Raw genomic sequence first — 52,287 nt, forward strand, 5'->3', positions numbered from 1 at the left:
AGGCCACCGTCTCCGCAAGACCCTGAGAGGCCAACACCGTCGTGATCGCCGCCGTCAACGTCGTCTTACCGTGATCGACGTGACCGATCGTACCCACGTTCACGTGCGGCTTTGTGCGCTCAAACTTTTCCTTACCCATGGCGGCTCGAATGCCTCCTGAAGTGCTTGCTGCCCGGGAACACCGGGACGTGGATATTTCGGGTCTAGGCTAAGAAGCTCTACCGTCGAAATGAACAACGATTATGGAGCCCACGACCGGATTTGAACCGGTGACCCCTTCCTTACCAAGGAAGTGCTCTACCCCTGAGCCACGTGGGCCAAAGAAGGCCGAGCGCTCTCCTGGACCGAACCCAGGACAGCGACATCGGCCTAACCCTCCAACTCTAGCCGTCTCCCTCGCCGACTGTCAATGGCGAAGGGCGAAAGCTCCTCTTGAGCGCTGCCCGCGAGGGCAGCGGAGCGCGATTGTGCCAGATCTGAATTGGGAAGTCCAGAACCGACGAGATCACGTCCGAGAGGAGTTGGAGCGGGAGACGGGATTCGAACCCGCGACCAACAGCTTGGAAGGCTGTGACTCTACCCCTGAGTTACTCCCGCTGGTTGGTGGAGGCGGATGGATTCGAACCATCGTAGGGAATTCCCGGCAGATTTACAGTCTGCTGCCTTTGTCCACTCGGCCACACCTCCCCGAGACCTGCCACCGGACCGCCAACCTGGAGCCGGCACCCGGAATCGAACCGGGGACCAACTGTTTACAAGACAGTTGCTCTACCTCTGAGCTATGCCGGCCAGTGGACCCGGTTCCCGCACACAGCGATCCTGCCACCCGCGCGGGACCGGCAGTCTAGCGGTTCAAGGCGACGCTGGCAAGGCCTCTCCGGCGCCTGCGAGGGCGGCCTCGAGGGCGACCGAATCGACCCCGAAGGCGGCGTGGAAGTTGCGCTCGTCGCCGGCGACACGACGAAACAGCTGCGGCGCGGCGCGTAGCCATTGGTCCTCGACGGTCCAGCGCGGAGCCAGCGAGACGACCGCATCGATCCGCTCCGCCCGCAGTCGCCGGAGCCAGGCTTGGCGGTCGGCGCGCTCGGCGATGGCGGTTTCGTCGCGATAGTCGACGACCTCGCCAGCCGCGGTGATCGGCACGTAGAAGACCTGGTTCTGCAATCGGCTGCCGAGCAGCGGGTAGCGATACCAGTTGTGGCCTAGACGATCCCAACCGGCGGTCACCGCCAGGCGCAGGGGACGCGGCCCGTCGAGGGCCTGCCAAAGGGGCCAGGCCCCGGCGTAGGCGCCGTGCAGCCGATGGAGATGGAAGAGGGGCGGACGTTCGGCCGCAGCGCGGTAGATCTCATAGCGATGGCCCTGCCGAACCTGCTCCAGGGCCGCCGTCCCCAACCCGATCAGCAGCGCCGCCGACACGATGGCGACCCGCGTCCCGAGCCACCCCAAGGCCAGTCCTCGCCGAACGCCGGCAACGACGGCGATGGCGACGACGGCGAGCGCCAATACCACCGCCAGCGGAACGGCCTCGCTCGCCGACCAGGCCCGAGGTCGCGCCAGCCAGGCGCCGCCGATCACCGCCAGCCAAGCGAGGGCGCGAGCCCAAGGACCGCGGAAGCCGGCGGCGAGGATCGCCAGCGCCGCCAGCCCCGGCAGAAAGTAGCGTCCGGTGGTGGCCGCCATGGTGGTGGTGCGGATCAACACCATGGCCGGGCTCAAGAACAGGGCCAGCGAGACCACTGCGACGAGCGCGAAGACCCCTCGTTCGAGGCGCCGGCCGGAGCCGGCGAAGGCCACGATGGCCAGCAAGGGCAGGATCACCAGGGCCGGACCGGGACCATTGAAGGCTCCGCCCAAGGGCGCGAACAGCAGGAGAGCGGCCGTCGCGAAAGGTCCCGCCAAGGTGTCGACCACGCCGGCCAGGGCTTCCGGCGCCGCCAGCGGATGCCCCGACCAGCCGAAGATCTCCAGACCCACCGGAAAGATCGGCGACCCGGTTTCGAGCCAGCTCCGCAAGTAGGGCGGCACGGCGACGCCGACGGCCCCGAGGGCGAGTAGCTTGCCGCGCCCGGTGAGCGAGCGGGCCGTGAAGAGAAAAGAAACCGCCAGCACCGCGACCGCCGGCACCAACGTCAGCTTGGCTCCGGCTCCGAGCCCGAGAGCAGCAACGGTCAAAACTCCGTCCAGCGACCGGCGAGTGCGACGCCAGCGGCAGAAGAAGAGGGCGCCAAGGGCAAAGAAGGCCAGGCCGGCGAGGTCGACATAGGCACTGCCGAGATAAGTCAGGGCGGCGGGGCTGGCGGCCACCGCGGCAGATGCCAAAAGGCTGCCGCGACGCCCGGCACCGAGCTCCCGAGCGGTGCCGTAGAGCGCCACCTGGCCAAGCCCCCAGAAGGCGAATCCGACCAGCGGCACCAAGCCGTCACGGTGGGTCGGCAGTAAGCTCCAGGCATAGAGCGACTCGACCAGCGGCGACAGGTACTCGTAGGCTCCCCCGGTGTCCGGCGCCGGCTCGCGAGCCCAGCCGCCGGTCTGCACGAAGCGACCGGCCTTGTAGAGGTGATAGGTCAGCGCGTCCCAGGCCAGCGGCGGCGCCGCCAGGCTGCGCAGCAGCCGGAGCGAGGCGACGGCCAGAACGCCACACCACAGCCAGCCTTCGGGAAGAGCCCGGAGGCGCTCGAAGAGACTTCGCCATCGCAGCCGTTGGCCACCCCGCCCCCAGCGCCAGCCGACCAGGGCCAGGAGAAGTACCCAGAGGACGGCACCAGCACGATCGAATCGCTGCACCGCCGAAAGCGTCCAGAAGCCGGCGACGGCCCACCAGAGCAGGACGAGGGAAACCGCCGACAGGACCACCAGCGGCGGCGCTCCAGGCAAGCCGCGAGCCACCGGCGCCGAGCCGACCAGAGTCCGACCGAGACGAAGAGAAAGGCGGCCGCTGCGCCGGTCGCCACCGCCAGCAGCTCGGCCGGATTCAGGGTTTCGGCTCCTCGCCGAGGCGCTGCCGAACGGCCTCATAGAGCACCGCCGCGGCGGCGGTCGCGAGGTTGAGGCTCTCCACCCGACCGCGCATCGGCAGGCCGAGGATGTCGTCGCAGAGGTTCCGGGTACGGGCGCGCAGCCCCTTCTCTTCGCCACCGAAGCAGAGCACCGCTTTGCCGCGCAGATCGACCTCCCAGGGCGCCTTGCCGCCGGCGGCCAGGCCGTAAACCCAATAGCCGTCCTGCTGCAGTCGCTCGATGACCTGCGCCGAGTTGGTGATGCGCTCGACGGGCAGCCACTCGCTGGCGCCGGCGGAGGTCTTGATCGCCGCGGCGTTGAGCGGCGCCGAGCCGCGATCCCGTACCATCAGCCGGCCGACTCCGGCCCCTTCGGCGACGCGCAGCAGAGCGCCGAGGTTGCGCGGGTCCTGAACATCCTCGACCAGCACCTGGAGCTCCGGATCGGACCGCCGCTCGGCGGACTGACCGCCGGCGGATCGCCGCCCGGCCTTGGCGCGATCGCCGACCAGCTCGGCGGCGAATCCGTTGTGGACCCGCCCTTCGAGACGGTCGCCATGCAGTCCTTCGAGGGGGATGCCGAGGCGCTGGCAGAGGCGCTCGATCTCCCGCCGGCGAGAGCCGCCGCGGGCACTGGCCACCATCACCTTGCGAACCTCCGAAGCCTGGCGCCGCAACGCCTCGCGCACCGGATGGTAGCCGTAGATGAACATCTCGAGGGGAATCGCGACCGGAACGGAACGCGACCCGTGGCCGGAGCCTAGCCCGGGCTAGACCTCCATGATCGCCGCTTCCTTGGCAGCGAGGGCATCGTTGATCTGCTTGATGTAGTGATCGTGGAGCTTTTGCATCTCGTCGTGGCCGCGGTGCTCGTCGTCCTGGCTGATCTCCTTGTCCGACTCCATCTTCTTGAGGCGATCATTGCCCTCGCGCCGCGCCTGGCGGATGCCATTGCGGCTCGACTCGGACAGGTCGTGGGCCTTCTTGACGAACTCCTTGCGCCGCTCCTCCGTCAGGGGTGGGATCGGGATGCGGATCACCGACCCGTCATTCGACGGATTGAGTCCGAGGTCAGCCTGCATGATGGCCTTCTCGATGGCACCGATCTGGCTCTTGTCGTAGGCCTGGGCGACGATCATCGTGGGCTCCGGGACGCTCAATCCGGCGAGCTGATTGAGCGGCGTCGGAGTCCCGTAGTAGTCCACCGTCACGCCATCCAGCATCGAGAGGGATGCGCGACCGGTCCGCAAGGTCTTCAGTTCGTGGTGCAGGTGGTCTACCACCTGCTTCATCTTGATCTCGATCTCGCGAAACAGCTCTTGCATATGTCCTCCCTCGGTGGAAAGGCCGTTAACGACAGGAGACAAAGATCTTCTCGCTGCCGGAGCGCTCTGTCAATCGCTGCGCCGGCCGAGGCTCAGGAGGTCACCACCGATCCCACCGCCTCACCGCGCACCACACGGCCGGTACTGCCGCGGTCGTGGAGGTCGAAGACGGCGATCGGAATGCCGTTGTCGCGGCAGAGGCTGATGGCGGCGGCGTCCATCACCCGCAGATTGCGCTCGAGGAGCTGCTGGTAGGTGACCTCCGGCAAGAGCTCGGCCTGCGGATCGAGGCGCGGATCGGCGCTGTAAATGCCGGCGACATTGGTCGCCTTGAGGAGGATGTCGGCGTTGATCTCGTTGGCGCGCAGCGCCGCCGCACTGTCGGTGGTGAAGAACGGATTGCCGGTGCCGGCCGCAAAGATGACGATGCGCCCCTTCTCGAGGTGGCGCAGGGCCCGCCGTCGAATAAAGGGCTCGGCGACGTCACGCATGTCGAGGGCGGTCTGCACCCGCGTCGTGACGCCGCACTTCTCCAGCCGATCCTGCAGGGCGAGGGCGTTGATCACCGTGCCCAACATCCCCATGTAATCGCCGGTCACCCGGTCGATGCCGCGGTGGCTCGCCGCCAGTCCGCGAATGATGTTGCCGCCGCCGATGACGATGGCGATCTGGACTCCCAGCTCATGGACTTCGCAGATGTCTTCGCTGATCGAAGACACCATGCTCTCGTCGATACCAAAGGACTGGGAGCCCATCAGGGCTTCTCCCGAGAGCTTCAGCAGGATGCGCCCGTATTTCGCCGCTTGCGTCATGGTGCGATCTTCGGCTCGCCGGTCAGGCGCCCATCTGGGCCTGGACCTCGGCCGCGAAGTCCTCGGAGCGCTTCTCGAGACCCTCGCCGAGGAGGTAACGCTCGAAGCGGCGCACCTTGATGTTCTCGCCGATCTTGGCGACCTTCTCGGAGATCATGTCGCCGACGGACTTGTCCGGATCTTTGACGAAGGCCTGCTCGAGGAGGCAGTGCTCGGAGTAGTACTTGCCGATCTTGCCTTCGACGATGCGGTCGACGACCTGCTCCGGTTTGCCGGCATCGATCGCCTGCTGGCGGAAGATCTCGCGCTCCTTGTCGAGCAGACTGGACGTCACTTCGCCACGCTCGATGAACTTCGGCTGGGCGGCGGCGATGTGCATGGCGATGTCCTTGATCAGCGCCTGGAACTCATCGGTGCGAGCCACGAAGTCGGTCTCACAGTTGACCTCCACCAACACGCCGATCTTGCCGCCGGCGTGGATATAGCTGCCCACGGCGCCTTCGGCGGCGATCCGGCCGGCCTTCTCGGCCGCCGCCGCCAAGCCCTTCTTGCGCAGGTACTCGGCCGCCGCCTTGAGGTCGCCCCCGGTCTCCATCAGGGCCTTCTTGCAGTCCATCATGCCAGCGCTGGTGCGCTCGCGAAGCTCCTTGACCATCTGAGCGGTCACTTGCATCGTGCAGTCTCCTTCGTCTCCCGGCGACTTCGCCGGACAAAAGAAAAGGCCAGACCGAGCTTTGTTCGACTGACCTTTTCTCTTCAGCCCCTCACCCATTGAACACAGGCTCGGGCTCTCTGGTGTCTGGTCTTCCTAGGCGGAAGCTCCGCCCTCGGCCGCCGCCGGGGCGGCATCCTTGCTGCGAATCATCTCCGCCTGGTCGAGGCGCTGAGATCCCTCGAGGAAGGCGTCGGCGAGCTTCGAAGCGAACAGTCGGATCGACCGAATCGCGTCGTCGTTGCCCGGAATGATGAAGTCGACCAGCTCGGGGTCGCAATTGGTGTCGACGATGGCGATCACCGGAATGCCGAGCTTGTTGGCCTCCGCCACGGCAATGCCCTCGCGCTTCGGATCGACCACGAACAGGGCATCCGGAACCCGCTTCATCTCGCGAATACCATCGAGGTTGCGGGCCATCCGGTCGCGCTCGCGCTCGAGCCGCAGACGCTCCTTCTTGGTCATCGAGCTGGCCTCGTCGGCGAGGCGCGCTTCGATCTCGTGGAGCTGATCGATCGACTGGCGAATGGTGGTGAAGTTGGTCAACGTGCCACCCAGCCAGCGGTGGGTCACGGAGAAGCCACCACAGCGCTTGGCCTCTTCGGCGATCACCTCTTGGGCCTGGCGCTTGGTGCCCACGAAGAGCAGCGTCTTGCCGTTGGCCGCCAGGGCCCGGACGAACTCGACCGCATCGTCGACCATCGCGAGGGTCTTCTGCAGATCGATGATGTAGATGCCACTGCGCTTGCCAAAGATGTAGCGCTTCATCTTGGGGTTCCAGCGCCGGGTCTGGTGCCCGAAGTGGACCCCCGCTTCCAGCAGCTCTCTCATACTGACTTCGACCATCGCCATTACCTCTTGCTGAACTGGAAGCGAGCCCGGGCGCCCTTCTGACCGTACTTCTTGCGCTCCTTCTTGCGAGGATCGCGGGTCAGCAGGCCGGCCGACTTGAGCCGGTCCCGCAGCTCGGCGTTGTACTCGAGCAGCGCCCGGGAGATGCCGTGGCGCACAGCGCCCGCCTGCCCGGTACTACCACCGCCCTTCACCGTGACGAAGATGTCGAACTTCTCGACCGTCTCGGTGAGCTGCAGGGGCTGCTTGATGACCATCTTGTGAATGTCGTTCGGGAAGTAGGTGTCGAGGTCACGACCGTTGACGGTCACGTTGCCCGATCCCGGCCGAAGGAAGACCCTCGCCGCCGCCGTCTTGCGGCGTCCCGTTCCGTAGTACTGAGTGTTGGGGCTCAAAGCGCTCTCCTTCTAACCTTCCCTATCCTGCCGCCTGGGCGGTGAGCTCGAGGACTTCCGGCTGCTGGGCCGCGTGCGGATGCTCGCCGCCAGCGTAGACCTTGAGCTTCTTGCCCTGCCGACGACCGAGGGGGCCCTTCGGAAGCATGCCGCGGACCGCGAACTCGATCAGCTTTTCCGGCTTGCGCTGGCGCAGCTCGGCAGCGGTCTGCTGCTTGAGGCCACCCGGCCGGCCACTGTGGCGGTAATAGATCTTCTGTTCTTCCTTGCGCCCGGTGAGGACCGTCTTCTCGGCATTGAGGACGATGACGAAATCGCCCGTGTCGAGGTGCGGCGCCCAGGTCGGCTTGTGCTTGCCCATCAGAATGCGGGCAACCCTCGCCGCCAGTCGGCCCAGGGAAACCCCCGCCGCATCGACGACGTACCAGCGCCGGTCGATCTCGGACAGCTTGGGGCTGTAGGTTCTGCTCATCGTCCTCTCCATCCAACTCTTGATTCGCCGTCGTGGCAGACCAAAGCCAGCCTTCGCGGCGCAAAGGGTCCTCGATCGTAGGCGGTCGGAATCCGCCTGTCAAGAGTCCGTGCCCCAAGGGGCAAGGCGAATCCGACGAGCGGTCCTGCCGGAGGATGAGACGCCACCGACCCGGCGGCCGCGGCGCAAGAGCCGGAACAGTAACACGAAGGCCGAGCCGCGGGAACCCCCGAGAGAAGGCCGCCCCAAGACCGTGTCTCGACGGCAGATGCGAGTCGCTTCTAACCTCCCTCGACCGCCCCCAGTCGGCGCCAGGCCTGGCCGCGATGTCCGTGGCGGTTCTTCCAGTTCTCGCCGAGCTCGGCCACGGTCTCGGTCGCCCCGTGCGGCATGAAGACCGGATCCCAGCCAAAGCCACCGGCGCCTCGTCCCGGAAGCACCAGGGTGCCGTGGTCGGAGCCCACCGCCACCCGCGAACCTTCGGCATCGCGGTAGAGGACAGCGCAGCGCGCTTCGGCGCGGGCGTCGTCGAGGGCCAGCACGGTGCGCGCAATGCCCTCGGGGCCGATGGCCGCCAGCATCCACTTGACCAAGGGGCCGGGAAATCCTCCGAGGGCGGGCAGGAACAAGCCGGTCTCCTCGACCACCAACGGCCGCCGCAGGCGACGCCAGGCTTCATCGCCCTTCGCCTCCAGCACCGCGAGGAGGTCGAGGCTCTGGATCTCAGGCAGATCGACCGCTTCGGTGGCCACCGGAAAGCCCAGAATGTTCTCCGCTTCCCGCGCTTTGTTGGGATTGCCGGTCACCAAGACGAAGTCCCCCGCAGGGACCGTCACGATTTTCCCCGCAAGTCGGCCACCAGCGCCTCGACCTGCTGCTCGAGGGCGGCGAGATCGCCGTCGTTGTCGATCACCCGGTCGGCCGCCGCCCGGCGCGGCGCGCCATCGCCCTGGGCCACCAGGCGAGCCTGCGCCTCGGCCTCCGTCATGCCGCGCGCGATGGCCCGCCGCAGCCGCGTCTCGTGGGCCGCTTCGACGGTCACCACGAGGTCGAAGTCCTCGTCGTAACCGGCCTCCACGAGGAGCGTCGCCTCGAGCACGATGGGCCCCTCCGCCGCGGCCGCACGGCGGGCGAACTCCTGCCGCACCAGCGGGTGGATGCGGGCCTCGAGGGCGTGACGCAGATCCGGATCGGCGAAGACGCGGGCCGCCACCGCCGCATGGTCGACGGCCCCCTCGGCATCGAGGGCGGCCTCGCCGAAGAGCTCGGCGATCGCTTTCGCACCGACCTCGCCGGGACGGTAGAGATCGGCCACCAGGCGGTCCGCATCGACCACCTCGACACCGGCGCGGCGCAGCATCTCCGCCACCGTCGACTTACCGCTCGCCAGGCCTCCGGTGAGGCCGACGATCCGGGGCCGGGTCATCGCCCCTGGCGCCGGCGCGCCGCCTTCAGGGTGTTCGAGAGCAGCATTGCCACGGTCAGCGGACCGACCCCTCCGGGCACCGGCGTGATCGCCTCCGCTTTCGGCCGGACGTGGGTGAAGTCGACATCCCCGACCAGCACGCCGCCGCGCTTTTCGAGGGTCGCCAGGCGCTTCTCGTCGCCCGGGAAGAGGCGCTCGACCTCGGCCCGATCCTCCACCCGATTGGTGCCGACATCGACCACGATGGCGCCCTCGCGAACGTGGTCGGGGCCGATCATCGCCGGGCGGCCGACGGCGGCGATCAGGAGATCCGCCTGACGGCAAACGGCGGCCAGATCGCGGGTCCGCGAGTGGCACACGGTGACGGTGCAGTTCTCGCGCAGCAGGAGGGCCGCCATCGGCTTGCCGACGATGGCGCTGCGCCCCACCACCACGGCCCGCCGGCCGGCGAGGGGAATGTCGTAGCGCCGCAGCATCTCCATCACGCCGCTCGGCGTCGCCGGCGTCAGGGCGTCCTGGTCGAGCCACAGGCGACCGACGTTGACGGCGTGGAAGCCGTCGACGTCCTTCGCCGGATCGACCCGATCGAGGATGTCGCGCTCGTCGATCGCCTTGGGCAGCGGCAGCTGGACCAAAAAGCCGTCGACGTCATCGGCGGTATTGAGCTCCTCGACCTTGGCCCGCACCTCCTCCGCCGAGGCGGACGCCGGCAGGCGAATCGACACCCCCTTCATGCCGGCCTCTTCGCAGGCCCGCGTCTTCATGCCGACGTAGACCTTGGAGGCGGGATCCTCGCCCACCAGCACGACCCCCAGGCCCGGCGGCCGGCCACCGGCCGCCACCAACTCGCGCACTCCTTCGGCGACCTCGCGGCGAATCTCCGCCGCCACCGCCTTGCCATCGAGAATCTTGTCTTCGATCTTCACGTCGTACCCCTGTAGAGGCAGACCGTTCCGCCTGCCAGGTTCTTGTAGGTCAAGTTTTCGAATCCGGCCGCCGCCATGTGGTCGAGAAACTCCTGCCGCTGGGGAAAGCCGACCACCGAGTCGGGCAGGTATTTGTAGGCCGAGCCGCGCGGCGAGACCAGGCGACCGATGAACGGCAGGACGCGCTGAAAGTAGGCCAGGTAGAGGCCGCGCAGCAGGCGATTCTCGGGTAGCGCGAACTCCAGCACCACCAACCGACCGCCGGCCTGCAGGCTGGTGGCGAGCTGGCGCAGGGCGGCATCGAGGTCGGAAACGTTGCGCAACCCGAAGGACACGGTGGCACCGGCGAAGCGCCCCTCCGAGAAGGGCAAGGCGAGAGCGTCCGCCGCCAGCGGCCAAGGCCCCGGCGAGGTCACGGCGGCGAACTTGGCGCGCGACAGTGCCAGCATGGGAACGCAGAAATCCGCCGCCGCCACCCGCGCCCCCCGGCGCCCCGCCCCGAGGGCCTGGTCGCCGGTGCCGGAGCAGAGGTCGAGAATGCGCTCCCCAGGCCGTGGCTTCAGGGCCGCCGTCGCCCGCCGCCGCCACAGAAAATCGAGATTTCCGGTGAGCAGATGGTTGAGCAGGTCGTAACGCGGCGCCACGCCCGCGAACATGTCGCGCACCGCCTGCGGACTCTTGTCGACGGACGGCGGTGACTCGGTCATTTCCCGCGATGAAGTCATCGATTGAGGACTCTTGGCCGAAGGCGGCGCACCGCCACCTAGAGGGCGTAGTCGCTGCCGCCCATCAACGCGAGCATGATCGCCTTCTGCACGTGCAGTCGGTTCTCGGCCTGGTCGAAAATACGGCTCTGGGGGCCATCGGCGACCTCCGCCGAGACCTCCTCGCCGCGATGCGCCGGCAGACAGTGGAGGAACACCGCGTCGTCCGCCGCCCGCGCCATCAGGGCCGAGTCGACGGTGAAACCGGCGAAGTCGGCCAGGCGCTTCTGCTGCTCTTCCTCCTGCCCCATGGAAGCCCAGACGTCGGTGTAGATGCAGCTCGCCCCGGCCACCGCCGCCGCGACGTCGCTGGTCACCTCCACCCGGTTTCCGGCGGCGGCGGCATCGCCCTCCGCCAGTTGCCGATAGTCGGCCGCCGGCTCGTAACCCGCCGGGCAAGCGATGGTGATGTCCATCCCGACCTTGGGCGCCCCCAGCATCAGCGAGTGGGCCATGTTGTTGCCATCGCCGACATAGGTGATCTTGCGGCCGGCGAGATCGCCGAACACCTCGCGCAGGGTGAAGTAGTCGGTCAGCCCCTGACAGGGGTGGAGATCGTCGGTCAAGCCGTTGATCACCGGAATCGAGCCATGCTCCGCCAGACCGGTGACATCGCCGTGGTCGAAGGTGCGCGCCATGATGCCGTCGACGTAGCGCGACAGAACCTGGGCGGTGTCGGAGATCGGCTCTCCCCGACCGAGCTGAATGTCGCGACTGGAGAGAAAGAGCGCGTGGCCGCCGAGTTGGAAGGTTCCCGCCTCGAAGCTGACCCGGGTGCGGGTGGACGACTTCTGGAAGATCATCGCCAGCGTCTGACCGGCCAGAGCGCTGCGGTAGGCGCCGGGATCGGCCTTGACCGACTCGGCGAGATCGAACAAGCGGGCCACCTGGCCCGCGGCGAGGTCATGGATGGAAATGAGGTGGCGCAGGGACAAGTTTCGAATCCTCCTGGAGCCATTGCGCGCGGTCTCGCGGCGGCGGCACCATGCTGACATTCGGTCCGGCCGGCTCGGCGCGCCGGCCTTTCCGAGCGGTCGGCCCACGGGGTCCGACCCTGGAATAAGCGATAGATCCGGCGGGCGGCATCGAGCGACCGCGCCCTCCGACGAGTCGCCCCGTCAGGGGGCGAGCCGGGTTCCTCCCTTGCCGGCCATCGCCGCCGGCAGGGTCTCGATGTCGGTGATCAACACTTCCTTGCCGGTGGACTCGACGAAGTCGAGGGCCGACTCGATCTTGGGCCCCATGCTGCCGACCGGGAACTCGCCGCGGTCGAGCAGCTCCCGGGCCTCGGCGGCGGTCAGATGGGGCAGCGCCTGCTCGTCCAAGCCACCGAAGTTCTTGCGCACCTCGGGAATGCCGGTGAGATTGATCAAGAGATCGGCAGCCAGGTCGCGCGCCACCAGCGCCGCGGTGCGATCCTTGTCGATCACTGCCTCGACCCCCACCAGCTCGCCGGCATCGTCACGCACCACCGGAATCCCGCCGCCGCCGCCGGCGATCACGATGTCGCCACGGTCGAGCAGGGTGCGCAAGGTCGGCACCCCGAGAACCTCCAGCGGCCGCGGGCTCGGCACCACCTTGCGCCAGCCCCGGCCGGAGTCTTCGACCATCGTCCAGCCGTGATCACGCTGCAAGTTCTGGGCGCGGTAGCGCGAGAAGAAGGGGCCGACGGGCTTGGTGGGCGCCGCGAAGCCGGGGTCGGCGCGATCCACCACCACCATGCTGAGCAGCGTGCTGACCTCGGGCCCGGAGCCGTCGGCGATCAGGCGATTGCGCAGCGCCTTTTCGAGCAAGAAGCCCATGCTGCCCTCGGTCTGGGCGACGGCGACATCGAGGGGGCTGGGCGGAATCTTGTTCGCCGCCTCCTCCATCTGAATCAGCACCTGCCCGACCTGCGGTCCGTTGCCGTGCACCACCACCAACTGGTAACGCCGGTGCACCAAGTCGATGAGCCAGCCGGCGGCGGCATCGGCCCGCCGGCGCTGCTCCTCGATGACGCCGAGATCGTCCGAGCGCAGCAGGGCATTGCCGCCGAAGGCGACCAGAGCCAGGGGACGCGGCTGGTTCACCGAGAGCCTCGTTCGAGGGCCATGGTCATGCAGCGCGGCCCACCGCGGGCGCGGGACAGCTCATTGCCTCCCAGGGTGACTACCGTCGGCCCGTGGCCGACCACCGGCTCCCCTGCCGCCACATCCTCCTCTCCGACCACTCGCCAGCCGCGGCGATCGAGCTCGTCGAGGGTGTAGCGGTTGCGGCGGTAGAGCAGGATCACCCCGGGCTCGATGGCGAAGGCGTTGGCGCCGTCGGTCCACTGCTCGCGCTCCTGGTGCAGCAGCTCGGCGCCACCGCAGGGCAGGATCTCGACCTCCAGGCCGACCTCCGCCAACGCCCGCACCAGCGAGGTCTGGACGGTGAAGGCGAGCTGTGGGGCATCGAGATCGACGCGGTAGACGTGCGCCGACTGAGGCGTTCCGGGATCGATCACCGGCGGAAAACCGAGGCACAGATCGCGGTCGATGAAGGTGAAGACGGTGTCGAGGTGCATGTAGGAACGACGTCGCGGAAGCTCGACCACGATCAGGTGACGGAAGCTGGTGTCCTGGCAGCGCAGCGACTCGGCAAGAGCTTCGACCCCCCAGCGATTGGTGCGCTCGCTGACCCCGATCAGGATCACCTCGGGGCTCGGAACCAGCACGTCTCCGCCCTCGACGGTCGGATAGGGATAGGTCGGATCGAGGGTCGGAGCGGCGCTCGGCAGGCCGTCGATGGCGGCGAGGGACTCGAAGGCCGGCGCCAGCTCCGGATGAAAGCTGAACAAGGTGCGGGCCAGCAGCGGCTCACGGCCGCGGGCGGTGGTCGCCATCGCCGAGATCATCACCTGGCGGCCGAGCATGATCTGGGGATCCCGCTGGAAGAAGTAATTGGGCAACGGATCGAGCAGGAAGAAGCGTCCGGAGGATTCCCGGTCGGGATCCGGCAGCCCTTCGATCAGAGCCGAAGCCAGCTCCTCCGCCGGCAAGGCTCGCAGCACCCCGATCGTGGCGGCGTCGAGATCCGACAGCTCGCCGAGCACGAAGTCGCGGGCACCGTCCTCGGCGAGGGCATCGGCGAGCAGCTCGCCGGCGCGCAGCACTTCGACGCCGGCGCGCTCCAGCACAGTGCAAAACAGGCCGTGCTCGCGCCGCGCTTCGGCACCGTAGAGGATGTCGTCGAAGAGCAAGCGCTCCATCATCGACGGAACCATGCGATCGACCTCCAGACCGGGACGGTGAACCAGCACCGTCTTGAGGGGGTCGAGCTCCGATTCGATGCAGATCTTCATGGTGGGTTTCGCCGTCGAGGGACGGGCGACTGGCCGAAACTATATACCAGCCCCGACCCGGTCCGGGACGGCGTCGGAGGGCTGCGTCGGGCCCCTTCGGGAAGCCCTCCGAAGAGCCTCTCGGGAATCGCCCGGCGGCCGCTCCCGAAAGCCTTCGCGAGGACTGCTAAACTGCGCCGCCATGGCCGCCGAAAGCCCGCAGAATCCGCTCCACCAGCGCTACGCCTCCCGCCCGATGGCGGCGATTTTCTCCGCCCGCAACCGCTATCGCACCTGGCGCCGCATCTGGATTGCCCTGGCCGAGGCCCAGCGCCAGCTCGGCCTGCCGATCAGCGCCGAGCAGATCGCCACCCTCGAAGCCCGCCGCGACGACGTCGACCTCGAGCGCGTCGCCGAGCTCGAGCGCCAGACGCGCCACGACGTGGTCGCCCACCTGCGCCACTACGCCGAGCAGACCGGCGACGCCGGCGGCATCCTGCATCTCGGGGCCACCAGCGCCTTCGTCACCGACAACGCCGATCTCCTGCTCGCCCGCCAGGCCCTCGAGCTGCTGGTCGGTCGGGTGGCGGCGGTGCTGCGCAACCTGGCCGACTTCGCGCGCCGCCACCAGGACCTTCCGGCCCTCGCCTACACCCATTTCCAGCCGGCCCAGCTCACCACCGTCGGCAAGCGGGCGGGGCTCTGGCTGCAGGACTTCCACCTCGACCTCGAGGAGCTGCAACACCGCATCGCCAACCTGCGCTGCCGCGGCGCCAAGGGCACCACCGGCACCCAGGCCAGCTACCTGACACTGTTCGACGGCGACCACGACAAAGTACGCCAGCTCGATCACCTGATCGCCGAGCACCTTGGCTTCGCCCGCCGCGCCGCCGTCACCGGCCAGACCTATCCCCGCAAGCAGGACAGCCAGATCCTGGCGGCCCTCGCCGGCATCGGCGAGAGCTGCCACAAGATGGGCACCGACCTGCGCCTACTGCAGGGCGTCGGAGAGCTTTCGGAGCCCTTCGACCAGCACCAGGTCGGCTCCTCGGCAATGGCCTACAAGCGCAATCCGGTGCGCGCCGAGCGCATGTGCGCCCTCGCCCGGCGCCTGATGACGGACGCCCTCAACGGCCCCTTGAATACCGCCACCCAGTGGCTCGAGCGCAGCCTCGACGACTCCGCCAATCGGCGCTTGGTGATTCCCGACGCCTTCCTCACCGCCGACGCCGTCCTCGGCCTCGCCGCCCACATTGCGGAAGGTCTGACGGTACGCGAAGGAGCGGTCGCCAGCCGCGTAGCCCGCGAGCTGCCCTTCATGGCCAGCGAAACCCTCCTCATGCAGGCGGTGCTGCGCGGCGGCGATCGCCAGGAGCTCCACGAGCGCATTCGCCAGTACAGCCTCGAGGCCCAGAGCCGACTCGAAGGCGGCGGCAGCAACGACCTCATCGAGCGCATCGTCGGCGACGGCGACTTCCGCCTCGAGCGCGCCGAAGTCGAGAGCTGGCTCGACCCCCAGGCCTTCACCGGCCGATCCGGCCAGCAGGTCCGGGAGCTCCTCAGCGAAGTCATCGAGCCAGCCCTCGACCAGCTCACCGCCGCCGAGATCGAAGCGCCAAGGATCTAGTGTTTCAGGGGGGCTAAAGGCGCCCCCCTCGCCCGCACGCACATGTCGTGCGGGCTCACCCCCATCCTCGGCGGCTTTTGCCGCCGCCTCGCGCTTTCGCCCTCGGAAGCCGCCTGCTCGTTAGCAGACGGCTGCTTTCTGCCGATTAGTTACTTCGGGGCTAAAGGCGCCCCCCTCAGGCGCACGCACATGTCGTGCGCCTTCACCCCTCGCCGGCGCCCCCGTCCTCAGCGGCTTTGCCGCTGCCTCGCGCTGATCGCGCTCGAAGGCGTCTGCTCGAATAGCAGACGCCCGCTTTCTGCGGATAGGCTATTCCGGGTCCAGAGGCGCCACCCTCGCCTGCGCGGCCCGGGCGAACGCACATGTCGTTCGCCCTCACCCCTCGCCGGGCGCCCCTCGCCGGGCGCCCCTATCCTCGGTGCCTCCGGCGCCGCCTCGCGCTTTGCGCTCGGAAGCTGTGCACTGGGTTAGGACACGGCTGACTGCTGCGACAGCAGTTCGAAGGCGGAAGCGACCCCAAGCACAGTAGAATCTCCTCCCGATGGATCGTCCGCGCTTCATAGCCGGCGCCCTCGGCGCCCTCCTGCTCCTCGCCGCCTGCACCGGCCCGACGCCGACCCCGCGACGTCCGGGCAAAGTCTTCGAGCGCGGCATCGCCTCCTGGTACGGCCCTGGCTTCCAGGGCCGGCCGACGGCCAGCGGCGAACGCTTCGACACCCGCGACATGACGGCGGCCCACAAAACCCTGCCCTTCGGCACCGTCGTCGAAGTGCGCAACCTCGACAACGGGCTGCGCGTCCAGGTGCGCATCAACGACCGCGGCCCCTTCATCCGTGGCCGCATCATCGACCTCTCCAAAGCCGCCGCCGAGCGCATCGAAATGGTCGGACCGGGCACCGCCAAAGTCGAGCTGGCGCTGATCGAGCCGCCCGAAGCGCGCTACTACACCGTCCAGCTCGGCGCCTTCCAAGAATCCCACCGCGCCGAAAGCCTCGCCGCCGAAGTCGGCGCCAGCTTCCAAGGCGCCAGAGTCGAGCGCAAAAACGGCTGGTACCGCGTCCGAGTCGGAAAATTCGACGACCGCTGCGACGCCGAAGACCTCCGAAGACGCCTGAGATCCCGCGGCTTCGACGCCCTCGTCGTCACCCTCTAGTTTCCCTCCTCCCAGGCCCTCCCTACCTCACCTCCAACGGGCCCGCGGCGGCCCTTAACCCACCTCCCGCGGGGGCTCGAGCGCAGCCACCGGGGGACGGTCGGCGGCCCTAAGTCCACCTCCCCCCAGGCGTCCCTCGCCCTTCTCAAGAAAGGAGCCGTCTAGGCCCTGGTGAGCGAGCACGGAGCGCAGATGTCTGAGCGCCACAGACAATCCCGAAGCCACCAAACCAAAAACACCGACCACCCCATCGAAGCCAACAACAGACGCGCGAGTTCCGAGCACCGCGCACAGCCACCAGGGACTAGACGGCGGCCTTCAGGCATCGTCCTTTGCAGCAGGGCCCTCGACACAGGGGCTCAGCCGGCGGCCCTAAGCCCACCTCTACCAGGCAGCCCTCCGTAGTTTCCAAGAAAGGAGCCGTCTAGGCCCTGGTGAGCGAGCACGGAGCGCAGATGTCTGAGCGCCACAGACAGTCCCGAAGCCACCAAACCAAAAACACCGACCACCCAATCGAAGCCACCAATAGACGCGCGAGTTCCGAGCACCGCGCACAGCCACCAGGGACTAGACGGCGGCCCTCAGGCACCGTCCTCTGCAACAGGGCCCTCGACACCGGGGCCCAGCCGGCGGTCCCGCCAAGGAACCGTCCGCCCACGGGACCATGAATCTGTTCAGAAAAGGAAAAGCTAAGAACCGTCGAGGGCCGCCAACCACTCCTTGATACCCCGGTCCAACCGCGACCGATCGCGATGCCGCGCCAGCGCCGCCTCCACCAACCGTCCAACCAAAGCCCCCAACGGCACCCCCGAAAGGCCCCAGAGCCGCGGATACATCGAAATACTCGTAAAGCCCGGCAGCGTATTGATCTCGTTCAGCCAGAGCTCCTCGCCCTCGAGAAAGAAATCCACCCGCGCCATGCCGTGCCCCCCCAACGCCGCAAAGGCCTTCACGGCGCAAGCTCGCAAACGCTCCGCCACCCCATCGGGCAACGGCGCCGGCGCAATCAGCTCTGCCGCGTCGGTCAGGTACTTGTCCTCGTAATCGTAAAAATCGCCACCGGGGACGATCTCCCCCACCACCGAAGCCTCCAGCTCCGGATACCCCAGGACCGCACACTCCAGCTCACGACCGGCGACACCGCGCTCGATCACCACCGCCTCGTCGAAGCGCCAGGCGAACTCGACGGCGACGGCGAGATCCGCCGCCTCCACCACCTTGCGAATGCCGACGCTCGAGCCGCCGACGGCGGGCTTCACGAACCAGGGTGAACCGAGGCGCCGAGAGCGTTCCGCCACCGCGGTCGCCGACTCGCCTCGGCGCGCCGACTCGTAGTCGACCACCGGGACTCCCGCCGCCGCCAGAATGCGCTTCGCCGCCAGCTTGTCCATGGCGACGGCGCTCGCCGCCACGCCCGCCCCGACGTAGGGCAGATCGAGCATCTCGCAGAGTCCCTGGAGGGTGCCGTCCTCGCCCCAGGTGCCGTGAACGATTGGAAAGATGACCTCCGGCGGCGAGGCGAATCGCGCCGCCAACGAAGGAGCGATCGCCTCCCCGCTCGGCGCGATAGCCTCGATCTCGCCGGCCAGAGCCGCCGCCGCGACCTGCGGCGAAGCCCAGCTGCCATCTTCGGCGATCGCCAGCGGCCGCACCACGTAGCCGGCCGCCTCCAGCGCCTGGGCGACCGTCCGCGCCGAGCGCACCGAAACCCGGTGCTCGACACTCCGGCCGCCGAAAACCAAACCGACCTCGGTCATCGTCATCCTCCTCGCTCCCACGATGGCTACCGCCGATGGCCAAAGGATGGCACAACCGTGGCAGCTCCGCGGTCCTGAAAGACCAACGGGCGAACCGGCTCAGCGTCCCAGATCGATCTGCCGCACCGCCTCCACCTGCGCATCCGCCAGCACCCGCTCGAGGACCTCCGCCGGCACTTCGCTGTCGATGCGCAGCACCGCCAGCGCCTGCTGATTGGCCCGGTCCCGGGCCAGGTGGATGTCGCCGATGTTGACGCTCGCCTCGCCGAGGAGAGTGCCGAGACGCCCGATGACCCCGGGCACGTCGGCATTGCGCACCAGCAGAAGGCGGCCGTGGGGGCGGAACTCGAGGCGCTGATGGTCGAGGAACACCACCCGCGAATCGCCTTCCCCGAAGAAGGTTCCGGCGACCTGACGGGTGCCCTCGGTGCCGCGCACCTCGACCTCGACGAGCTGCGGATAGCCCATCGAGCCGCTGTGAACCGAGCGCACTACCTCGATGCCGCGCGAGGCCGCCACCCGCTCGGCGTTGACGAAGTTGAGGGACTCGCCGAGGAAGGGCGTCAGGGCTCCCTTCAAGACCGCCACTCCTACCGGTAGCTGGAGATTTTCTTCGACCCCCCAGAAGCGCACCTCGATGCCTTCCAGACCGCCATCGAAGAGCGACCCGGCCAACCGCCCGAGGCGCTCGCCGAGGGCGAGATAGGGCTCCCCTCGCACCCCGGTCGAGGCGAACGGCAGGTTGACCGCGGTCACCGCCAGAGAGCCGCCGAGGGACTCGAGGATCATGTGCGCCGTCTGGGTCGAAATGCGCTCTTGCGCTTCGCGCGTCTGGGCCCCGATATGGGGCGTCACCACCACCTTGGGATGCTGCACCAAGGTGAGGTCCTCGACCGGCTCGCGCGAGAAGACGTCGAGGGCAGCACCGGCGAGGTGCCCCTCGTCGAGCACCTCGACCAGGGCCTGCTCGTCGACCACGCCGCCGCGGCCACAGTTGATCAGCAGAGCGCCCTGGCGCATGCGCCGCAAGCGCTCACCGTCGAGTAGATGGCGGGTGGCATCGGTCAAGGGGGTGTGCAAGGTGACCACGTCGCTGCGCTCGAGCAGCTCGTCGAGATCGAGCAGCTCGACCCCCAGGCGTTTGGCCGCCTCGTCCCCGAGGAACGGATCGTAGGCCAGAACCTCCATCTCGAAGGCCCGGGCCCGCGCCGCCACCCGCTGACCGATGCGCCCGAAGCCGACCACGCCGAGGGCCTTGCCGGAGAGCTCCACGCCGACGAACTTCTTGCGCTCCCAGGCGCCACCGCGCAGCGAGGCGCAGGCGTCCGGAACCCGCCGGGCGAGGGAGAGCAGCAGGGCGAAGGTGTGCTCCGTCGCCGAGATCACGTTCGCCGTCGGCGCATTGACCACCAGGATGCCACGCTCGGTGGCGGCCTTGACGTCGACGTTGTCGACGCCGATGCCGGCGCGACCGACCACTTTCAGGCGCTTGCCGGCATCGAGCAGGTCCGCCGTCACCTGGGTCATGCTTCGCACCACCAGGGCGTCGAAGTCCGGCAACAGCTCTGGCAGGCGATGGCGCTCCTCCGCCGGCAGCAGGTGAACGTCGGCGCCGGAGTCACGCAGAATGGCGATACCCGCCGGGTCGAGGGGGTCGGAGATCAGGATACGGTACACGTCGATGGTCCTCTAGGCTGACCACACAGGGTCCGCCAGCAATTGGTCGAGAGCGGCCAGCAGGGGCTCGAGATCCGTCGCACGGACCTCCCCCATGTGGCCGATACGAAAAGTCTTCGGCTTCCATTGGCCATAGCCACCGGCGACGGTCCAGCCGTCTTCCGCCAGGCGCCCGAGGAGCTGGCGCGGAGTCCAGCCGGCGGGTGCTTCGAGGCAAGTCACGGTCGCGGACCGTACGCCGTCGGCGGCGGCCAGGGTCAGCCCAGCACGGCGTGCCCAGGTCGCCACCTGGCGCGCCAACTGGCGGTGACGGCGCCAGCGCTCCTCGAGCCCTTCGGCGCCGATGCGAGCCAGTTGATGCTCGAGGGCATAGACCACGGACACCGCCGGGGTGGTGATGGTGCCACCGCCGCGATGCTTGTCGGCATAGCGCAAGAGATCGGTGTAAAAGCCGCGGTGGGGCAAAGCCCGACAGCGCTCGAGGGCGCGCGCCGACAGACTGACCAGGGCTAGCCCCGGCGGCACCGCCAAGGCCTTCTGCGAGCCCGTGACGACGACGTCGAGGCCCCAGCCGTCGACCTCCACGGGAGCGCCACCGAGGGAAGAGACGGCGTCCACCAGCAGAAGGGCGTCACTTTCCTCTCGCACCACCCGGGCAATCTCCTCGAGCGGGTTCATCACCCCGGTCGAGGTCTCATTGTGCACCACCGTGACGACATCATAGGAACCCCGGCGCAGGGCTTGGCGCACCAGCTCCGGATCGATGCCCTGACCCCAGGGGACGGCCACCTGGTCCGCCGCCTTGCCCAAGCAGCGGGAGATTTCGAGCCAGCGCTCGGAAAAGGCGCCACCGGTGAGGTGCAGCACCTTGCGCTCGACCGTCGAGACGATGGCGCTCTCCATCATCAGCGTCGAGCTACCGGTCGCCACCACCACTTCGCCGGCGGTGCGGAACACCCGCTGCAGTCCTTCGGCGACGGTGGCGTAGGTCTCCTGAAAGGACGGCGAGCGGTGTGCCACCACCGGTTGCGTCATGGCCTGCCGCGCCGCCTGCGGGACATAGGTCGGGCCGGGGAGAAAGAAGCGAATGGGCTCTACCGGTTCCATCGGACCTTCGGGCTGAGCGCCGCGCCGGCGGGTGCCGTCACGGAGCGAGAGTTCAGAGGGTGGGACGATCGCCGTCGCGAGTCTGGAAGATTTTCGCATGCCGCACCGCGGCAGTCAACGCGACCGGGGCCACGGCCGGGGTCGTCGCAGGCGCGCCGCCAGTGCCGCCGACGAAAGCTCGTGGGTCTCCCCGGCAGCCTCCACGCGCCAATCCCCTTCGGCCTCGCCGGCGGCCAGCAGCGGCATGTCTTCGCCGCCTCGGACCAGCACCAAGACACAGCCCAGGAAATGCTCCCGCAGCAGGTCCCGAAGCACCGCCGGACCGCGCCGCCCCTTGACCACCACGGTACGACCGTCGGTGACCTCGACGGCGCGATGGACACCGGCAGCGACCGCTGCCTCGAGGGCCGGCGGCGGACCCGCGGAGGCGGTGAGGTCCAACCAGCCGACCCGCATCCCAGCCGCCTCGAGATAGGCGAAGAGCGCTGCGTAGGAAGCGCTGGTCCCGGCGACGGCGAGCAGGTGCGGAGTCTTCACGCCAGGTAGCTTCCGGGACCTTCGTAGAGCAACAGATCGCGCCGCTCCTCGACAAAGGCCGCCTCGTCTCGCTCCCAGGAGGCGAGCCAGCGGTCGAGAGCCTCGCGATCACCGCCTTCGATCGCCCGGCGGCAGCGATCGTCGCCGGTCAAGAGATCGATCGCCGGCACATCGCTGACGAACTCGTAGGGCGCCTCCCGCCAGCGGAACTCCGACGGCGAAGACTCGCGAAATGCGGCCAACACCTCGACCCCGACGCGCAGAGGGCGAAAGGCCTGGAGATCGCTCACCACCAGCTGCAGGCCACCGCAGGCGACCCCGGCATGCTTCTGAAACTGCGGTCGAAAATAGACCGGCAGAAAGCGCACCCCCGGAAGACCGCGCAGGTTGAGGCGCTCGCTGAGGCCGACCGGGTCGATCCAGGGCGCGCCGGCGAGCTCGAAGGGGCGGGTGGTGCCGCGACCTTCGGAGAGCTCCGACGCCTCGAGCAGGCACATGCCGGGATAGACCGCCGCGGTCATCAAAGACGGCATGTTGGGCGATGGCGCCACCCACGGCCGACGCCACGGCGTGTCGCGTCGCCAACCCTCCATCGCCCAGACCTGCCAGCCGCCACTCCAACGACGGCGGCGAGCTTCGAGGCGAAAGATCTCACCCACCGTCAAACCGTGCCGAACCGGCATCCGAAAGGCGCCCACGAAGGACTCGAAGCCGGCCTTCAAGGTCGGCCCTTCGACCACCACCCCACCGAGGGGGTTGGGCCGATCGAGCAGCCAAACTTCGCACTCCGCCTGCAAGGCGGCCTCGGCGGCCCAGACGGCGGTGGCGGCGTAGGTGTAGTAGCGGCTGCCGACGTCTTGCAGATCGATCAGCAAGAGATCGATGCCCTCGAACATCTCCGGCACCGCGCGCAGGGAGTCCTCACCATCGCCGTAGAGAGAGATGGTCGGCACTCCGGTCCAGGGCTCACGGCCGCCCTCCGCCGGCACCATGTCCTGCTCGATACCGTGGTAGCCGTGCTCCGGACCGAGGAGCAGTCGCGGCGTCATCCCGCGACGTACCAGGGCGAGATGAGCCGGCTCCCCTTCGAGGGTGACCGAAGCGCCGTGGGCGAGCAGGGCAAAGGACCGGCCGCCAAGCTCCCCCGGCGCCAACAGCAGGCGATCGAGACCGGTCAGCATCATGGCCGTTCGCCCTCCGGTGAGTCGGCCTCGCGGGAGTAGGTCCCACTACGCCCACCGCTCTTGTGCTCGAGGCGCAGGTCCGTGATCACCGCCTCCCGCTCGACCGCCTTCACCATGTCGTAGAGGGCCAGGGCCGCCGTCGAGCAGGCCGCCAAGGCCTCGATCTCGGCGCCGGTACGGGCGGTGGTGACGACCCGGCTGCGCACCCTCACCGCGCCCCGCTCGGGATCGGAGTGGTCCCCGTCCTCGGGAACGATCTCGATCTCGACCTGATCGAGCGGCAGCGGGTGGGCCAACGGCACCAGATCCGCGGCGCGCTTGGCTCCCTGAATTCCGGCGATCCTGGCGACGGCGACGGCATCGCCCTTCGGCAGACGGTCGAGGCGATCGAGGGTCGCTCGCGACATCAAGACTCGACAGGAGGCCTCGGCGACCCGTCGAGTGATGGCCTTGGCCGAGACATCGACCATCTGCGCACGACCTTCCGAATCGAGGTGGCTGAGCTCACTCATCGGGTGATCTTAGCCTGAAACGGTCGTCCCTGAAGCGACCGCCAGGGCGGGCCTTTTCGCGCCTCCGGCTCGGCCCCGGCGTGCTACGATCCGCCGCCAGTGCCAGCCCTTCGCCTCTCCATCATCATCCCGTGCCTCGACGAAGAAGGGGCTCTCGAACGTCCCTTGCAGATCGCCCTCGCCCAGGGCGACGAAGTGATCGTCACCGATGGCGGCAGCGTCGATGGCTCGATCGAGCTGGCCCGCCGCCTCGGCGCCGGAGTAGTGGTCGGCGGCGCCGGCCGTGGCGAACAGCTCCAACGCGGTGCCGCCGCCGCCAGCGGCGACATTCTGCTCTTCCTCCATGCCGACACCGAGCTGCCCCCGAACGCGGCCCAAGACATCCGGCGAGCGATCGTCGAAGGAGCCGTCGGCGGCGCCTTCCTGCTCACCTTCGACTCACCCCACTGGCTCCAGCGCCTCGGCGCCTGGCTGATCAACCGCCGCACCCGCTGGACCCGAATTCCCCTCGGCGACCAGGCTCAATTCGCCACCGCCGCGGCCTACCGCGAGATCGGCGGCTACCGCGACTGGCCGATCCTCGAAGACCTCGACTTCGCCCGCCGCCTCGGCAAACACGGCCGCATCGCCATCCTGCCCGGCCCGGTCACCACCGCCGCCCGCCGCTACCGCCAGGGCGGCACCGTGCGCACCGTCCTGCGCAACTGGCTCATCTGGATCCTCTTCGCCTGCGGCGTCCCGCCAAAGCGCCTGGAAAAGCTCTACCGAAAAATTCGCTGAAGGAAAGTCGAGACCTCGGCGCGGAGGAGACCAGCCCAATCGCGGAGGGGTGAATCCGACGCCACGAACCGAGACCTCGGTAACCTGGACGCCTCTGAATTCCTGAAAAGCAAAAAGCCGTCTGCTAGTTAGCAGACGGCTCCGAGCGCGACTAGCGCGAGGCAGCGCCGCAGGCGCTGAGGTCGGGGCGCACGGCGAGGGGTGAGGCCTGGCCGGCCGAACCGCACGACGTGGGCGTTCGCCCGGGCCTCGCAGGCGAGGGGGGCGCCTTGAGCCCCCCTGAAACGAAAACCCAACGCCACAAGCCTCCCTCCGGACTCGAGGACACACGAGGTTCTCGGCAGAGAACCGCCGGGTGCGGCTGGAACTGGTAATTCAGGAGGTCAAGGGGCCCCGCAGCCGGACGCCGCTACAGGGCCTTTCTCCGCCGCCGGAGGAAGCAGATCAGAAAAAAGCAGAGAGATCAGTCGTTGACGGAAGCTTTCAGGTCCTTCGCCGGCTTGAACTTGACGTTCTTCGAAGCCGGAATGGTGATGGTGGCGCCGGTCGCCGGGTTGCGGCCCTGGCGCTCCGCGCGCTCGGCAACGGAGAAGCTCCCGAAGGCGTGGATCGAAACCCGCTCGCCGTCGGAGAGCTGGTCGGTGATGGCACCGAAGATCACATCGAAGGCGTCGCCCGCCTGCTTCTTGGTCATACCCTCGACATCGCCCACAACCCTCTCGATAATTTCAGCTTTACCAGCCATTGAACTCCTCCTTGGGATAAATAGTGACGGAACGTCCGTGGCGCAACCATAAGCCAACAGAAAAGGCCTGTCAATCCAGGCTTCCTCGCCAATCGCCCAATTGATTAACGGCCAGGAAGGAAGGCCTTCCGGGGAACTCTTCGGGACCCCGAGGTTTGCGCCCTGGCGCGCCTCGAAGGCAGGCCTGAATCGGTCCCGCCGTCAGCCTCCGGAGACCGACGACCGGCGTAGAACGGTGACCGAGAAACCATCGTGATCGCCCGCCGGGAGAAGCCGCCAGGTGCCCTCCTCGGAAATCTCGCCACCCAGTAGATCGGGCATCTCCGACTCCAGGTCGAGGCGCTGGAAGTCACGGCGATGATTGAGAAAACGCTCGACCACCCGCTCGTTCTCCTCGGCCTCGAGGGAGCAGGTGATGGCGACCAGCAGACCCTTCCGTCGCACCCGATCGGCGACTCCCCGAAGCATGCCGAAGGCTTGCTCCGAAAGACGCCCGACCTCCTCTTCGGAAACTCGCCACTTGAGCTCCGGGTGCTTGCGCAGGGTGCCGGTTCCGCTGCAGGGCAAGTCGAGGACGACGCGATCGAAGTCACTGCCGAAGGGAGACCGGGCGGCATCCGCCAAGGTCACCGGCAAACGCCGCCCCAGGCGCTCGAGGTTGTGCGCCAGGAGGACGGTGCGGGGCAGCGAGCGATCGGCCAGGAAGAGCTCGACGCTGGGCTCCTGGGCGAGCAGGGCGAAGCTCTTGCCTCCAGGCGCCGCGGCGGCATCGAGAATGCGCTCTCCGGGCTCTGGCGGCGGAATCAGGGCGGCCACCTGGCTGCCCTCGTCCTGGACGTAGAAGTCGCCGCGCCGAAAGGCCTCGGAAACCAGAGGATCTCCTCGCAGCACGGTCAATCCGAGGGGCGAAAGCGAAGTCGGCTCCACCTCGAGGCCCTCGTCGAGCAGGGACTCGGCCAGCAGCTCACGGCCTCCACGATCGCAAAAGGCCACGAGCTGCAGGGGTTTCGGTCGATTGTTCGCTGCCAGCAGACGGCGGGTGGCGGCGGCCCCGAAGCGCTCGTACCAGCGTCGCACCAGGAACTCCGGATGGCTGAGCTCGATCGCCAGCCGGCGCACCGGATCGGCCTCCTCGACCGGCCAGGCGTCGAGCTCCGGATCCCGAGCCAGGCGCCGCAACACCGCATTGACGAAGCTTGCACCGCCGCGATGGGTGAGGTGGCGGGCCTGGTCGACCGCCTCGTTGACCGCCGCGTGGGCCGGGATGCGGTCGAGAAAAAGAATCTGGTAAGCCGCGATGCGCAGCGGGGCATGGAGAACCGGCTCGATGTCGGCGAAGGAGCGATGGCTGGCGGCGGCGACCGCGGCATCGATCCGGCGCAGCCAACGCAGGCTGCCGAGCACTAGCTGACAGAGCAGCGCCTGGTCGCGATCGTCGAATCGCTCGAGGGCGGTGGTGAGAAAGGAGTCCACCGGAGCGAGGGAATCGAGGGTGCGATCCAGCACCCAGCCGGCAGCCACCCGCACGTTGTCCTCGGACCGGCGACGGGGAGTCTGCCGGCGGCTCCGGCCGCGGGCCGGCAGCGTCGGGGGAAGCCGTCGTTTACTCATTTCGGAGGCGGCCGCCAGCGGCGCCGCCGGCGGCCCTCGGGGGGTCAGGCGAAACGCTCGCCCACACGCACCCGCTCGCCATTGCAGAAGTCGGAACCGCGAATCTCTTTCTTGCCCGGCCGCTGCACGTCCTCGATGCCGAAGATGGTGCCGTTGCCGCACAGGATGGCGAGGCGTCCCTGGCGCAGCCCGAGGTACGTCCCGCTGACCCCGAACGGAGCCTCTTCCCAGGTCATCGGCACACCCCAGACGATCTTCAGAGGGCGCCCCCGGAAGTGTCCCGAAAGGCCGGGCCAGGGAGTGTAGGCGCGCAGTCGGTTGTAGATCTCGTCGGCGGTCAGAGCCCAGTTGATCTTGCCATCGCGCTTGGTGATCTGCGGCGAGTAGGAGGCCGACTCGTCGCGCTGCTTGCGCGGCTTGATCTTGTTCTTCTCACGCTGTGCCAGAGTTTCCACCATCACCCCGCCGCCGAGCTTGGCGAGGCGCCCGGAGAGGCGCTCGGTGGTCTCGTAGGAGCGAATCAGGGTCTCTTCCTGGAGCAGGATGGGACCCGTATCGAGGCCCTCGTCCATCAGCATCGTGGTGACACCGGTCTTCTTGTCGCCCTCGAGCAGGCTGCCCTGGACCGGTGAGGCACCGCGATACTTCGGCAGCAGGGAGGCGTGCAGGTTGATGCAGCCCTGCTTGGGAATGGCGAGCAGCTCCGGCGGAAAGATCTGACCGAAGGCCACCACCACCGCGACGTCCGGAGCCAACTTCGTCATCTCCTCGAGAAACGCCTCGTCCTTGACGCTTTCGGGCTGCAGCAAGGGCACCTTGCGCTCCCGCGCCCACTCCGCCACGGGAGGCTCCGCGGCGTCTTGGCCGCGGCCCGCCGGGCGCGCCGGTTGGGAGACGATCACGGCCGGCGTGCGGCCCGCTTCTTCCAGAGCGTCGAGGGTTGGAACGGCGAAGTCGGGGGTACCGAAAAATACAATCTTCTTGATCGCAGGCATGCGCGCGATGGTAGCAGAGTATGGGGCCTCCGGAAGGCCATCTTCGCCGCTTCCGGAGGCGCCCCGGGAGCGCCCCTTCAGACTCCGTCTTGGGCGCGGTCGATCTCTTCGAAGTAGTCCGCCTTGACCAGCACCTCGCGCGGCTTCGAGCCCTGCGGCGGACCGAGGATGCCGTCGCGCTCCATCATGTCGATGAGGCGCGAGGCGCGCGAGAAGCCGACCCGCATGCGGCGCTGCAGGAAGCTCGCCGAGCCCATGCCTTCGGCAACCACCAAACGCGCCGCTTCTTCATAGAGCTCGTCGTCGGCATCGCCACCGTCGCCGGAGCCACCGGCCTTCTCGAGGGGCTCGAGCAGGGTGGGATCGTAGTCCGGCTTGCCCTGGGTCTTCTTCAGCCAGCGCACCAGGCCGGCGGTCTCCTGCTCACTGCAGTAGGCGCCGTGGAGGCGCACGATGCGGGACGTTCCCGGCGGCATGAACAGCATGTCGCCCTTGCCGAGGAGTTGCTCCGCTCCGACGCGGTCGAGAATGGTGCGCGAGTCGTGGCGCGTCGCGGTGGCGTAGGAGATGCGGCAGGGGAAGTTGGCCTTGATGGTGCCCGTCAGAACATCCACCGAAGGCCGCTGAGTGGCCACGATCAGGTGGATACCGACGGCCCGCGCCATCTGGGCCAAGCGGGCGATGGCGGTCTCGACCTCCGATGACGACACCATCATCAGGTCGGCGAGCTCGTCGATGATCACCACGTAGTAGGGCAGCGGCTTGAGGTCGTCGACCTTCACCTCTCCCTCTTCCTCGTTGAGGGCGAGGCGCTTCTTGACCTCCGGATCGCGAATCGCGCGGTTGTAGTAGGCGATGGAGCGCACGTGCACCTCCGCGAGGAGGCGATAGCGGTCCTCCATCTCCTTGACCATGCGCTGCAGGGCGATGGCCGCCTTCTTCATGTCCACCACCACCTCGGCGGCGAGATGGGGGATGTCTGCATAGACCCCTAGCTCGATGCGCTTGGGATCGATGAAGATGAACTTCACCTCGTCCTTGCGCGCCTTGTAGAGGATCGAGGTGATCATGCTCTGCAGGCCGACGCTCTTGCCGGCGCCGGTGGCGCCCGCCACCAGCAGGTGCGGCATGGTGGCGAGATCGGCGAAATAGGGCTCGCCGTGGATGTCCCGCCCGAGGGCCAGGGTGAGCTTCGACTTGGCCTTCTGGAAGGACTTGTCGGACAGCATCTTGCCGAGGCGAATGATCGAGCGGTTGTCGTTCGGCACCTCGATGCCGAGCACCGAGCGACCGGGGATCCGGTCGATGCGCACCGAATCGGCCTTGAGGGCCAAGGCCAGGTCGTCCTGCAGGTTGACGATCTGGGAGACCTTGACGCCCGGTGCCGGCTGGAACTCGAAGATCGTGATCACCGGCCCCGGACTGATGCCCTCGATGGTTCCCTGAACGCCGAACTCGGCGAAGCGCTCGCGAATCGTCTCGCCCCGCCGGATGAGCTCGTTCTCGTCGTAGGACGCCTTGTCCTCCTGGAGCTGAAGCAGGTTGATGGGCGGCAGGCCGGATGCGGTCGCGTTGGGGGTCGGAACCAGCTCGAGCTGGCCGGCGCTGCGCTTGCGGCGCGCCTTCTTCGCCTTGGGCTCGACGGGCAGCTCTTCGATCGGGTCCGCCGCCACCACCGGCGGAGCGCCGGAGACCCGCCGCACCGAGAAGCCCCCGGCGCCGCTCTTCTCCTGCACCCGCAGCGGCAAGTCGACCTTCGGTGCCGGCGCCACGTCGTCGGCCGCGTCGGCCGTCTCCGGGATCCCCCGCCGACGACGCTTCTCCACCGCCCTTTCGAGGTGCTTGGCGACCACCCGCTCGCGCGATTTATCCTTCGCCTTGCGCTCGCGACGGCGCTCACGGGCCAGGGCGAAACGCTCACCGGCGGCCCGCAGCCGCAGGGCGAGGCGTTCGAGCAGCTCGCCCAGCGTCGACTGCACCACCAGGGTGAAGCCGATCACCAGAGTGGCGACCAGCACCAGCAGCGCGCCAGCGACGTTCAGCCGCCCCACCAGGAATCCCGACAGGAGCTGTCCAAAGGCGCCGCCCGCTTCGACCGCGCCAGCCCGCCAGGGCAAGCGACCGATCACGATCTGAAAGAACCCGGGGGCTGCCAGTAGCACCACCACCAGGCCCAGACCGCGACCGAAGGTGCGCTCGAGGCCGCGGCTGCGCAGGCGCCGCCAGCCGATCAGGCCAAGGGCCAAGGGCAAGCCGAAGGCGGTCAGTCCGAAGAGCCCGAAGGTCACCGCCGCGATCTCCGCCCCGACGGGACCGATCAGGTTCGCCACCGCCGACACCTCACCCGCCGGCCGGTGCAGCAGGCTCGGATCCGTCGGGTGGTAGGTGACGAAGCTGAGCACCAGCAGCAGCGAGAGGGTGAGCAGCAGCAGTCCGGAGAGCTCGTTCCACTTCTCCGGCGCCAGTCGCGGCCGTGGCCGGGCTTTCTTCCCCGCCTCCGGCGCCGCTACCGCCATGGCGACCCTCCGGTTCTAGAATTCATCTCCGCAGAGACCTCAAGCAGTTTCTCAGGGTGCACTTCCTAAATAACGATTGATTCTAGCAGACCTAACGATTTCGAGGCCCGATCAGGTGCCCGATCCAGGGCCGTCCCAGGGCTCCCGCGATCAGCCTCCGGCCAAGGCGCGATGGAGCGCCAGGAAGTCCTCCAGAGCAAGCTCTTCGGCACGACACCGAGGAGGCAGTCCGATAGCCTCGAGGGCCTGGCGGGCGGCCGCCTTGCCAGGACCCGCCGCGAGGGCATTGACCAGGGTCTTGCGCCGCTGGCCGAAGGCCAGCCGAACCAGGGTCAGGAAGGACTTCATCTCGACCGCCGACAGGGGCGGCGCCACCGGCTCGAGCCCGACGAAGGCACTGTCGACTTTCGGCGGGGGACGAAAAGCCCCCGGCGGAACCCGCCCGAGCCGGCGAACCCTGGCATGGGCCTGGACCAACAGGCTGAGACCGCCGTAGTCGCGGGACCCGGGAGCCGACGTCATGCGCTCGGCAACCTCCTTCTGGATCAGAAAGGCAGCGCGCTGGATCTGCCCCGGGTTGCGCACCAATCGCTCGATGATCGCCGTCGCGACGTTGTAGGGAAGGTTGCCAGCCACCACCGTGGGTCGCATGGCCTGCCGTCGCCAGTCGATCGCCAGGGCATCGCCACCGACCAGCCGTAGACGACCGGCCGGCCAGCGGGCAGCACGGAAACGGGCGGCCAGGGTCCCGACCCAGGAAAGGTCGATCTCCCAAGCCGTCAGGGTCCCGGATCCGGCCTCGAGCAGCTCCTCCGTGAGCACCCCACCGCCGGCACCGATCTCCACCATCGGCAGCCCTCCAGGGGCCAGAAAGCGCAGCAGGGGACGACAGATCGACCCGTCCCTCAGGTGATGCTGTCCGAGGCCCTTGTCGAGTCGCGGTGAGTCCACGGGGGCACCGTATCAGCCCAGCCGAGAAACGGTCGTGTGACAACAAAGACCTTCCTTCGGTAAGATTTACGTCACCATCGGTTCCGTCTCGGAAGACTTCCAAGGGCTCGGAACCGCTGGTGACGGAGCATTGGACCGGAGACCCGCGTGGCCAAAACCACACCCAAGGACGGCATCGCGACAGACCTGCGCGAGCGCCGTGAAAGGCCCGAGAGGGAGTTTCACTGCCTCGATCCGGAAAGCCTCGAGCGTTTCCTCGAGCGCCGCCGTGCGCCCTCGACCTTTCCCCTCGAGCTCAGCCTGGCGGGCAATCTGGTGGAGATCTTGCGCAAGGCGGAAGAGTTCGTGCCATCCGCCGCCGGCTCCATCCTGCTCGACAATCCGGCAGAAAAGCACGATGAACGGGAGCGCAACACGCTGACCTTCATCGCCGCCTTCGGCGAACGGGCCACCGGCCTGGTCGGGCGCACCATCGATGCCGACCGCGGCATCGCCGGCTACGCCTATCGCACCGGGATCGCCCGCCGCGCCCGCGACGCCCACGAAGATCAGCTCTTCTTCCCCGGCGTCGACGAGAGCACCCACTACACCACCCGCTCCCTGGTCGCCATCCCGATTCGGATCGAGCAGGAGGTTTGCGGGGTGCTCGAGCTGATCAACCGCCGCCAGGCGGAGGAGTTCAGCGAGCACGACCTCAACCTGCTCGAGATCTTCGCCGACTACATCTCGGTGTCGATCCAGAACGTCCTCGACGGTCGACAGGCCCAGGAGATCGCCAAGCGCGACAATCTGACCGGCCTCTACAACGATCGCTACCTGCATATCGCCCTGTCGGACCGCATCAAGCGCTGCCGCGATCAAGACCAGGATCTCTCGGTGCTGTTCTTCGACCTCGATTTCTTCAAGCGCATCAACGACAACCACGGTCATCTCGCCGGCAGCCAGGTCCTGCGGGAGATCGGCGAGTTGTTGCAGGGCATCCTGACCGCGCCCGACGCCATCCCGGCGCGCTATGGCGGCGACGAGTTCGTACTGGTGGTGCCGAGGATGGACATCGAGGCCGCCATCGAGCTCGCCGAAGACATCCGGACCGGCATCCTCGCCACCGTGTTCTGCTCGACCGCCGGCGAGATCCAGCCCTCGCCTTTGAACTTGACCGGCATCACCTGCTCCGTCGGTGTCGCCACCCTGCACCGGCACACCAGCGATGGCACCTCCATCGACACCTGCCGCAGCACCCTCCTCCGCCTCGCCGATTCGGCGATGTACGTCGCCAAGGAGACCGGTCGCAACCGCACCGCGATCGCCGGTGCTCCAGTGCGACGCCGTCGCCTCGACGAGTGATTTTTTACAAAGTCGTCACTTAGCTGCCCCCCCGCGGTGCCGTCGCGGAGACATCCCTGCGGAAAATCTGGCACTTTTAGACAGATAAGATATTCTTATATTTAAATCATTGGGAGAATTGATTACAAATCACTGCAAGGAAAGGACTTACACCGATTGCACAAATTTCTGTTCAAAGCGCTCTAACCCCCTGAGATTCCGGGCTCGGAGGTCCCTTCGGAGGGGTTTCTCCGCAGGGTTTTCCACAGGAGCTGCGGATTCCCTTCGTCACATCCGCGGTGTCCCGCGTCGTTGAAGGCAATCACCAGTGCGGGCGGCACGGTCACCTGCGAAGCCAGCGCCGACCGCAGCTCGACGGGGAACAGCCAGCGGGGCCGCGGCGCGCGTCGGAAGGTCCGCAGCAGCAGCGACTCGGCCGCCGAAGGGTCGACTTCGAGGGCCAGGCGACCGATCTCGCCACCGACCTCGACATTCCACCCCACCACCTGATCGATCATCGCGCGGCGCCAGCCGGCGTCGATTCCAGGCCAGGTCTCGACCTCGTCGAGGGCTGCCTCCAGCAGAGGCTCTCGGCCTTCCCAGAAGACTGCCGCCGCCAGCCGTGGCTCGGCGAGCAAGGCCCGCCCCGCGGTGATCGCCGCCCCCTCCGACGCCGGCGCGAAGGCAGTGCGGTAAAACGGCGCCAAGGGGCTGAACGGATCGAGCTGGCAGGCGGCCGCCAAGGCCGAGTCGGCCCACGGCTGTCCGGCATCGCCGCCGAGCACTCCGGCCGTCAGCCAAAACACCGCGACGCCGGGAGCGTCCTCGACCGCCCCCAGGGCGAGCCCGGCGGACGCCGCCGCGGCCGGCGCATCCCAGGCCAAGGCAGCACCGTAGAGGGGAAACTCCGGATCGATCCGGTGGGCCAGGCGCGGCCCCTGGGGATGGTGCTCGAAGAGCCAGTGGCCCCGGCTCGGTGCCCACAGCACGACGACAGCCCACAGCAGCAGCGACACCCATCCCCAGCGAGCATGCACCGCGCCGCGGCGGGGCGCCTCCGGGGCGAGGGCAGCTCCCGCGACGACGGCGAGCGCCACGGGCAGAGCGAGGACTGCCAGCCAGGCCGTTCCCAGGCCCGCCCAGGCAGCACCGACGAGGCCGAGAAGGGGTCCGCTCGGGGTCCGCCGACGACGCCAGAGAAACGCCGCCAGCAGGGCGAGCAGGAGGAGGGTCCCGACACCCCCGAGCTCGTAGAGAAGCTGCAGCGGCAGGCTGTGCAGCTCGGCGACGACCTCGCCGGGCGGCGAGATTCCGGGACGTGGCTCGAGGTGGAGACCGAGAGTCCAGGGCGTGGTGCCGGGCCCCCAGCCGAACCAAGGACGCTGCAGCCATCCCTCCAGCCCACCCTGCCAGTAGACGGCGCGCGCCTGGGCCGACGGGTCGCGACCGGCGAAGAGGGACCACAGGCGCGGTAGGGCAACCAGCCCCGCAGCCGCCGCCAGCCAGCCGAAGGAACGCCCACCTCGCCGCATCCCGAGCCAGCCAACCTGGAGCGCCAAACCGGTGATGCCGAGGAGCGACCCGGTGCCGAGCACGGCCGCCACCGAAAGCACCAGGGCGATCACGAACACGGCGCGCTGGCGCCCCCGGGCAGCGACCATGCCAAGCCACAGCAGGGGCAGCAGAGCAAGCCACCAGAAGGCCATCAAGCCATGGTGGCCAAGCGGCCGAGCGGCGCGTGGGTCGCCGAGCAGGGCGCGGCCCACCAGCGACCAGAGAGCGACTGCGGCGAGCAAGCAGGCAAGGGCGACGAGGCCCGTCTGGCGCCGCCGAGGATCACGCCAGGCGCGAGCCACGGCCGTCGGCAAGAGGACGAAGGCCGGCAGCAGGGCCCAAGCGACCCGGCCGGCGCGGGGCAGATCGCTGGCCCCGGCGCTGGCGGCGACGGCCACCAGGAAAGCGGCGAGCAGCCAGCGCCCCCCGGCCCCCAGGTCCCAAGGGTCGCGCCAAGCGGCCACCGCGGGCAACGCCGCCAGCAGCAGTAAGAGGTGCCCGATGACCGCGCCCGCGGCCGAGGCGCCGCCGACGACGGTGCCGCACCAACCGGTGAAAACCGCCAGGAGAGCGACCGGCCAGAGCGCCTGGCCATGGGTCTTGGCGGCACTGAGCGCGATCCGCGGGTTCAGGGGCTCCCTCCCATGGCTGCCTACGATATCCTCCCCTGGGAAAGCCGAGGTGGGCCGCTCGACCGGCCAGAGGAAAACCCCGTCGGCGAGCGCGCGGCGCCTACAGTGCACGATCGCGTTTCCGCCCCGGTGAGGGAGCTCGACGCCCTGCCTCGAGGCCGGCGTGTCAGCGCAGCCGCGACGCGTGCAGCTCGCCGCCGCGCGGTCGCCTCGCACACCGCCCCGAAAGCCACCTCGAGCTCCAACGACCGACTTCTCAAGCTCAGGAGATTTTCATGACCGTAGCCACCTCTTCGTCCGTCCAAGACCTCTTGGCCTCACTGGGCCTGTCGGCGGAGAACCCCGGCGCCTTCGATGGCCGCTGGATCGACACCCAGGGCGAGCGCATCGAATCGATCAATCCCGCCACCGGCGAGGTCATCGCCGCCGTCAACCTGGCCACCGAAGCCGACTACGAGCGCGTTTCCGCCACCACCGTCGAAGCCTTCGCAGCCTGGCGCACCTGGCCCGCTCCGCAGCGCGGCGAGGTCGTCCGTCAGCTCGGCCTGGAGCTGCGCAACCACAAGGACGCCCTCGGCCGCCTGGTCACCCTCGAGGTCGGCAAGATCCTCAGCGAGGGCCTCGGCGAGGTCCAGGAAATGATCGACATGGCAGACCTCGCCGTCGGCATGTCGCGCCAGCTCTACGGCAAGACGATGCACTCGGAGCGGCCGCAGCATCGCATGTACGAGCAGTGGCACCCGCTCGGTCCGGTGGGCATCATCTCGGCGTTCAATTTCCCGGTCGCGGTGTGGGCCTGGAACTCGACCGTCGCCGCCATCTGCGGCAACTCGATGATCTGGAAGCCTTCCGAGGCAGCTCCCCTGACCGCTCTCGCCGTCACCCGTATCGCCCAGCGCGTCCTCGAGGCCAACGATGCGCCGCCGATCTTCAACCTGCTGATTGCCGGCCGTGGCGGTCCGTCCGAGCGCCTGGTGGCGGATCGCCGCTTCCCGCTCATCTCCGCCACCGGCTCGACCCGCATGGGCCGTGCCGTCGGCTCGGTGGTGGCTCAGCGCCTCGGCCGCTCGCTGCTCGAGCTCGGTGGCAACAACGCCCTGGTGGTGATGGATGACGCCGACCTCGACCTCGCCCTGCGAGGCGTTCTGTTCGCCGCCGTCGGTACCGCCGGCCAGCGCTGCACCACCACCCGACGCCTGTTCCTGCACAAGAGCATCGCCGACGAGATGCGACGGCGTCTGGTCGAAGCCTACGACTCGATCCGCATCGGCGATCCACTCGATCCGGGCACCTTGATGGGACCGCTGATCAACCAGCAGGCGGTCGACGGCATGCAGCAGGCCCTCGAGGCGGTGCGTGCCCAGGGCGGCACGGTGCTGCGCGGCGGCGCCGTCATCGACGGTCCGGGCTTCTTTGTCGAACCCGCCATCGCCGACGCCAACACCGCGATGGCGATCACCTGCGAAGAGACCTTCGCGCCGATCCTCTACCTCTTCGAGTTCGACGACCTCGATGCGGTCATCGCCGAGCACAACGCCGTCCCTCAGGGACTTTCCTCGGCCATCTTCACCCGCAACATGCAGTCGGCCGAGCGCTTTCTCGCCGCCACCGGCAGCGACTGCGGCATCGCCAACGTCAACATCGGCACCTCCGGAGCCGAGATCGGCGGCGCCTTTGGTGGCGAGAAGGAAACCGGCGGCGGCCGCGAGGCCGGCTCCGACTCCTGGAAGGCCTACATGCGGCGCCAGACCTGCACCCTCAATTGGGGTACCGAGCTGCCGCTGGCCCAGGGCGTCGAGTTCGACGTCGGCTAGTCGGCGGCTGAAGAAGTCGCGCCGTCTGGTTCAGGGGGGCTCGAGGTCGCCCGAGGTGTCCCCCTGAGCCGGGTGCGCGGCCGCAGGACCATCAAGGGCGACAGATTCTCAGCGCTCCAGGCGCTACCCGCAGGGTGAGCGGGTCGTCATCCAGGGAGGCCAACGGCTCACCGTCGGCAAACGGCACCATCGGCCGATCGACGGCCAGGAGGGCGCGGCGCGTTCGCACCATCTCGACCGCCGGGTGGTCGACGTGGCGGCCGCGATAGACCTGCGGGAAGACGCGCAGCAGGGTCCGTCGGGGAATCGCCCGCACAATCACCAGATCGAGCCAGCCATCGTCGAGGCGCGCCTGGGGAGCGATCCGCATCCCGCCGCCGAAGCAGGGACCATTGGCGAGGGTGATGAACATCGCCCGATCGTCGAAGACACCTTCGTCGTGCTCGATACGAATGCGCGGCGGCACGAAGTCGACCAGGGTGCGCAGCACCGCGTAGAGGTAGATCGCCCGACCGGAGAGGAAGCGCTGCCCTTGATGGGCGCGACGGGCCGCCTCGCTGTCGAAGCCGACGCCGCTGTAGATCGCGAAGTAGCGATCACCAGCCTGGCCGAGGTCGATACTGCGCAAAGGGGCGCTCACCAGAGCCTCGAGGGCGTTCTCGACCCGTCGCGGCACGGCGAGGGCGGTGGCGAGATCATTGCCCGTTCCGAGGGGCAGGATGCCGAGAGCGCAGGAGGTATCGGCAAGGCCCTGGACGACGTGATGGACCGTGCCGTCGCCACCGCCGACAATCAGCCTTTCGACCCCCTCCTCGGCGGCCCGGCGGGCACGATCGGTGAGGTCGGCGGCACTCGCGCTGACCTCACAAGGAGCACCGATCGAGGCAGCCAGAGCCGCCAGGCGGTCGAGGCCACGGCCACCGAGCCGGCGGCCAGCGGCGGGATTGACCAGCAGGCGGATCATGACCGTGCGCCTCCCACCGACGTTCGACCGGTGCTCGACAACCGCGCGCCACCTCCCCACATCGCCCCCACGCACCAAGCCATGGCAGTCCCCATCAAAAAAAGAAAAGCTCGTGGACAATCATCCTACCGAAGGGACGGTGACTGCGAGCCGATGCCATGCCCCGACGGGTAGGCGTCACTCGACGCTCGCGCTCGCGGCAACGGTCGCGTCCCGGAACCCCGGCCAAGGCATCCCTCGATCGCCGCCTGGCGCAAAGCTCCGGGCGTCGCGAAACCATCCAGCGGAACTGTCTCTCACAGCCTCGCCCTTGCGCAGTGATCCGACCAGGGCGACCTTCTCAGGACCTCCCAGCGACGGCCGGGCCGTGGAGAGCCGGCGGAACTCGGGCTGGGTTGTCGACGCAATCGACCGGTGCCGACGTCAGCGGTTCACATCCTCGCCTGCGGCAGACCGCAGATCGCTCCGGGAGAGCGAAAGAGACCCCGCCGACCGCTGTGTCAGCCGGCCTTCTCGGCCTTCAGTCGACGCAAGAGGGCAAAGCGCGACAAGCCGAGCAACTTGGCCGCCTGCGAGCGATTGCCACCGCAGCGTTCGAGGGCTTCCGCAATGGCCCGGCCTTCGAGCTCCGCGATCTGCAAGGTTGGCAGATCTCCGCCTTTGTCGTGAGCCCTGCGAGGGGCCTCGCCAAGGGTGGCGAGGGAAATCGCCTGGCCCGAGGGACAGACCTGCACCAAGCGACGGATCTCGTTTTCGAGCTGACGAATGTTGCCCGGCCAGCGGCGGCGCACCAGCTCGCGCTGCGCCGCCACCGTGATACCGCGGACCACTTTCCCGGACTCGGCGGCGAACCGCCGCAGGAATTCGACGATCAGCAGCGGCAGATCCGCCGGGCGCTGACGCAAAGACGGAACCCACAGCAGCGAACCGGCAATCCGATAGTAGAGATCGCGCCGGAACTCGCCCGCCTCGATTCGGGATTCCAGCGCGCAGTTGGTGGCCGCCAAGAGACGGAGATCGACGGCCACCGCCGCGCCGCCCAGAGGCGCCACCTGGCGCTCCTCGAGAACTCGAAGTAGCTTGCTCTGCAGAGCCAGCGGCATGTCACCGATCTCGTCGAGGAACAGCGTTCCGCCATCGGCGCGCTGAAAATGACCGGAGCGCGACGTGACACCGGTCGCGACCCCGTGGGCAATGCCGAAGAGCTCGGCTTCGAGGAGATCCGCCGGTATGGCGGCGCAGTTCACCGCCACGAAGGGACCGGCGGCCCGCTCCGAGGAGCGGTGGAGGGTCTTCGCGACCATCTCCTTGCCGACACCCGTGTCGCCACAGATCAGGACCGATATCTTCGAGCGGGCAAGATCGGCGATTTGACGGTGCAGGCTGCGGATCGCCGGGTCGCTGCCCCGAACGTAGCTCGCTGGGAAGCGCAACGTTCGATCCGCCGCTTTGCTCTTCGGGGGCACCTCCGGTCGCCGCGCCAGCAGGAGCAGCTCGTGCAACGCGGCGAGCAAAGGCTCGCGGGCTTCCCGGCTGTCGAAGGCACCGCCGAGCAGCAGCGCCGTGTGGCTCTCGCCGCCGGCGCGCAGCGAGAGGGCCCCGAGCTCGCCATGGGCAAAGACCTCGCCCGCCCGCCGCTCGTGCCACAGGCGCCGCAACCACTCGAGGACGCGATCGTCGGGCCGACCATGAGAGAAAAACACCACCGGCTCGCCATCGTCCCGAATCTCGACGCCACAGAAGAAAGACACTCCGAGCTCCGCCAGCACGGCAGCCAGCTCGTCTCGGGTCTCCTCGCCGCGACCCGAGAGCTCGGCGCTGAGGAGGCGAACCGCCCAAGCCCAGGCCTCCCGTCGTGATCGCCCCCGGTGCCAGACTTCCGCCGTCGAGGGCAGGGAGTCGGCCGCCGAGGCGCGCGGTCCGGTCGTGACGACCGCCAGCTCGGCGTCGTCTCGATCGACCTCCTCCACCACCAACTCGACAGGCCCGATCCACAATCGATCACCGAGCTCCAGAGTCGAATAGCGCACTCGACGTTCGTTGACGAAGGTGCCGTTCTTGCTGTCTTGGTCGATGACCTCGAGAGAATCCTCGCCGCGTAGCAGAACCGCGTGGTGCTGAGAGACCCCCGGAATAGCGACAACACAGTGATTTCCAAGGTCGCTCCCGACGAGGTTGGGCCCCGGCTGCAACGGAAAGATCATTCGCCGCGAGCCGGTGCCGCCCACCAGGCAGAGACGACGAAGATTCTCCGACGGTGTTCGGGCCAAGGGCGAGAGAGTCATCTTCCGGCCTACTCCTCGAGTCGAGCAAGGATAAAGGGGGTCTATCTTCCTATACGTCTTTCCTCGAGCCCCAGTTTCCAACTATTCGTGGTCCGCCCCAGGGGGACGCCCGTTCTGGGCCAGCCACTCGCCGACTCGTGGCGAGACACCGTGCCCCTCGAGATCGGGATGGGCTACGCGATCCCGACGAGCCTGCTGCAACAGAGCGGTCGAGCGATCCGGATCGTCGCCGGCAAGGGCCTCCGCCAGGGCCTCCCGGGCCTCGGCGGCCAGGTGGAGATCAATCCCCGGCCGCACCGTTTCGACCGCTTCCTCGAGGAGCCCGAGGGCTGCATCCCTTTCTCCCGCTCTAAGCCGAGCTTGGCCCAGGGCGAGCAAGCCCCGCCAGCGATCCCGCTGCTCCACGACCGATGAGGTCGCCTGACCGGGAATCGCGGCGAGCCATTCCAGCGCCGCCGCCAGATCGCCGTCGGCGAGATGAAGACGTCCCGACTGCAAGCGAAAGGAGAGGGCAAAGGAGTGGTGGTCCGACAGGCCCTCACGGTATGCCTGGGCCGCCAGCCGCTGGGCCGCCCAGGCACGTTGCCATTGACCGAGCTCGAGCGCCGTCTCGCTCACCGTCAGCCGGGTGAGAGCACCGAGGTAGACGTTCTCCACCAGCTTTTCATCGACCAAGGTCTCGGCCCGCCGCAAGTAGGGCTCGGCCCGCTCCGGTCGACCCGCGGCGTTGTAGATCTGGGCCATCAGCAGGAGCGGATAGCCCATGTCGCGGTGGTCTCGGCGAAAATACCCCAGCTGATTCTCGAGGCAGCGCAGCGCCAGTCGCAAGGACTCGCCGTAGCGTCCGTGGGAAGCATGGTTCCCGGCGAGATTGATCAGCGCCGGACCGAGCTGCGGACTGCCGGCCCCGTAGGCGGCCTCCTGGATCTCGACCGCGCGCGTCAAATACTCGAGCGCCGCCTCCTGGGCCGCCTCGCCGGGTCCCTCGGTGATTCCGAGGTTGGTGTAGAGGTTGGCCCTCCGAGGATCGTCTCCAATGCCCGCTTCCCGCGCCACGCGATGAGCCCGCAGGTAATGCTGCCGCGCCTCCGCCAGCTGGCCGCGCCGGAACTCCAAATTCCCACGGCCGACGTGGTACACAGTCCAGCGGTCGGCGTGACCGTCGCCGAGAGTGCGCAGCGCCGCCTCCGCCAAGAGCCCGAAACGCACTCCCTTGTCGTAGCGCGATTGAAAGAAGCCCAACTGATTCATCAGCTCCAGGTAACTGTCCGCTTCGAGGGCTCGGGCGTCGGCCGAGATTGCCGCCCGCAGGGCGCCGTCGAGGAGCTCCGTGGCCCGGCCCGGATCGGGCTCTCGGAGCGCCTGCTCGAAGAGGGCCTCCGATTCGATCAAGGTGTAGCCATGACGGCGAGCCACGGCCAGCGCCCGATCGAGAACCATCTCCGGCGGCTCCCGCCCAGCCAGCCGTCCAGCACGGGCCCTCGCCACCGCCGTTCGGGCCGTCTCGAGCTCGCGCCGCGCCTCGACGTTGGCGGGCAAGTCAGGTAGCCGATGGAGCAAGACGAGGTCGGAGCAAGATTCCACCGGCGTCAGGCGCAGGAGGGCACGGGTGGAGTTCGAGACCACCGCCGCATCAGCCTGCACAAACGCCTCCAGCAGGCCACGGAACTCCGCCAGTCGAGTCGTCAGACACTGCATGCGGAGGTCGAGAAGGCGCTCCGATTGTTCCCCCAGCACATGGGTGGCTCGGCAGGACTCTTCATAGGTCTCACGCCATTGCCTCGCATACCGGTCACCGGCGGCTTCGACCAGGGCGAAGGTCTGTCCCGCGAAGGGCAATTGCGACGCCGCGAAGGCGCGCTCGATCTCTCCCTTGGGGCCCTCGCCCCAGACCTCCACCAAGCGCTCGGCGCCTCCGGAACAAAGCGAAGGCGCCCCGACCAGTGCCCCTCGGAAGGCCAAGCCGCCAACCAGGAGAACGACGAACAGACCCGCGGCGAGGGCCACTCGGCGCCGGCCGCGGCGACGCCCTCTAGCGATCTCGGCGAGCAAGTCGTCGAGGGCAACGAAGCGGTCGCTGGGCGCCGAGGCGGTCGCGATCTCGATCACCCGACGTAGCCACCGCGGCACACGTCCCGACGCCTGCTCGAGGGCACGACCGAGGGCGACGGCGAAGCTGTACTGGTCCGATCGGGCATCGGCCGGTCGGCCCGCCCGGCGCTCCGGAGCCATGTAGGCCGGAGTGCCCAGGGGAGCCTCCCCGGAGGAGCCGACGAACCGCCCGGCGGCGAGACCGAAGTCCACCACCCGCGCACCGCCGGGGCCCAGCATCACGTTGGAGGGTTTGAAGTCCTGATGGACGACGCCCACCGCGTGGGCCGCCGCCAGTCCCTGGGCGGCCTGGAGGAACGGGGGCAAGATCTCTCGCCAGTCCCGCTGGCGCTCCCCCAGCCAGCTCGCCAAGGTCGTCCCGGCGATGAACTCCATGGCGACGAAGAGGCGCCCACCGTAGGAACCGACATCGTAGATGGTGATCACGTGGGGATGCTGCAGACGCGCCATCGCGCGCGCCTCGCGGCGCAGCCGCTCCTGCTCCTCTCCCTCGTCCCCACTCTCGAGAAGGAACTTCAGAGCGATTTTGCGCTCGAGCTCCGGATCGTAGGCCGCATAGACCTCGCCCATGCCGCCCCGGCCGGCCAGATGGAGGAGCAAGAAGCGGCCGACGCGGGCCCCCGTCGGCAAGGCGGCATCGGTCTCGGTCGGCGGATAGGCCGCGGAATGTCGTCCCGGAACGGTCGGTGTATCCATGGCGCTCGAGCCCTTCCGGCACAGCCCGCCCCGGGTCGCCGGGAGGTCTCCAACCAAGGGTATCGCAGCTCCTGAAGTTTCATGGCCGACCGTGCGCCGACGAACAGGGCGTGCGATTTCGCACTGCGGCGACCTTCTCCAGGAGCCCTCCGAGATTCCCGACGAGGGCTCCTAAAGATCTTGCAAGTCACTCATTAAAAAAATCTTAATCAGTTCTACTCGAGATTCCCCCGAGCTCCGACAGACGTCCGTCGAGGGTGAGAAATGGGCTGGCATCGCCGTTGCTCTGGGGCTTCCCCATGACGTGATCTCGGCGGCGTGTCGGAGGGTGCCAGAGACGTCACACCAGGCCACCACGCACTGGCCCACCGATCCGCCGCCGCCTTTTTTCGCCGCCAGACCTCCAAAGAACGAGACTTCAGCCACGGAGATTCAGCCATGAGACGCCCTTCAAGATCATCCGTCCGAGCCGTGCACCTCAACCTGCTCATGATTTTTCTTTGCTTCACCATCCAGGCCGGCGAGGGCCCGCGCACCGAGCTCTGGCTCACCGGAGAGCTCGGCGCGGTGAGGGTCGGCGAGGACTCGGCCTTGAGCACCGTTTCTCGGCAACCGACCCGGGCCGTGGCCTTCGATGAAGCCCGCGCGCGGGTCTGGCTCCTCGGCACCGACCGTCTCACCGTTCGCGAGCTCGCGGGATCGGACCTCTGGCATCTCGACCTCGACCTCGACGCCCGGGCCCCGGCCGCCATGGCGGTGGTGCCGGGGGACGGCGCGCTGTGGATCGCGGCCGGCTCGCGCCTGATCAACGTCGGCGCAGCCGGGCAACACCTCGACAGCCTCGAGCTGCCCGCGCCGGCGGTCGCCATGGCCATGGAACCCGAGGGATCGACCCTCTGGGTCGCCGCCGGCGGGCGCCTCGGCGCCTATGACGCGATCTCGGGCCTGTCCCTCGGCGAATCCCTGGGCCAGCCGATCAACGACCTCGCATTTTCCGACGGCACGCTCTGGGTGGCGCGCGCAGACGGCGTCTTCCGCCTTCGCGGTGGTCAGGAGAGCCCCTTCGCCAAGGTCGCCGGGGCCCTGGCGCTGGCACCGGACGGTCGAGGCGGGTTGTGGGTGGCCGTGGGGCCGGAGCTGATCCATCTCGACTCCCGAGGTGACCGCCAGAGCAAATCGCGACCGTTCGGCGAGCCGGACGACCTCGAGCACCTGGTGTTCGACCCCGTCTCGCACAGTGTCTGGGTCGCTTCCGGGAACCGGCTGAGGAGGCTGTCCCTCGAGGGTAAGGCTCTCGACGATCTCGCGCTGCCGACCGAGCAGCGCCTCGCAAAGCTCCGGCTACGACCCGTCCCGGTCGCCGATGGCAGCACCGCGGACCAGGACTCCAACGACGGCGCAGCCTCCGGCGATGGCGCCGCGATCCGGCAGCGGATCCCCGCCAACGACCCACCGGACGGCAACGGCGGCGCCGACCTGATCGACGAGAAAATTCCATCTCTGCGCGGCTTCGTCCCCAACAATCCCTTCATCACCGACGGTGAAATCGATGCCATCAACACCGCCAACGGCAACCTCACCTTGAGCATCCCGTTGGGCCAGACCTTCACCGTCGGCCCGCACCTGAGCTACCAGTTTCGGGCAATCTACAACTCGGACACCTTCGACCACGCATCCATCGCCTGCCTGAGCCCGGCGAACTGCGTCTCCACGTTTTCGACCACCCAGATCGCGCTACCCCAGCGCAGCAGCAACGCCGGCTTGGGTTGGGAGATCCATTTTGGCAAGCTGTTCCCGCCGGACGCGCCGAGCGGAATGGCCGCCCTCGATCAGCTCACCTGGCCGAACCGCGATCTCACCACCCTCGATTCCGATGCCTGGGTGTACATCAGTCCTCACGGCAGCTCCCACGTGCTCACCCATCTCCCGGGGCGGGACAACGACAACAACGGTCTGCCGCTCTTCTACTCCAAAGACAGCAGCCGTCTGCGCATGAAGCAGCGCAATTCCTCGACGGTGGACGTCGAGCATCCGAACGGCACCGTGTCCCGGTTCAAGCGCCACAACGGTCCCGAGGGCACCTTCGGCTGCGGCGGCGGGGCCACCGGTTGCTGGCGGCTGCACAAGATCCTCGACGGCTACGACAACCAGATCAGCTTCACCTATCCCGCCATCTCCGGCAACGTCGAGGAGTGGAAAATCAGCGACAGCACCCAACGCGAGCACAAGATTTTCTTCTGGCGCGACTCGGCCAACCGCGCCGGAGGCGACGCCCAGACCGGCGACAAGCTGCAGCTCCCCAACGGCGACGAGCTCGGTGATCTCAAGCGGATTCTCAACAAGATACGCGTCGCCGCCATCGGCGAGTCCTACGCGGAGTTCGTCTTCTCGTACAGCAATCCGGAGGTCGACCGCGGTCGACCGCACGATCCGACCGGCAACCTGGGACAGGCCTCGAGCACGATGACGGTCCCGCTGCTGACCGAGATCTCCATTCCCCTGTCGCAACCGTACAAGTTCCAGTACTTCACGGATTTTTCGCGCAGCGGCAAGGTCCAACAGGTGATTCTGCCGGCCCGCGGGCGCTTTGAATACGACTACGAGCCCTGGCACTTCCCCACCCAGTGCAACTACGACCCCAGCCCACCCAACCCACCGACAGGTTGGTTCTTCAGCCGATATGGAATCGGCGAGAAAAGTCACCACGGTCCGGACGGGACGCAGATCGCCAAGTGGACCTACTTCAACGACATCGAGCCCAACACCAACGTCGGCAACGGCGAGCTCTTCGGACCGGGCTGCAAGCGACCGGACTATCGCAAGACCCAGGTCGACGGCCCCACCGTTGCTGGCGTCTTCATCCGCGAAGAGTTTTTCAATGCCATCACCCAGGGGCGCCAGTCACCTTCGGCCAACGACCCCATCAGCTCTTGGCAGATCACCGACGCGGGCTTGCCGTTCACCAAGACCATCTCCCAAGGCACGGAGGACTCTGACCGCATCTTCCTCTCCCAACGCATCAGCCAGTGCGGGCTTCTTTCCTGTGACGTGATGCGAGAAAAATACGTTCGCTACGCCATGGAATGGCGCACCGGCTGCAGCGCCACCCTGCTGTTCCGGGACGAAGCCAGCTGCTGGCAGGTGGACCCGGTGCCGGTGCGCGAGCGGACCATCTTCCTGCAGGACGCAGGCAAATGGAAGGAGACACGAAGGGAGCACCACGATGGCGCCGGCAACCAGGAGACCGTTCGCTTCATCGACGACTTCCTCGGCAGCGAGCGAGTCGTAACCCACACGACGGACTTCAATGTCGGGGCAGCGACGGCTCGTCCCGAGAGCTCGACCACCGGCTACATCACGATGGGATCACCGCAGACCTACCTGCCGAAACAGAACGAGCGATGGCTGTTGACCACTTTCGATGCCAAGACCCAGAGCGAGAACGGCGTCACCTACCGCACCGACTACGCCTTCGACGACAAGGGCACGGTCAAGTGCATTCGCCAGCGGCGCCGCGCAACCAGCGAAAATGCCCGCGACGTGGTCACCAAGTACACCCTCGGCGGCACCGCCGGATCCAACGCCGGCATGATCGAGCTCGAGGTCATCGCCGGCGGCGAGAACGGCACCCTGGCCCCCGGCGTCTGCAACGTCCAGGGCAGCGAAGGCGACACTAAGTTCACCTTCGACCACGGCAACACCTCGATGACCCGCTCGAGCACTCGCATCGGCTCCTTCCCCTACCGCTTCCGCGCCGTCATCGATCGCAACACGGGTCTCCCGACGGCGACCTTCAATCCCTCCGGCCAAAGAACGGACATCGCCTACGACGTCCTCGGTCGGCCCACCCAGTCGACCCCGACCACCTCGCTCAGCGAAGCGACCACGACGCTGATCTACAGCAATGAGGCCGATCAGCCGGCGACCATCGAAGTCGAGCGCAAGTTCGGCACCACCGTGTTCGCCAACGAGCTCCTGGTCTACGACCCCTTCGGCCGGTTGCAGCGGGAGCTGCGAAATCGCCCAACGGGGCAAGCGGCCACCACGCGGTCGGAACGCCTCACCACCTACGACCCGCTGGGACGCGTCACAGCGATCACCACGATGCAACCGGAAGGGGCATCGGTCGCCAACGGCGCCACCAAGTTCTCGCAGTTCGACGCCGTCGGCCGGGCCAAACTGATCACCCGACCGGACGGCACCACCGAAAAGCGCTTCTACAAGGGCGAGCGCGAGATGAGCTCCGAGGTCGAGATCCAGACTTCGGCGGCCGCAACCTCGACGGTCTTGACAACCACCGAGTTTGACGGCCTTGGCCGAAGGGTTCTGGTGCGAAATCCCTTGTATGCCTTGGCGACGCGCTACGACCCCAAAGGGCAAATCATCGGTCTGGAACGACTGAGTAATGACACCTTCGCCCTCGTACAGCAGCGTCTTTTCGAACTGGACAATCGCGAGATCCTGATCTCCGAAAGCCACCCCGAAATCGGCTCGACCGCCGGACTGGGCAAGATCACCTTCAAGCCCGGCCCTCTGGGAAATCCGCGGGAAGTCGCCAACGGATTCGTCACCCTGCTCCACGAATACGACGGCGATGCGCGGCTGGTCGAGGTGCGCGAGCCGAGCGGTCGCGTCTGGGAAGAGTTCGAGTGGGGCACCGCAAACTCGCAGGGCAACTTCAGTCTCGGCAAGATCGTCCAAGCCAAACGCCACAACTATCCGCCGCCGGGCATCGACTGGATGTTCGTCGAGGATTACCAGTACAAGGGGCGTCTCGGCAAGATGAGCAATCGCCGAATCCAGCTGCAGTTTCCCAACACGCCGATTCCTGAGGAGGAGTTCGGCCACACATTCGATCAGAGCTGGGAATACGACCACGTCGGCAACGTCGTCTCGACCATTTACCCGACCTGCGTCGACACACCCCAGAACGACTGGCAGTACTGCAACGACCCGTTCGACGACCAGCCGCCCCATCACGAGGTCGAACGCACCCTCAACCAGGGCCTGCCAGTCGAGATTTCCTCCGAGCTCGACAACGATTTGTGGGCGCAGTACAAGTACCACCCGAACTTCCAGATCCACCGCATCGACTACTCGAACCTGGCCCATACGGATCGCACCCAGGGGGCCCACGGCATGCAGCGGCCAGCCCGTTTCAAGCACTACGGCGGTCCCGCCGGCAACACCCTCTACTTCGACTCCGGCGACTACCAGTACGACGGCGCCGGAAACATCTGGAGCATCGGGGTCGACAAGTACGAGTACGATGAGGTCAGCCGGCTGGTACGCGGCACCGCCGCCGTGGCCGGACGGTTCGAGACCTACACCTACGATCTCAAGGACAACCTGACCAGCGTCGCCCGCGATGGCGGCGGAGCCGCCGGCTTCAACATCAATGGCAAGAACCGCCTGATCGGCAACGTCAACCGACCGCCGGACACGGTCTACGACGCTGCTGGCAACGTGGTGCGGGTGGGACCGGCGGCCAATCCCATCTTCGAGCTCAGCCACGACGCCTACAACATGGTGTCGACCATCATCACCCAGTTCCCGCAGCCGGCGGAGGAATACCACGCCTACGGTCCGGGCAACTTCCGCTGGGTGAGCTTCAATGCCACCACCGGTGAACGCTTCTGGACCCTGCGCGACCGCGACGGGAAGGTCCTACGCGAGCACCGGGTCACCGGCTGGGGGCGCTACGTCTCCCCCTCCCAACCCGGGGAACACTGGGAGTTCCTCAAGGACCTGGTTCATGGGCCTCAGGGGTTGATCGCCACCCGTGACGGCCAAGGCGAAAAGCACTACTTCCATCAGGACCATCTGGGATCGAACCGCCTGGTCACGGACCAGAGTGGCAACGACGTAGGGCGCTGGAACTTCTACCCCTACGGCGCCCTCGCCTCGGGTGGCGGCCACCAGGAACGCGCCGCACAGTTCGCCGGCCACGAGCTCGACCGCCACGAGGCCACCTACTACATGCTGGCCCGCAGCTACATCCCCCTGTGGATGCGGTTCGCCAACGTCGACCCGGCGAGGACGGGCTGGAATCTCTACGAGTACGCCAACAGCAATCCGGTGAACTTCATCGATCCCGATGGAAGGGCCGCGCAGACCCCTGAAGATGAAGCCGAGGTCTCCCTGGCCCTGAGCGTGATGGGAGTCGGTCTCGGAATCATAGCCCTCGAAGTTGCCGCTCCAGTCATTGCAGCCGCCGGTATTGTCGTAGGCGTTGGCAGCGTGGTCTCCGGTGCGAACTCGAGCTCTCGGGCCGATGATTCCGCCTCCGTCCAGAACGATGTTCAAGGAGCTCCTACAGACGTAAGAAACATAATCAACCAAAAGATCTCCGAGCTCCAAGGAGAAATCGAGCTGGCAAACGGAGAGCTTGCAGTCCTCAGTGCGGAACGAGGAGACAACGGAAAAAGTGAAAGCGCGAACAGGAGCATCTTGCAGAGAGACGTGTTCAGAAACGGCGGAAGATTCATCGGGGGAGAAAGCAATGCCCAGAACACTGCAGCCGCCACCGAGAGAAGAAACGAGGCTCAGCAGCAGATCGACCGGCTAAGAGCTTTCGAAGCTCAATTCCTGCGGAACAGACCTCCCCAGCAGTAGGTCTTCACAGGAACGGGCGGGCCCGCACGGGCCCGCCCGGTAGCAAAGAGAGCTGCTGCTACGAACCCTCACTCTGGCCCGACCATCTCACCGACCTTCAGCTGCGAGACAGCGGGTAGGGCTCTCGCAGGGGTAAGGACCCACTCCCCTAACCGATGATCGGCAGGGCAGCGGCGCTGGGCCGGTTCTCGGGGGTGAGAGCTCCTTGGTAGCGCTCGGCGGCCTCGACCGTGTCCTCGGGCGACACGAAGCGCTCGTAGAGATTGGTGCGCTGGCGCGGCTCGTAGCCGGCCGCACGGATCAGGTGCTCCATCTCCGCCTGACTCATCTTGTAGGCGGTGCCGGCGGCCGAGACGACGTTCTCCTCGATCATGATCGAGCCCATGTCGTCGGCGCCGAAGCGCAGCCCGGCCTGACCGATCTTCTTGCCTTGGGTCACCCAGGAAGTCTGCAGATGGGCGATGTTGTCCATGAACAGCCGCGACACGGCAAGGGTGCGCAGATACTCATCGGCAAAGGTCTCGGGAATATCCGGCAGGTCGGTGTTATCGCTCTGGAAGGTCCACGAGATGAAGGCCGTGAAGCCGTCCGTCTCGTCCTGCAGATCGCGAATCCGCTGGAAGTGCTCGACCCTCGCCTCGAGGGGCTCGCCCATGCCGTACATCATGGTGGCCGAGGTGCGTAGGCCGTTGCGGTGAGCCTGCCGCATGATGTCGATCCACTCGTCGGCGGAGGTCTTGGGGTGGGCCAGAATCCGCTTGCGGGTGTCGTTCGACAGAATCTCGGCGCCGCCACCCGGGATCGACTGGAGGCCCGCCGCCTTGAGGGCGGCGATGACGTCGTAGAAGCTCATCCGCTCCTTCTTGGCGATGAACTTCACCTCCGGCGGCGAAAAAGCGTGGATATGGGCTTCCGGGTAGTGCTCGCGGATGTAGGTCAGCAGGTCGACGTAGTAGGACAGCCCGAGCTTCGGGTGCACCCCGCCCTGCATCAGGATGCCGGTACCGTGGAGGGCCAGGGTCTCTTCGATCTTGCGGCCGATCTCCTCGAAGGGCAAGAGGTAGCCCTCGGGATCGCCCGGCTTGCGGTAGAAGGCGCAAAAGCGGCACTTGTAGACGCAAACGTTGGTGTAGTTGATGTTGCGATCGATGTTGTAGGTCGCAACACCGGCATTGTTGAAGCGGTTGCGGACCTCGTCGGCAACCACTCCGACCTCGAGGAGATCGCCCTCGAGCAGCAGGGTGTGGGCGTCACCGGCACTGATTCGGCGGCCGGCGAGGACATCGTCGTAGATCTCGGAGACGGGGCGTCCAGATGGCTTCCAGTCCATAGCTCTACCAATCTATTGAATCGTGCCCTGCCGGGCAACCTCAGGTTCGGAAGGTCAAGGCCGGCTCGGCCTCCAGCAGGCCGTTGCGGTGGGCCCGGCGATAGAACTCCTCGAGGCCCTTGCGCTGCTCCTCACGGAGAAAAAAGGACAGGTTTTCGGTCAGGTAGGAGCGGACTTCGGCGGTTTCCAGGGCGAGCTCCGCCGCCGCCTCCCGTACCAGCGTATCGAGAGAGCCGAGGCCGTGCCGCAGGCTGGTCTTGAAGTAGAAGGCGAGATCGGGAAAATCGACCGTCGCCCGCACCGCCCAAACGGCGAAGACGAAGGGCAGGCCGGTCAACGCCATCCACTCGGCGGCGAGGTCGAGCACCAGGTAGCGGTCGCGGTCGATCTTGAGTGCCGGATCGCCGATCACCAGGGCGGCGTCCGCTTGGCGCATCATGGTCTCGATCTCCGGCGCCTGGGAGACGAACTCCGGATCGCGCTCGAACCGTTCGCGCAGCAGGATGCGAAGCAGCGCGGCGGAGGTTCGGCTGTTGTGGTCGAGGGCGACGGTGCGCACCGCTTCGATCGGGCGACGCGAGACCAGCAGAACGCTCCGCACTTCCTGCTCGGCGGCCACGCAGAGGTCCGGAATGATCTCCAGACCGGCAATGCGCGGCACCTCGATCGACGGGATCAAGCCAACGTCGAGACTGCCTTGCGCCAGCAGTCGCGCGACCAGCGCCGGCGGATGGAAGGTCGGCGTGAACAGGTTCGCGTGATGCCCCTTGAGAAAGCCCCACGCGAGCGGTTTGCTGTTCAGATAATTGACGATGCCGACGCGGAGCTTGGGCAAAGACCTTCCTTATCTCGACATTGCGTTGAGGAAGTCCTGGTTGGCCTTGGTTTTGGACAGCTTGTCGAGGAGCAGCTCCATGCTCTCCACCGTCGAGAGCGGGTTGAGGACCTTGCGCAGCACCCAGACCCGGCGCAGCTCGTCCTCTTCCATCAACAGCTCTTCCTTGCGGGTACCGGACTTGTTGATGTCGATCGCCGGGAAGACGCGCTTGTCCACCAGCTTGCGATCGAGGTGGATCTCGCAGTTACCGGTGCCCTTGAACTCCTCGAAGATGACGTCGTCCATGCGGCTGCCGGTGTCCACCAGGGCGGTCGCGATGATGGTCAGGGAGCCCCCCTCCTCGATGTTGCGGGCGGCGCCGAAGAATCGCTTCGGACGATGCAGGGCGTTGGCGTCGATACCACCCGAGAGCACCTTGCCGGAGGGCGGCTGGACGGTGTTGTAGGCCCGCGCCAGACGAGTGATCGAGTCGAGGAGAATGACGACGTCCTTGCGGTGCTCGATGAGGCGCTTGGCCTTCTCGATGACCATCTCCGCCACCTGGACGTGACGGGTCGCCGGCTCGTCGAAGGTCGAGGAGACCACCTCTCCCTGCACCGAACGCTGCATGTCGGTCACTTCCTCGGGGCGCTCGTCGATCAGCAGCACGATCAGGATGGTCTCGGGATGGTTCTTCTCGAGGGAATGGGCAATCGACTGCAGCAGCATCGTCTTGCCGGTACGCGGCGGAGCCACGATCAGGGCGCGCTGGCCCTTCCCCATAGGTGTTGCGAGGTCCATTACCCGGGACGCCATGTCGCCGGGAACCTCGAGCTTGAGACGCTCCTCCGGATAGAGCGGCGTCAGGTTGTCGAAGAAGATCTTGTTGCGCGCCTGCTCGGGATGCTCGAAGTTGACCGCCTCGACCTTGATCAGGGCGAAGTAGCGCTCCCCTTCCTTGGGCTGACGCACCTGGCCCGACACGGTGTCCCCGGTGCGCAGGTCGAAG

The 52,287-nt window shown here is 67.4% G+C and carries 40 protein-coding genes and 4 tRNA genes; 6 read left to right on the forward strand and 38 right to left on the reverse strand.

The genetic code is table 11. The features are described 5' to 3' along the window. The 20 genes from AAF604_17405 to AAF604_17500 all read right to left on the reverse strand — a co-directional run. Positions 1-139, reverse strand: a 139-nt coding sequence (locus tag AAF604_17405; protein ID MEM7051451.1) for a GTP-binding protein, incomplete at its 3' end; no start/stop codon positions are given. Between the two features lie 104 nt (positions 140-243). After that, positions 244-318: transfer RNA gene (locus AAF604_17410), tRNA-Thr, on the reverse strand. 204 nt (positions 319-522) lie between these two features. Further along, positions 523-597: transfer RNA gene (locus AAF604_17415), tRNA-Gly, on the reverse strand. A 4-nt stretch (positions 598-601) separates the two neighbouring features. After that, positions 602-687: transfer RNA gene (locus tag AAF604_17420), tRNA-Tyr, on the reverse strand. A 27-nt stretch (positions 688-714) separates the two neighbouring features. Next, positions 715-789, reverse strand: a tRNA-Thr gene (locus AAF604_17425). A 63-nt stretch (positions 790-852) separates the two neighbouring features. Beyond that, positions 853-2,889: a glycosyltransferase family 39 protein gene (locus AAF604_17430; protein MEM7051452.1), complete on the reverse strand. Its 2,037-nt coding sequence runs from the start codon at positions 2,887-2,889 to the stop codon at positions 853-855. An 85-nt stretch (positions 2,890-2,974) separates the two neighbouring features. After that, positions 2,975-3,712, reverse strand: coding sequence for an RNA methyltransferase (locus AAF604_17435; GenBank protein MEM7051453.1), 738 nt, complete (start codon positions 3,710-3,712; stop codon positions 2,975-2,977). Positions 3,713-3,769: 57 nt separating this feature from the next. Then, on the reverse strand, positions 3,770-4,324 hold the full coding sequence (frr, locus tag AAF604_17440) for a ribosome recycling factor (protein ID MEM7051454.1): 555 nt from the start codon (positions 4,322-4,324) through the stop codon (positions 3,770-3,772). A 92-nt stretch (positions 4,325-4,416) separates the two neighbouring features. Beyond that, positions 4,417-5,136, reverse strand: coding sequence for a UMP kinase (gene pyrH / locus AAF604_17445; GenBank protein ID MEM7051455.1), 720 nt, complete (start codon positions 5,134-5,136; stop codon positions 4,417-4,419). A 22-nt stretch (positions 5,137-5,158) separates the two neighbouring features. Next, a complete protein-coding gene (tsf, locus tag AAF604_17450; protein MEM7051456.1) occupies positions 5,159-5,809 on the reverse strand; it encodes a translation elongation factor Ts in 651 nt (216 codons plus the stop codon). A 135-nt stretch (positions 5,810-5,944) separates the two neighbouring features. Continuing rightward, positions 5,945-6,694: a 30S ribosomal protein S2 gene (rpsB, locus tag AAF604_17455; GenBank protein ID MEM7051457.1), complete on the reverse strand. Its 750-nt coding sequence runs from the start codon at positions 6,692-6,694 to the stop codon at positions 5,945-5,947. Between the two features lie 5 nt (positions 6,695-6,699). Then, positions 6,700-7,095 (reverse strand): 30S ribosomal protein S9, encoded by a 396-nt coding sequence (gene rpsI, locus AAF604_17460; protein MEM7051458.1) that lies wholly within the window; start codon positions 7,093-7,095, stop codon positions 6,700-6,702. 22 nt (positions 7,096-7,117) lie between these two features. Next, entirely contained in the window at positions 7,118-7,567 is a 450-nt protein-coding gene (gene rplM, locus AAF604_17465; GenBank protein ID MEM7051459.1) for a 50S ribosomal protein L13, read from the reverse strand. A gap of 281 nt (positions 7,568-7,848) precedes the next feature. Beyond that, a complete protein-coding gene (locus tag AAF604_17470) occupies positions 7,849-8,403 on the reverse strand; it encodes a non-canonical purine NTP pyrophosphatase (protein MEM7051460.1) in 555 nt (184 codons plus the stop codon). Then, entirely contained in the window at positions 8,400-8,993 is a 594-nt protein-coding gene (coaE, locus tag AAF604_17475; GenBank protein ID MEM7051461.1) for a dephospho-CoA kinase, read from the reverse strand. The genes AAF604_17470 and coaE overlap by 4 nt, the downstream gene beginning before the upstream one ends. Beyond that, positions 8,990-9,919, reverse strand: coding sequence for a bifunctional methylenetetrahydrofolate dehydrogenase/methenyltetrahydrofolate cyclohydrolase FolD (gene folD / locus AAF604_17480; protein ID MEM7051462.1), 930 nt, complete (start codon positions 9,917-9,919; stop codon positions 8,990-8,992). Before folD ends, coaE begins: the two co-directional genes overlap by 4 nt. Next, positions 9,916-10,644, reverse strand: coding sequence for a ubiquinone/menaquinone biosynthesis methyltransferase (locus tag AAF604_17485; protein MEM7051463.1), 729 nt, complete (start codon positions 10,642-10,644; stop codon positions 9,916-9,918). The genes folD and AAF604_17485 overlap by 4 nt, the downstream gene beginning before the upstream one ends. Before the next feature lie 38 nt (positions 10,645-10,682). Further along, the gene (gene argF / locus AAF604_17490) at positions 10,683-11,618 is read right to left on the reverse strand and encodes an ornithine carbamoyltransferase (protein MEM7051464.1); all 936 of its coding nucleotides are present in this window, start codon (positions 11,616-11,618) and stop codon (positions 10,683-10,685) included. A gap of 183 nt (positions 11,619-11,801) precedes the next feature. Then, on the reverse strand, positions 11,802-12,752 hold the full coding sequence (locus AAF604_17495; protein ID MEM7051465.1) for a carbamate kinase: 951 nt from the start codon (positions 12,750-12,752) through the stop codon (positions 11,802-11,804). Next, a complete protein-coding gene (locus tag AAF604_17500) occupies positions 12,749-14,005 on the reverse strand; it encodes an arginine deiminase family protein (GenBank protein ID MEM7051466.1) in 1,257 nt (418 codons plus the stop codon). Before AAF604_17500 ends, AAF604_17495 begins: the two co-directional genes overlap by 4 nt. Before the next feature lie 181 nt (positions 14,006-14,186). Here AAF604_17500 and purB point away from each other — a divergent pair, with 181 nt between their 5' ends. Together purB and AAF604_17510 are read left to right on the forward strand one after the other, a co-directional pair. Continuing rightward, positions 14,187-15,611: an adenylosuccinate lyase gene (purB, locus tag AAF604_17505; GenBank protein ID MEM7051467.1), complete on the forward strand. Its 1,425-nt coding sequence runs from the start codon at positions 14,187-14,189 to the stop codon at positions 15,609-15,611. Positions 15,612-16,152: 541 nt separating this feature from the next. Continuing rightward, complete coding sequence (locus AAF604_17510) at positions 16,153-16,764, forward strand: septal ring lytic transglycosylase RlpA family protein (GenBank protein ID MEM7051468.1); 612 nt, start codon at positions 16,153-16,155, stop codon at positions 16,762-16,764. Positions 16,765-17,453: 689 nt separating this feature from the next. Here the strand turns inward: AAF604_17510 and AAF604_17515 are convergent. The 6 genes from AAF604_17515 to moaC form a co-directional block, all read right to left on the reverse strand. Then, entirely contained in the window at positions 17,454-18,521 is a 1,068-nt protein-coding gene (locus AAF604_17515) for a D-alanine--D-alanine ligase family protein (GenBank protein MEM7051469.1), read from the reverse strand. 99 nt (positions 18,522-18,620) lie between these two features. Next, complete coding sequence (gene serA / locus AAF604_17520; protein MEM7051470.1) at positions 18,621-20,198, reverse strand: phosphoglycerate dehydrogenase; 1,578 nt, start codon at positions 20,196-20,198, stop codon at positions 18,621-18,623. Positions 20,199-20,210: 12 nt separating this feature from the next. Continuing rightward, positions 20,211-21,305, reverse strand: a complete 1,095-nt coding sequence (locus tag AAF604_17525; GenBank protein MEM7051471.1) for an alanine--glyoxylate aminotransferase family protein — start codon at positions 21,303-21,305, stop codon at positions 20,211-20,213. 114 nt (positions 21,306-21,419) lie between these two features. Then, positions 21,420-21,842 carry a hypothetical protein gene (locus AAF604_17530; protein MEM7051472.1) on the reverse strand — a complete coding sequence of 141 codons (423 nt, stop codon included), beginning with the start codon at positions 21,840-21,842 and terminating at the stop codon, positions 21,420-21,422. Next, positions 21,839-23,026, reverse strand: coding sequence for a DUF1343 domain-containing protein (locus AAF604_17535; GenBank protein ID MEM7051473.1), 1,188 nt, complete (start codon positions 23,024-23,026; stop codon positions 21,839-21,841). The genes AAF604_17530 and AAF604_17535 overlap by 4 nt, the downstream gene beginning before the upstream one ends. After that, complete coding sequence (gene moaC / locus AAF604_17540; protein ID MEM7051474.1) at positions 23,023-23,538, reverse strand: cyclic pyranopterin monophosphate synthase MoaC; 516 nt, start codon at positions 23,536-23,538, stop codon at positions 23,023-23,025. Before moaC ends, AAF604_17535 begins: the two co-directional genes overlap by 4 nt. A 99-nt stretch (positions 23,539-23,637) precedes the next feature. On the opposite strand from moaC, the gene AAF604_17545 reads away from it, so the two are divergent. Beyond that, the gene (locus AAF604_17545; GenBank protein ID MEM7051475.1) at positions 23,638-24,318 is read left to right on the forward strand and encodes a TIGR04283 family arsenosugar biosynthesis glycosyltransferase; all 681 of its coding nucleotides are present in this window, start codon (positions 23,638-23,640) and stop codon (positions 24,316-24,318) included. Positions 24,319-24,781: 463 nt separating this feature from the next. Here AAF604_17545 and AAF604_17550 read toward each other — a convergent pair whose 3' ends face one another. The 5 genes from AAF604_17550 to rsmA form a co-directional block, all read right to left on the reverse strand. Beyond that, positions 24,782-25,063, reverse strand: a complete 282-nt coding sequence (locus AAF604_17550; protein ID MEM7051476.1) for an HU family DNA-binding protein — start codon at positions 25,061-25,063, stop codon at positions 24,782-24,784. 201 nt (positions 25,064-25,264) lie between these two features. After that, positions 25,265-26,674, reverse strand: coding sequence for a transcription antitermination factor NusB (locus AAF604_17555; GenBank protein MEM7051477.1), 1,410 nt, complete (start codon positions 26,672-26,674; stop codon positions 25,265-25,267). Between the two features lie 44 nt (positions 26,675-26,718). Continuing rightward, entirely contained in the window at positions 26,719-27,669 is a 951-nt protein-coding gene (fmt, locus tag AAF604_17560; protein MEM7051478.1) for a methionyl-tRNA formyltransferase, read from the reverse strand. A gap of 77 nt (positions 27,670-27,746) precedes the next feature. After that, complete coding sequence (locus AAF604_17565; GenBank protein ID MEM7051479.1) at positions 27,747-30,185, reverse strand: DNA translocase FtsK; 2,439 nt, start codon at positions 30,183-30,185, stop codon at positions 27,747-27,749. Positions 30,186-30,335: 150 nt separating this feature from the next. After that, positions 30,336-31,136 (reverse strand): 16S rRNA (adenine(1518)-N(6)/adenine(1519)-N(6))-dimethyltransferase RsmA, encoded by an 801-nt coding sequence (gene rsmA, locus AAF604_17570; protein MEM7051480.1) that lies wholly within the window; start codon positions 31,134-31,136, stop codon positions 30,336-30,338. Positions 31,137-31,283: 147 nt separating this feature from the next. Between rsmA and AAF604_17575 the strand changes: the two genes are divergently transcribed. After that, on the forward strand, positions 31,284-32,480 hold the full coding sequence (locus AAF604_17575; GenBank protein ID MEM7051481.1) for a sensor domain-containing diguanylate cyclase: 1,197 nt from the start codon (positions 31,284-31,286) through the stop codon (positions 32,478-32,480). Positions 32,481-32,662: 182 nt separating this feature from the next. Here the strand turns inward: AAF604_17575 and AAF604_17580 are convergent, their stop codons facing one another. After that, positions 32,663-34,756: an O-antigen ligase family protein gene (locus tag AAF604_17580; GenBank protein MEM7051482.1), complete on the reverse strand. Its 2,094-nt coding sequence runs from the start codon at positions 34,754-34,756 to the stop codon at positions 32,663-32,665. A gap of 164 nt (positions 34,757-34,920) precedes the next feature. Between AAF604_17580 and AAF604_17585 the strand changes: the two genes are divergently transcribed. After that, complete coding sequence (locus AAF604_17585; protein MEM7051483.1) at positions 34,921-36,459, forward strand: aldehyde dehydrogenase family protein; 1,539 nt, start codon at positions 34,921-34,923, stop codon at positions 36,457-36,459. A 91-nt stretch (positions 36,460-36,550) separates the two neighbouring features. Here the strand turns inward: AAF604_17585 and AAF604_17590 are convergent, their stop codons facing one another. The 3 genes from AAF604_17590 to AAF604_17600 all read right to left on the reverse strand — a co-directional run bounded on the left by AAF604_17590 (position 36,551) and on the right by AAF604_17600 (position 42,516). Further along, positions 36,551-37,423 carry a diacylglycerol kinase family protein gene (locus AAF604_17590; GenBank protein MEM7051484.1) on the reverse strand — a complete coding sequence of 291 codons (873 nt, stop codon included), beginning with the start codon at positions 37,421-37,423 and terminating at the stop codon, positions 36,551-36,553. 500 nt (positions 37,424-37,923) lie between these two features. Beyond that, positions 37,924-39,708, reverse strand: a complete 1,785-nt coding sequence (locus AAF604_17595) for a sigma 54-interacting transcriptional regulator (protein ID MEM7051485.1) — start codon at positions 39,706-39,708, stop codon at positions 37,924-37,926. A gap of 81 nt (positions 39,709-39,789) precedes the next feature. Next, entirely contained in the window at positions 39,790-42,516 is a 2,727-nt protein-coding gene (locus AAF604_17600; protein MEM7051486.1) for a serine/threonine-protein kinase, read from the reverse strand. A gap of 438 nt (positions 42,517-42,954) precedes the next feature. Here AAF604_17600 and AAF604_17605 point away from each other — a divergent pair, with 438 nt between their 5' ends. Further along, positions 42,955-49,131, forward strand: a complete 6,177-nt coding sequence (locus AAF604_17605; GenBank protein MEM7051487.1) for an RHS repeat-associated core domain-containing protein — start codon at positions 42,955-42,957, stop codon at positions 49,129-49,131. A gap of 148 nt (positions 49,132-49,279) precedes the next feature. On the opposite strand, the gene mqnC is transcribed toward AAF604_17605, so the two are convergent. From mqnC to rho, 3 genes are all read right to left on the reverse strand, one after another. Beyond that, a complete protein-coding gene (gene mqnC / locus AAF604_17610; protein ID MEM7051488.1) occupies positions 49,280-50,461 on the reverse strand; it encodes a cyclic dehypoxanthinyl futalosine synthase in 1,182 nt (393 codons plus the stop codon). Positions 50,462-50,501: 40 nt separating this feature from the next. Continuing rightward, positions 50,502-51,296 (reverse strand): menaquinone biosynthesis protein, encoded by a 795-nt coding sequence (locus AAF604_17615; GenBank protein MEM7051489.1) that lies wholly within the window; start codon positions 51,294-51,296, stop codon positions 50,502-50,504. A 9-nt stretch (positions 51,297-51,305) separates the two neighbouring features. Beyond that, positions 51,306-52,287, reverse strand: a 982-nt coding sequence (rho, locus tag AAF604_17620; GenBank protein ID MEM7051490.1) for a transcription termination factor Rho, incomplete at its 5' end; no start/stop codon positions are given.

It is taken from the genome of Acidobacteriota bacterium (genome assembly GCA_039028635.1).
Lineage (GTDB): Bacteria > Acidobacteriota > Thermoanaerobaculia > Multivoradales > JBCCEF01 > JBCCEF01.

Bases quoted from the DNA above. Each gene is read 5' to 3' on its own strand.
- AAF604_17500 (MEM7051466.1), bottom strand. From the start codon at position 14,005: ATGAAGATCTGCATCGAATCGGAGCTCGACCCCCTCAAGACGGTGCTG.
- mqnC (MEM7051488.1), bottom strand. From the start codon at position 50,461: ATGGACTGGAAGCCATCTGGACGCCCCGTCTCCGAGATCTACGACGAT.
- rpsB (MEM7051457.1), bottom strand. From the start codon at position 6,694: ATGGTCGAAGTCAGTATGAGAGAGCTGCTGGAAGCGGGGGTCCACTTC.
- AAF604_17585 (MEM7051483.1), top strand. From the start codon at position 34,921: ATGACCGTAGCCACCTCTTCGTCCGTCCAAGACCTCTTGGCCTCACTG.
- coaE (MEM7051461.1), bottom strand. From the start codon at position 8,993: ATGACCCGGCCCCGGATCGTCGGCCTCACCGGAGGCCTGGCGAGCGGT.
- frr (MEM7051454.1), bottom strand. From the start codon at position 4,324: ATGCAAGAGCTGTTTCGCGAGATCGAGATCAAGATGAAGCAGGTGGTA.
- AAF604_17565 (MEM7051479.1), bottom strand. From the start codon at position 30,185: ATGGCGGTAGCGGCGCCGGAGGCGGGGAAGAAAGCCCGGCCACGGCCG.
- AAF604_17535 (MEM7051473.1), bottom strand. From the start codon at position 23,026: ATGATGCTGACCGGTCTCGATCGCCTGCTGTTGGCGCCGGGGGAGCTT.
- AAF604_17515 (MEM7051469.1), bottom strand. From the start codon at position 18,521: ATGACCGAGGTCGGTTTGGTTTTCGGCGGCCGGAGTGTCGAGCACCGG.
- AAF604_17595 (MEM7051485.1), bottom strand. From the start codon at position 39,708: ATGACTCTCTCGCCCTTGGCCCGAACACCGTCGGAGAATCTTCGTCGT.
- pyrH (MEM7051455.1), bottom strand. From the start codon at position 5,136: ATGACGCAAGCGGCGAAATACGGGCGCATCCTGCTGAAGCTCTCGGGA.
- AAF604_17435 (MEM7051453.1), bottom strand. From the start codon at position 3,712: ATGTTCATCTACGGCTACCATCCGGTGCGCGAGGCGTTGCGGCGCCAG.
- rplM (MEM7051459.1), bottom strand. From the start codon at position 7,567: ATGAGCAGAACCTACAGCCCCAAGCTGTCCGAGATCGACCGGCGCTGG.
- purB (MEM7051467.1), top strand. From the start codon at position 14,187: ATGGCCGCCGAAAGCCCGCAGAATCCGCTCCACCAGCGCTACGCCTCC.
- AAF604_17485 (MEM7051463.1), bottom strand. From the start codon at position 10,644: ATGACTTCATCGCGGGAAATGACCGAGTCACCGCCGTCCGTCGACAAG.
- AAF604_17605 (MEM7051487.1), top strand. From the start codon at position 42,955: ATGAGACGCCCTTCAAGATCATCCGTCCGAGCCGTGCACCTCAACCTG.
- fmt (MEM7051478.1), bottom strand. From the start codon at position 27,669: ATGCCTGCGATCAAGAAGATTGTATTTTTCGGTACCCCCGACTTCGCC.
- AAF604_17600 (MEM7051486.1), bottom strand. From the start codon at position 42,516: ATGGATACACCGACCGTTCCGGGACGACATTCCGCGGCCTATCCGCCG.
- AAF604_17590 (MEM7051484.1), bottom strand. From the start codon at position 37,423: ATGATCCGCCTGCTGGTCAATCCCGCCGCTGGCCGCCGGCTCGGTGGC.
- tsf (MEM7051456.1), bottom strand. From the start codon at position 5,809: ATGCAAGTGACCGCTCAGATGGTCAAGGAGCTTCGCGAGCGCACCAGC.
- AAF604_17555 (MEM7051477.1), bottom strand. From the start codon at position 26,674: ATGAGTAAACGACGGCTTCCCCCGACGCTGCCGGCCCGCGGCCGGAGC.
- AAF604_17525 (MEM7051471.1), bottom strand. From the start codon at position 21,305: ATGGAACCGGTAGAGCCCATTCGCTTCTTTCTCCCCGGCCCGACCTAT.
- AAF604_17510 (MEM7051468.1), top strand. From the start codon at position 16,153: ATGGATCGTCCGCGCTTCATAGCCGGCGCCCTCGGCGCCCTCCTGCTC.
- moaC (MEM7051474.1), bottom strand. From the start codon at position 23,538: ATGAGTGAGCTCAGCCACCTCGATTCGGAAGGTCGTGCGCAGATGGTC.
- AAF604_17550 (MEM7051476.1), bottom strand. From the start codon at position 25,063: ATGGCTGGTAAAGCTGAAATTATCGAGAGGGTTGTGGGCGATGTCGAG.